Raw genomic sequence first — 54,916 nt, forward strand, 5'->3', positions numbered from 1 at the left:
GCGTCGAGCTTGTGGAAGTACATCGGGCGATAGAGGCCGCCCGTGATGTCGTCCTCGCGCGTCCACTGCAGCTTGACCGGCTTGCCGTTCGCGCCGAGCGCCTTCGCGATCGACACGGCCTCGACCACGTAGTCCGACCACACGTTCGCGCGCCGGCCGAAGCTGCCGCCCGCGTACATCGTGTGGATCTTCACCTGCTCGGGCTTCAGGCCCGCGACCTGCGCGGCGTTGCCCTGGTCGACCGTCTGGAACTGGTCGCCGGCCCAGATTTCGCAGCTGTCGGGCGTCAGCTTGACGACCGCGTCGAGCGGCTCCATCGGCGCGTGCGCGAGATACGGGAATTCATACGACGCGCTGAGCTTGCGCGCGGCGCCGGCGATCGCCGCGTCCGCGTCGCCGTCCTTGCGGGCCGACACGCCGGGCTTTGCGGCGAGCTGCCGGTACTCGCGCATGATCTCGCCCGAGCTGCGCTTCTCGGCGCCCGTCTCGTCCCAATCGACCTTCAGCGCGTCGCGGCCCTGTTTCGCGGCCCAGAAGCCCGTCGCGACGACCGCGACGCCGCGCGGCACCTGCACGACCGACACGACGCCCGGCACCGCCTTCGCGGCCGTCGCGTCGAACGACCGGACCTTGCCGCCGAAGCGCGGCGGGCGCTGCATGACCGCCACCAGCATCCCGGGGAACGACACGTCGAGCGTGAACTGCGCGGTGCCGTCCGACTTCGCCGACGCGTCGACGCGCGGGATCTTGTGGCCGATCAGCCGGAATTCCGCCGGCTGCTTCAGCGTGACCTTGTCGGGCACCGGCAGCGCGGTCGCCTCCGCGACGAGCGCGCCGTAGCTCGCCTGCTTGCCGCTCTTCGCGTGCGTGACGAAGCCGTCCTTGGTCGTCAGCTCGCCGGCCGGCACCTTCCAGCGCGCCGCGGCGGCCGATACGAGCATCGCGCGGGCCTTGCCGCCGGCTTCGCGAAGCTGCTGCCACGAGTTCGCCATCGCGGAGCTGCCGCCCGTGCCCTGCATCGTGCCGAACGCGAGGTTCGCGTAGCGCTTCGCGTCGGCGGGCGCGCTCTCGACGCGCACGCTCGACCAGTCGGCGTCGAGCTCTTCGGCGACGATCGTCGCAATGCCCGTGTACGCGCCCTGGCCCAGCTCGACGTGTTTCGCGATCACGGTGACGATGCCGTCCGGCGTCACGCGCAGGAACGCGTTCGGCGCAAATTCGGCGGCAGCGGCAGGCGCCGTCGCGGCCATCGCGCGGCGGCCCGCGCCGACCCATTCGAAACCGATCGTGAGGCTGACCGCGGCGGCGCCGGCGGCCTTCAGGAACGCGCGGCGCCCGGGGCGGACCGCATTCGGGGTATCGAGTCCGGTCGTCATGATCAGGCCTCCAGCGTGGCGGCGGCGTCATGGATCGCCGAGCGGATCCGCGCATAGGTCGCACAGCGGCAGATATTGCCGTTCATCGCGGCGTCGATGTCGGCGTCGGTCGGCTTCGGATTCTGTTCCAGCAGCGCGGTTGCGGACATGATCTGTCCGGACTGACAATAACCGCATTGCGGCACCTGCAGCTTGACCCACGCGGCCTGCACGGCCTTGGCGGGCTTGCTCTGCAGGCCCTCGATCGTCGTGATGTGCTTGCCGGCGATGCCGGCGACCGGCAGCACGCACGAGCGCACGGCCTGGCCTTCGAGATGGATCGTGCACGCGCCGCACTGCGCCATTCCGCAGCCGAATTTCGTGCCGGTCAGGCCCGTGTGCTCGCGGATCGCCCAGAGGACGGGCATCGACGGATCGACATCGAGCGTGACGTTCTTGCCGTTGAGGACAAACGATGTGGACATTGACTGTCTCCGTGGGGAAAACCCGGTGCGAAGCCCGGATACGCGGGAGTGTGCGCGAGCCGGCGGATTTTTCGTCTACACAATCCTGCAAATTTCTTGAACAATCCTGCAAATCCCCGGCGAGCGTCCGGCGGCTTCGCTATGCTCCGGGAGCATGACGAACCGGGGAACCGGACGAACCGAGGCATCCTGATGGACATGACCGATATTGCCGCGTCGCGCGAATCCGGGCGGCGCGAGCTCGCGACGCTGATCAGCCGTTTTGCGCCGGTCGACGGCTCGCATCCGACGGCGATTCCGGCGCTCGCGTTCCACAAGCATACGCATCCGGTCGATCTCGGCTGCGGCGTGTCGCGGGCCGCGTTCGTGCTCGCCGCGCAGGGCGCGAAGCGCGTGGTGGTCGCCGGTCACGCGTACGAATACGACACGCAGAATTGCCTGATTACGTCGGTCGACTTGCCGATCCTGTCGCGGGTCACGAAGGCGTCGCCGGACGCGCCTTATCTGTGCATGTCGTTCATGCTCAATCCGCAGCGCATCATCGAGCTGGCCGCGGAGATGCGGTTGCCGGAGCCCGGCGCGGGGCCGGAGGGCGAGGGGATTGCGCTTGCGCAGCTCACGCCGCCGCTGCTCGACGTCGCGTTGCGCCTCGTGCGGCTGCTCGATACGCCGGCCGACATTCCGGTGATGGCGCCGCTGATCGAGAAGGAGCTGATCTACCGGCTGATGACGAGCGAGCAGGGCACGCGGCTTCGGCACATGGCGGTGGCGGGGAGCCAGACGCACCGGATTTCCCGCGCGATCGAGTGGATCCGCGATCACTTCGCGGAGCCGATGCGGGTGGAAGCGCTCGCGCAGGTCGTGAACATGAGCGTGTCGTCGCTGCATCATCATTTCAAGAACGTGACCACGCTGAGTCCGTTGCAGTACCAGAAGCAGTTGCGGCTGCATGAGGCGCGGCGGCTGTTGCTGGGGCAGGGCGCGGACGTCGGGTCGGTGGCCGCAAGCGTCGGGTACGAGAGCGCTTCGCAATTCAGCCGCGAGTACAGCCGCTTGTTCGGCGCACCGCCGTTGCGGGATGTCGTGCAGTTGCGAAGGAAGGAGTTCCTCGGTTGACGAGCGGGCCGGCGGGCTTCCGTTGGATCGGGGGAGCACGGCGGCCCTCGCTTCATTCAGTCTGCGGCGCCGCCGGATAGACCATCGAGCGCCCTGACCGCGTCATCCGGCAGCACGAGCGCGCCGGCGGCGAGGTTCTCGCGCAGATGGGTGACGGACGACGTGCCGGGAATCAGCAGCAGGTTCGGCGCGCGGGCGAGCAGCCAGGCGAGCGCGACCTGCATCGGCGTCGCGCCGACGCGCGCGGCGACCTCGGACAGCGTTGCGGACTGCAGCGGCGTGAAGCCGCCCAGCGGAAAGTACGGGACGTAGGCGATACCGTCGCGGGCGAGAGCGTCGATGAGCGCATCGTCGGTCCGGTGGACGACGTTGTAGTGGTTCTGCACGCAGACGATCTCGCAGATCCGGCGTCCTTCCGCGATCTGCGCGGGCGTGACGTTGCTCAACCCGACATGACGCACGAGGCCTTGCTGCTGAAGCCGGGCGAGCACCGCAAGCGGCGCCTCGATCGAGCCCTCGGCGGGCTGGATCGTGTCGAACATGATCCGGAGATTGACGACGTCCAGCGCGTCGAGCCCGAGGTTGCGCAGGTTGTCGTGCACCGCGCGCGTCAGCGCGTCGGGCGAGAAAGCCGGCAGCCATGATCCGTCCTCGCCGCGCCGCGCGCCGATCTTCGTGACGATGACGAGATCGTCGGCGTACGGATGAAGTGCCTCGCGGATCAGCTGGTTGGTGACGTGCGGGCCGTAGAAATCGCTGGTGTCGATGTGATTGACGCCGGACGCAACGGCCTCACGCAATACCGCGAGCGCTGCGCCGCGATCCTTGGGCGGGCCGAATACGCCGGGCCCCGCGAGCTGCATGGCGCCGTAGCCGAGCCGCTTCACGGTGCGCGCGCCGAGCTTGAATGTGCCGGACTGCTCGATGCCGGTTTCGATGCTGGACATGATCGATCTCCTCACGATGGATGGCCCCAGCTTAAGTGTTGGATCCTCGTGCGATAAGGGCACATAATTCGCACGGGTTGTGCGAAAAGGCGAACGATGCAAGTCGATCTGGCGGATCTGCACGCATTCCTGACCGTCGCGCGTGCAAAGGGCTTTCGCGACGGCGCGCGCATCGCGGGCGTCAGCGCGTCCGGGCTCAGCGAGGCCGTGCGCCGACTGGAGGCCCGGCTGGGCGTCCGGCTGCTTCATCGCACGACGCGCAGCGTCGTGCCTACCGAAGCAGGCGTTCGCCTGCTCGCGCGCCTCGGCCCAGCATTGAGCGAAGTGGAGGCCGCGCTCGATCTGGTCAACGACTTCCGCGACCGGCCGGCGGGGACGCTCAGGCTCAATGTGCCGGTCAGCGCGGCGCGGCTCGTCTTGCCTGCCATCGTGCCGCCGTTTCTCGCTGCGTATCCGGAGATCCGGCTCGAAGTGATCGCGGAGGAGAGCTTCGTCGACGTGCTCGCCGCCGGATGCGACGCGGGCATTCGCTATGAAGAACGGCTGGAGCAGGACATGATCGCGGTGCCGATCGGCCCGCGTGTGCAGCGGTTCGCGACCGCAGCGGCGCCTGCGTACCTCGATCGCCACGGGCGGCCCGCGCATCCGCGTGAATTGCTCGACCACGCATGCATGCTCGGCCGCTTCAGCAGCGGCGCGATGCCGCCGTGGGAATTCGAGCGCGACGGCGAGGTCGTGCGCGTCGATCCCGCCGGGCCGCTGCTGGTGCAGGTCGGCGGCGCCACCGATCTCATCGTCGATGCCGCGATCGCCGGGTCCGGCATCGTGCATCTGTTCGAAGACTGGTTGCGTCCGCATCTCGAGCGCGGCGCGCTCGAGCCGATCCTCGAGCCATGGTGGCGGCCCTTTTCGGGGCCGTTCCTCTACTACTCCGGGCGGCGTCTCGTGCCGCCGGCTTTGCGGGCGTTCATCGAGTTCATCCGGACGGCGTGATCTTCCGGAGAAGCGGGATCAGGTGACGAGAAGGCTCGGGTTGCGATGCGCACGGGCACTGGCGGCTCGCTTGATATGTGGTCCGCCACCGCTATCAACACGTCATCATCGCGCCTCGCGTGACACCGCGAGTCGGAGGATCGTCTCTCGCGCGCACATTGCACTGTCATCAAAGATTCGCTCAAGACCTTTCGCCGCGCGCCGATAAAACAGATGAATCGAACCGATTCCATCGCGATCCGGTCGCTGAGCGCCGGGGCGTTCTGCTGACCGCACCGCGACATCAACGGATCGATCCAGCACGCGCAATTGACGGACAGGCATCCGAGGGCAACGTGGCAGAGTGCAGCAACTGCGGCAAGACATTCTTCATCGGCGGTCGCTCGCTCGACGGCAACCGCTACTGCAGCGCGACCTGCGCGCAATGGCATCCGGTGCTGGTCGTCGCCGAGCGGCTGCCTGCGACCCGGGTTCATCTTTACGTCGACGACTGCCGATACGGGCCGTGCCCGATCTGCAAGCGCGACGACGCGCCTGTCGATGTGCATGCGGTTCATCGCGTGGTGTCGACGATCTTCGTGACCCGGTGGACCACGCGTCGCCACGTCTGTTGCCAGCGATGTGGCCGGAAGAAGCAGGCGATCGCAGTGCTCACGTCCGCCGTGTGCGGATGGTGGGGGCTGCCATGGGGTGTCATCGTTACCCCGATCCAGATCGCGCGCAATGTTGCCGGGTTCGTGAGACTTGCGCCGGAGACTGCCACGGAACATCTCGATCAGGCGATGCGCCGCAAGCTGGCCGCACGTCAACTGCGACGTGCGCGGGACGTCGCCGAGGTCTGATCGAGCGCGGTGTCGCGCGATGTAGCAACGTGGGTCGAATCGCGCGGATTCTCCAGACCTGTCCGGGTGATGAACGAATACGACATGCCGGACGACGTCACACGTCGCTCGCCGGATACCGTCGGCGCACGCGGCGCCGCAGCAATTGCCGCACCCCGGCAACCCTCAGGAACCGCCCGCCGATCGCCTACACTTCATCGGAATATCGAGGTCCGACCCAACACCACCCTCCGCGAGGCCTGTCATGACCGAAAGCCAGCCAGCATGCATGGAATTGCCCGGCCAAGTCGTTCTCGTCTTCCAGGGCGGCGGCGCGTTGGGTGCCTACCAGCTCGGCGTCTACCAGGCGATGGACGAATCCGGCATCCAGCCCGACTGGGTGATCGGCACGTCGATCGGCGCGATCAACGCGGCGCTGATTGCCGGAAACCCGCCGGAACACCGCACCCATCGGCTGACCGAGTTCTGGAATCGCGTGACCGAGCATACGCGCGTACACGCACCCGCAATCCTGCCGGGCTGGGACAAAACCTTTGCAGAGCTGATGATCATCGGCGGCGGCATTGCCGGTTTCTTCCGGCCCAATCCGGCATCGTGGCTCGGGCCGCTGGCCCGATTGGGCGTCGATCGCGCGTCGTATTACATGATCGCGCCGCTGCGCGACACGCTCGCCTCGCTCGTCGACTTCGACCTGCTGAATGCGGGCCGGCCGCGCGTGACCGTCGGCGCGGTGAACGCGTGCACGGGCGCGATGCGCTATTTCGATTCGCGCGACCAGCGCCTCACCGTCGAGCACATCATGAGTTCGGGCGCGCTGCCGCCCGCGTTCCCTGCGGTGAGGATCGACGGCGAGCCCTATTGGGACGGCGGCGTCTATTCGAATACCCCGGTCGAGGTGGTGCTGGACGACAAGCCACGCAGGAGCGCGGTCATCTTCTCCGTGCAGATGTGGAATCCGGTCGGCCCCGAGCCGGAAAGCATCTGGCAGGTGTCGGAACGGCAGAAGGACATCCAGTACGCGAGCCGCACCGACAGCCATATCGCGCGTCAGCAGCAGATCCACCGCTTGCGCCACGTGATCCGCGAACTGGTCAGGCACGTGCCGGAAGCCGAGCGCGCGACGTCCGAAGTCCGGGAACTGGCCGCGTGGGGCTGCCAGACCACGATGCGCCTGATCAAGCTCGCCGCCCCCCGGCTTGCCGGGGACAACCAGTTGAAGGACATCGATTTCACGCCGGCCGGCATTGCCGCCCGCCGGCAGGCCGGCTATGACGCTGCGATGCGCGCGATCGCGGCGCGTCCGTGGGACCTGCCGATGGATCCGATCGAAGGACTGACCGTCTACAGCGCGGACGAACCCGTATCCGCTGAAAAAACCGCGTGACGCGGATCCGGTGACCGGTCCGGCGGGCGCGGCGGCTTGCCGGCCGCACCGCGCAGCCGCGCTCGGCGGTGCGGAATGCACGAACAAAGCTGGTATGCTGGCTGGCATCACATCCATTCAGGAGGGCGCGATGGTTGCAAAACAAGTCTCGAAGAAAAAGTACCTGAAGATCCTGAACAAGCGCTTGCGCGCCGAACCGGATGCCCCGCAACGCGCATCGTTCGTTTTCTTCCCGCTGGGCGCGAAGGCGAAAGACGCGACCGGTGTCGTTTCCAGCGAGCCGGGCAGCAAGCGCGAACGGGCCGTCATGGCCGCGATCCATCGCAAGGCGGCCGACGAGTTCATCGTGATCGTCAAGGGGACGAAAGTCGGCAACGGCTGACGTCCCGACGTGCGTCGACGGCGTGCTCCTGGATCGCACGGTCTGCACGCCGCGGCACGGCGGACGTGACGCGCCGGCGGTGCCGATCGCCGGTTCCCTCGACGAAACGGCGTGATTGCCGGAAACGCCGGGCGTTCGGCCGCCTGTGTCGTCATCGGACGGGCGACGTCACCCATGCGAACAACCGGTTTGCGTACCGCGTGCCGGCCATCGACAGCACCGCCGCGACGCCGAAATTCCACAGCAGGATCATGGCCGTCGCGTCGAGCGGATGAAACAGCGATAGCGCGACAGCCGTCAGCGCGGACACCGCAAGGCTGCCCGTCGTCACGACGGGTGCCGGCGCAAGCCGGGCCACGTGGCGCAGCATGATCAGCAGCGCGAGCGACATCGGGATGCCGGTCAGCCCGAGTGTCGCGAAGCAGCGCGCCGTTTCGCCTGCCGATATGCCGTCGGGGCCGATGGTCACCCAGTCGGTCAGGCATCCGTAGCCGATCGTCGACACCCACAACGCGAGGGCGGGCAGCGGCAACAGCAGCCAGCGCAGCGAGCGTCCGGGCACGCTGGCGACGAACGACGCGACGGCAGCCAGGATGCCCGTCAACGCGGCCGCCGCCACGCCCATCACGAAAACCGGCTGATGCAGCTTCGTGATCAGGCCGGGCCGCACGCCATGCGCGACGCCGACCAGAACCAGCACCAGCGCCGCAAACAGCAGCCAGCCCGCCGCCCGCACGACCGGCGCGCGCAGCGGGCGCACCGGCCGCGCATCGGCGACGAGCGATTCGATCAGGTCGGAGGTGGGCCTCATTTGCCGTCTCCCTTCACGAGCAGTTTGCGCAGGCTCTTCAGCCCGCGATGCACCGCAACCTTCAGTGCGGCGACAGTCATGCCGCTCGCCACCGCGGCCTCCTTCAATGACATTTCCTCGAGTTTGAGCATCCGGATCGCGTCGCGCTGCCCGGGCGGCAGGCGCTCGATTGTCTCACGCAGCACGCGTGCATCCGTTGCCTCTTCCATCAGATTCGCTGTGGCGCCGACCAAGGTTTCATGTTTGTCGTCGAGCGGGATTTCCCGCGCGTCGAGACGCCCTTCGCGGCGCAGCGCGTCGACGATGCGGCGCGTCGCGACCGTCAGCAGCCACGGACCGAATGGCCGTTCGGGGTCGTACGTGTGGCGCACGGTGTGCACGGTCGCAAGAATGTCCTGTACGACATCTTCGACGGCGTCGGGATGGACGCCCTGACGGTACGCCAGGCCGCGCAGGTACGGCGTGATGCTCTGCAGCAGGCGGCGGTACGCGTCGCGGTCGCCGAGCTGCGCGCAGGCCATCAGCACGGACCAGTCGGGCGAGCCGTCGGGCCGGGTTGCGTCATTCGGGCGGGTGTCCGGCGGTTCCTGGCCTGCCGGCTCAGGCCGGACCAGCCGGATTCGTGTGCCGCGGCGGTTTCTGGGGTCGGTCATGGTCGCAATCAGTGAACGAGGCAAGCGGCGCGCAGGATTTTCAGCGCGCCGCGTAACCTTTGGTCGTGCGTGACCGAACTTTCTGACAAGGTCGCAACTTCGCGATCGCAACCGTCGGAGAAGTCACCATGAGCACATCCGTTTCGACCATTTCGTCGCTGACCGCCGCAGTCGGCTTGGCGCTCGCGATGCAGGCGCTGCCTGCGCACGCACAAGGCATGGGCAATCCGCCTCAGATCGTGAAGGACAACATGGCCAGAATGGCACAGAACCACCTCGAGAAGTGCTATGGCGTCAACGCGGTCGCGAAGAACGACTGCGCCGAAGGCGCGCATTCGTGCGCCGGCCAGGCGACGCAGGCGCGCGACCCGAAGTCGTTCGTGCTGCTGCCGGCAGGTGACTGCAGCAAGATCGCGGGCGGCAAGCTGAAGTCGAGCTGAGCGTCGCTGCAGCCATGAGCGTGACCGTCAACCCGGCGCGCGCGGCGGCCGGCCCGATTCCCGCACGGGTCGGCGTCGGGCTGCGCTTTCGCCATCACCGGGCCGTGCTCGACGAACGCCCGGCGGTGGCGTGGTTCGAGGTGCATACCGAGAACTACATGGGCGGCGGTGCCGCCCCGCGGTATCTGGACGCGATCCGCCGCGACTATCCGGTGTCGCTGCACGGCGTCGGCCTGTCGCTCGGCAGCGCCGGCGGGCTGGATCCCGTGCATCTCGCCCGGGTGTGCGAAGTGGCGGTGCGCGTGCAGCCCGGCCTCGTTTCCGAGCATCTGGCGTGGAGCACGGCAGGCGGCGCGTACCTCGCCGATCTGCTGCCGCTGCCGATGACCGAAGAGGCGCTCGCCGTCGTATGCCGGCACGTCGATCAGGTGCAGACGGCGCTCGCCCGGCCGATTCTCGTCGAAAACCCGTCCACCTATCTTCGCTTCGCGCATTCGACGATTCCGGAATGGGAGTTCCTCGCCCAGGTCGCGCAGCGTACGGGGTGCGGGATTCTGTGCGACGTGAACAACATCTACGTCAGCGCATGCAATCACGGCTGGAATCCGCAGACGTATCTCGACGCGCTGCCGCCGGCGGCCATCGGCGAAATCCATCTTGCCGGCCATAGCGTGCGACAGCTCGAGAACGGGCGCGCGTTGCGCATCGACGATCACGGCTCGCGTGTCGCGCCGCCGGTCTGGGCGCTTTACGAAGCGGCGTTGCACCGCTTCGGGCCGGTGCCGACGTTGATCGAATGGGACACCGACGTACCGCCGCTCGACATCCTGATGGAGGAGGCGGCAACCGCGGAAACGATACTGGAGGCGATTCGGAATGACACCGCGCACCCCCTCGCTGACTGATCTGCAGCAGGCGATGAGCCGGAGCCTGCTGAGCGATGCGGACGACGACGCGGCGGCCGTGGTGGTCGCGGACGGGCTCGATCCGCGCTCACGCCTGAACATCTACCGCAACACGTCGGCAGGCGTGCTCGTCAATGCGCTGCGGCTGGCGTTTCCTGCCGTGCGGCGTCTCGTTGGCGCCGAATTCTTCGACGGCGCCGCGAGTCTGTTCTGCACCGCCGTCCTGCCGCGCAGTGCGTGGCTCGATGAATACGGCGAGTCGTTTCCTGCTTTCCTCGCGGCGCTGCCGCAAGCCGCGTCGGTGCCGTACCTGGCCGACGTCGCGCGACTCGAATGGCAGGTGAATGCCGTGCTGCACGCACCGGACATGGCGCCGCTCGATCCCGCGCGCCTCGCGCAACTGGACGAAGATGCGCTGCGCGCGCTGCGGCTGCAGCCTCATCCGGCGACGCGGCTGGTTCGTTGCGAATATCCCGCCGACGTCGTCTGGCGCGCCGTGCTCGAACAGGACGACCGTGCACTGCGGACGATCGATCTTGCGGACGGCCCTGTGCATCTGCTCGTGCAACGCGTGGCGGAAGGGATCGATACGCTCCGCTTGAGCGTGGGCGAGTGGCGCATCTGGACGGCGCTTTTCGCAGGCGAGGGGGTCGGCGCGGCGCTGGCCCGCGCGCCCGAGACAGACGGGCATGCGCTCGTCGGCATCTGTCTCGCGCGCGGATGCTTCATCCAGGCACTGCAGCCGCCGAGTCGCTGCGGGTTCGACGGAGGATCGCCATCATGACTCGCTTGTCTCACGCCGCGGACCCGCAAGCAGCGGGCGGCAACCCGTATCGGCGCGCAGTGCAGTTGCTGGAGCGCGTGCCGTACTGGCTGCTCGCCATCCCGCTGCGCGTCGCGGTCGCAACCGTGTTCTGGAATTCGGCGATGACCAAGCTCGCCGACTGGAATGCCGCGCTTCAGCTGTTTCGCGAAGAGTACCGGGTGCCGTTGCTGCCGCCGGACGTGGCTGCGCAAATCGCGGTGTCGATCGAGCTGAGCATGCCGGTGCTGCTGGTGCTTGGCCTCGGCGTCCGGCCCGCGGCACTGGTGTTGCTCGGCATGACGTCGGTGATCGAGATCTTCGTCTATCCGCAGGCGTGGCCGACGCACATCCAGTGGGCCGCGATGCTGCTCGTGCTGTTGTGCCGCGGCGCGGGATCGCTGTCGCTCGATCATCTGATCAGCCGCGGTTGGCGGAAGGCGGCTGCGCCGGGCCAGGACGCATAGCGGCCAACCGCGACCGCGCTACTTCACGATCGACCTCAGGCTATCGACGATCTCCGGATTGGCGAGCGTCGATACGTCGCCGGGATCCTGATGATTCGACAGCGCCGCGAGCACGCGCCGCATGATCTTGCCCGAGCGCGTCTTCGGCATGTCGGGAACGATCAGCACCCGGTGCGGTTTCGCGATCGATCCGATCCGTCCGACCACCGATTCAGACACCTGCTTCGCGACCGCCTTCGACGCTTCCACGCCCGGCTTCAACGACACGTACAGCTCGGGCACCTTGCCCTTGATCTCGTCGGCAACCGGCACGACCGCCGCTTCGACGACATCGGGCACCAGCAGCGCCGCCGACTCGATTTCCTTCGTGCCGAGCCGGTGGCCCGCGACGTTGATCACGTCGTCGATGCGGCCGAGGATCCGGAAGTAGCCGTCCGCCGCGTCGACGGCGCCGTCGCCCGCCATGTACGGCCAGTCGCGCCAGTCCTTGCTCTTCGGATCCCGGCAGTAGCGGCTGTAGTACGTCTTCACGTAGCGGTCGGGGGCCTTCCAGATCGTCTGGAACGCACCGGGCCACGGGTTGCGGATGCAGATGTTGCCGGCCTTGCCGGACCCTTGTGCGAGCTCGTTGCCGTCGTCGTCGTAGATCACCGGGTGGATGCCGGGAATCGCCGGGCCGGCGCTCCCGGGTTTCATCTTGTGCAGCGCGGGTACCGTGCTGCACAGGAAGCCGCCCGTTTCCGTCTGCCACCACGTGTCGACGATCACGGCCTCGCCCTTGCCGACGGTCCGGTAATACCACTTCCAGACTTCCGGCTCGATCGGCTCGCCGACGGTCGTCATGTGCTTGAAGCGATAGTGATACTTCGCGGGCTCGTCCGGCCCGGCGCGCCGCAGCGCGCGGATCGCGGTCGGCGACGTGTGGAAGATGTTGACCCCGAGGGTCTCGGCAATGCGCCACGGGCGTCCGGGATCGGGGTAGACCGGCACGCCTTCGTACACGACCGTCGACGCCGCGAGGGCGAGCGGGCCGTAGACGATATAGGAGTGGCCGGTGATCCAGCCGATGTCAGCCATGCACCAGTACACGTCCTCGGGATGGATGTCCTGGATGTTCTTCGACGTCCACGCGACGTACGACAGGTAGCCGCCGGTCGAGTGCTGGCAGCCCTTCGGGCGCCCGGTCGTGCCGCTCGAATACATCAGGAACAGCGGCGCATCGGCCGCCATCGGCACGGGTTCGACGCGCTGGCCGCGATGGGCGCCGAGCGCTTCGTTGACGATCACGTCGCGCCCCGTGACGAGCGGAGTCGGGCTCGAATACCGGTCGGGGTAGCGCTGCCAGATCAGCACCTTCTCGACCGTGTGTCCGTTGGTGGCCGCTTCGGCAACGGCGATGTCGGCCTTTTCCTTGTGGTCGAGCAGCTTGCCGCCGCGGTAATACGCATCCATCGTGATCAGCAGGCGGCTTTCCGAATCCAGGATCCGATCGGCGCAGGCCGCGCCGCTGAAGCCACTGAACACCTGCGAGTGGATCACGCCGAGCCGCGCGCATGCAAGCATCGTGATCGGCAGCTCGGCCACCATCGGCATGTGCAGCGTCACGCGATCGCCGGCCTTCAGGCCGAAGCCGTCGCGCAGCAGCGCGGCGAACTCGTTGACGCGGACGAACAGCTCCTGGTACGTGATGTGCTGCGTCGCCTCGGATTCGAGCTCGGGCACGAAGTGGATCGCGGTCTTGTTGCGGTACTTCGGCAGATGGCGATCCACGCAGTTGTAGCACGCGTTCAGCGTGCCGCCGACGAACCAGCGCCAGAACGGCGGATGGCTCGCGTCGAACGTCTTCTCCCAATACTTGTACCAGTCGAGCAGGTCCGCGAATTCCTTGAAGCACTCGGGGAACTTGTCGAGTGAAAAGCGCGCGAACACGTCGGGGTCGGTCAGGTTGGCCTGGCCGATGAACGACGCGGGCGGCAGGAAGTAATCTTCCTCGGGCCAGTGGACGGCGATTTGCGCCTCGGAAACATCGACCGCGTGACGCTCGTCGGAGGGGCGGTGCGATGACTTGTCTCGTGACATGACGACATCTCCTTGCTCCCGGGTGCCCGGAGCACGAAGCGTGCGCGCCAGCCGTGGCGGCGCGTGTGTGGTCCGTCTTTCACGGGTCGAGGCACCAGGTGCGACTGTGTGAGTGAGCTACATGACGAATCAAAGGGCAGGGCCCATGCAATGCCGGGCGGCGTAGCCGGCGCGCGCGAACGTGCGCCGGCTACGCCGCATCGAGCGGTCAGGCTGCACGCGGATGGCCTTGTGTCCAGTCGTGGGTCGGAAGCACGGTATGGCCGAATGCTTCATTGATCACCATCGCCGCCGACGCATAGAACGCCAGCACCGCGGTCACCAGCCCCGCATAGCCGCCGATCTGCGTGGCCAGGCTCGACCCTGTCCATGCACCGATCGCCAGCAGCAGGAACGTGATCCACAACGAAAGGAACACCAGCTGGATGGATGTGCTCGTGTGCAGCGAGCCGATCCACATGTAGAACGTGAAGACGCCCCACACCATCAGGTACCAGCCGACGAAGGACTCCGGCACCTTGGCACCCAGGAACGCGACGAACAGTGCAAACGACCACCAGAACGCGCCGTAACTGAGGAACGCGACCGTGCCTAGCGTATTGCCGCGCGGGTATTCGAGTATGCCCGCGATCATCTGCGCGGTGCCGCCGAATGCGAACGCCAGCGCCAGCACGAGCCCGAGGGCATCCGCGCTGTACCAGCCGGCGTTCACCATGCTGAGCATCCACGTCGTGAATGCGAACCCGGCCAGTCCTAGCGGCGCCGGGTTGGAAAGCTTACTGTTCATAAACCGCCTCCGTGGTGGTTTGGCCTCGAGACATATCCGGAGACGATTCGAATCCCTGGGTCGCCGCCGAACGCGACCGTGCGGAGCTTGCTGTCGATGGCTGCTGGATCAGAAATTGGGCTCGACCCTCTTGATCGCGCGGCCACCTGCCAGCCTGCGCGGTTCAACTTAAGTGTAGGCTGAATTGCGCGAAGCGAAGAGTCGGATGTTGTTGATTTTGCAGAGGAATGGCGACCTGGCTCGACGCGCTTCGTTGCCGTTTCAACGAGTTTGCACGTCCGCGCGATGCCACCATCCGCCACCCAGCGCCTGAAACAGCGCAACGGCGTCCGAATACCGCGCGACCCGGGCCTGGACTTCGCCGATGCGCGCCTGCTGGTAGGTGCGTTGCGCGTCGAGCAGCGCGAGGTAGCTGATCTGGCCGATGCGGAACTGGCGCTGCGACGCGGCAAGGCTGTCCGCGGCAGCCCGTTCGGCGGCCACGGCGGCGTCGAGCGCATTCGCGTCCGACTGCAGCGCCCGCAACGCGTCGGCGACGTTCTGGAACGCGGCGATCACCGTGCCGCGGTATTGCGCGGCCGCCTCGTCGTAGGCGGCGAGCGCCGCCCGCCGGCGATGCAGCAGCGTGCCGCCCTCGAAAAGCGGCTGCACGAGCCCCGCGCCGACGCTCCAGATCGCCGTTCCCGGCCCGAACAGCGTATTCGCCGTCTCGCTGCCGTATGCGGCGCTGAGCGTCAGTTGCGGCAGCATGTTCGCGGTGGCGACGCCGATTTCGGCGCTCGCCGCGTGCAGCAGCGCTTGCGCCGCGCGAATGTCGGGCCGCTGCTCGACGAGCTGCGACGGCAGGCTGACGGGCAGCGTGTCGGGCAACTGCAGCGTGTCGAGATCGAAGGTTTCCGTCGGCGCGTCGCTTGGGAAGCGGCCGAGATACGCGGCGAGCTGGTTCCGCGTCTGCGCGAGCTGCTTTTGCAGCGGCGGCAATCCGGCGCGGGCCTGGGCCAGTGCGGCGGCCTGCGCGAGCACGGCGGTGTCGGCCGCCGCGCCGATCGCGAACTCGCGCTGCAGCCCGGCGAGCTGCGCCGTCTCGATGTCGACGATTTCTTGTGTCGCGGCGATCTGCGCGCGCAACGATGCGTCCTGCATCGCCGCCAGCACGACGTTCGAGATCAGCGTCAGGTAGCCGGCCTCGAGTTCGAAGCGCTGGTATTCGGACTGCGCTGCCAGCGCTTCTACCCGCCGGCGCGTGTCGCCCCAGATGTCGAGCAGATACGTGACGTTCACGGACGCCGTCTTCAGCGTGAAGACCGGGATCGTGTTGCTCGTGCCGAACGACGAGCCCGAAATCCGCTCGCGCGTGATCGACGCGCCGGCGCTCACCGTCGGAAAGAGCGCGCCTTCGCCCGCCAGGCGTTCTTCGTTCGCGACCCGCAGCGCGGCCTGCGCGGCCTGCAGGCTCGGGTTGGCCGCCAGCGCCCGTTCGATGAGCGCGTCGAGCGCGGGCGAGCGGAACAGCGTCCACCAGTCGCCCGGCGTGTCGAGCCCCTGCACGAAGTGCTGCGCTTCGCCACCGTGGATGTCGGCAGACGCGGTTTGCGCCGGCAGCGGCTCGCGCGTATAGCCGCTGACGCGAGGCGGCGCCGGCCGCTCGAAGTCGGGCCCGACCGCGCACCCCGCGAGCAGCGCAGCCGCGAGCGCGGTCCACGCGATGCCGTTGCCGAATCGTCGGCACGCGCGATGCGGGCGATGGCGGCAGGTGGTCATGGCGTGCGGCTCCCGGCGGCGGGCGCCGCCGCTTGCGGCGACCCGGCCGGCGTCGGCCGGACGACCGTCCCCGGGCCGAGCTTCAGCAGATTGCCGACGACGACCGTTTCGCCTTTGGCGACGCCGCTGCGCACCGCGACGAGCGGCGCATAGTCGGCGCCGAGCGTGACGTAGCGCTGCTCGAGCCGGTTGCCGGGGCCGACGACGTACACGTACTGGCCGAGCTGGTTCGAGCCGACGGCTACCTGCGGCACCAGCAGCGTGCCGGGCTGGTCGGCGACATGCAGGCGCACGTGGATGAACTGCCCCGGCAGCAGCGTATGGGCGGGGTTGTCGATCGTCGCGCGTGCGGTGATGGTGCCGGTACCGCGCACGATGCTGTTGTCGAGCAGGGCCAGCCGGCCGTGGTACTGCGGCAGACTGGCCGCGCCGACGGTGACGTCCGCCGGAATCGCGCCGCTGGATTGCCGCTTCTGGATGTCGGGCAGATCGGCATCCGGCGGATTGAAGGTCGCATAGATCGGGTCGAGCTGCACGAGCGTGTTCAATTGCGTGCCCGCGTTGCTGATGAGCGCACCTTCATGGACGAGGCTGAGACCGAGACGCCCGGCGAACGGCGCGCGGATCGTCGTGAAGCCGAGGTTGAGCTGCGCGGCTTCGATCTGCGCGCGGTCCGCCGCGACGGCCGCGTGGTCCTGGCGCTCGGCGCTCGCCGATTGCTGCAGCGTGTCGGTCGACACGTCGCCGGTTTCGCTCAGCACCGCATTGCGGTGATGGCTCGCGCTCGCGTAGTCGAGCGCGGCCGCATCCTTGTCGGCCTGCGCCTTCGCCGCGTCGAGCGCCGCCTGATAGCTGCGCGGATCGATCTGGTACAGCAGTGCGTCGGCGCGCACGTCGGCGCCGTCCGGCGCCGCCTGCTTCAGCAGATAGCCCGTCACCTGCGCCTGCAGCGTGACGGTGCGGATCGCATCGGTGGTGCCGACATACTCGAGATAGACCGGCACCGTCCGCGCGACGACCGGCGTCACGGGCACCTCGAGCGCGGCGGCGGGCCGGGGCGCGGGCGGGTCGCCGGCCGCGCGAAGCGTGCCGCGCGTGCCATGCGTGCCATGGGGGGAGAGCAGCGCCACGCATAGCGCCACGGCAATCGCGGCGGCGGCAAGGAGGGCGAGTCGGCTGACCTTCATCATGGCCTCGCGCTTCCCGTCATTCCGCGGGCGGCGGCTGGCCGCGGTGTGCGCCCGCGTGTCCGAGCCGTTCGCGCATCGCTTCGCGCAGCCGTTCGATCACCGCATAGAAGATCGGCACGAACCCGAGGGACAGCAGCGTGGCCGCGAGCATGCCGCCGACGACCGTGGTGCCGATCGATTGCCGGCTCGCGGCGCCGGCGCCCGTCGCGACCATCAGCGGGATCGCGCCGAAGATGAACGCGAAGGCCGTCATCAGGATCGGACGCAGCCGCAGGCGCGCCGCCTCGGTCACCGCGTCGACGATCGCGAGGCCCGCCTCGCGGCGCCGTTTCGCGAACTCGACGATCAGGATCGCGTTCTTCGCGGCCAGCCCGATCAGCAGCACGAAGCCGATCTGCGCATAGATGTCGACCTGCATCCGGCGCAGCCAGAGCAGCCCGAGCGCGCCGAACAGCGCGAGCGGCACCGTGAGGATGATCGTGAACGGCAGCGACCAGCTCTCGTATTGCGCAGCGAGGAACAGGAACACGAACACGATCGCGAGCGTGAACACGAGGCCGGCGACCGAGCCGGCCTTCAGCTCCTGGTACGTGATGCCGGTCCAGTCGATACCGAAATCGGCGGGCAGCACGCGGGCGGCGCGCTCCATCGCGGCGATCGCCTGGCCCGAGCTGTAGCCCGGCGCCGCGCTGCCCGTGATCTCGGCGGCGCCGTACACGTTGTAGCGCGGGACGGTTTCGGGGCCGACCATCGGCCGGAGCTGCCCGAGGGTCGCGAGCGGCACCATGCCGCCGGCGGCATTGCGCACGTAAAGGCGCGACAGGTCGTTCCTGCTGCCGCGCGCGCGGCTGTCCGCCTGCACGACCACTTCGAAATTGCGGCCGAACAGCGTGACGTTGTTGACGAACAGCGAGCCGAGGTAGATCTGCATCGTCCGGAACACGTCGTTGACGTTCAGGCCCAGCAGCTTCGCCTTGTCGCGGTCGAGACGGAAATCGAACTGCGGCGTCGACGTGTTGAAGCTCGTCAGCAGCGTGCGCGCGTCGAGCTCGGGCTGCCGGCGCGCTTCGGCGAGAAACGCGCGTGTCGCGTCGTCGAGCGCGACGCTGCCGCGGCCCGTCAGGTCCTCGATCTCGAAGTCGAAGCCGCCGAAGGTGCCCAGTCCCGAAATCGTCGGCGGGTTCAGCGCGAGCGAGACGGCCTCGGGAATCCGTGCGAGCTTCGGCTGCACGGCCGCGATCAGCTTCGCGACGCTCTGCCTGTCGCCGCGCTCGTCCCACGGTTTCAGGATCACGAACTGCGCGGCGCTGTTCGACGCGGTTGCCCGCGTGACGAAATTGAGGCCGCTGATCGACAGCACGTTGGCGACGCCCGGCGTCGCGCGGAGGATCGCGCGCGTTTTGTCGATGACGGCTTCGGTGCGTTGCAGCGACGCGCCGTTCGGCAACTGCGTGATCACGTAGAAATAGCCGGGATCCTCGACGGGCAGGAACGCATGAGGGATCGTTGAATAAAGCAGCCAGGTGACGCCGAGGCCGCCCGCGAACAGCGCCAGCGCGACCCAGCGCGCGCCGATCAGCCGGCGCACCGAGCCCGCGTAGCGCTGCCGCGCCCAGTCGAAGCCGCGGTTGAACGCGCGGAACAGCACGAACCGGCGTTTCTCCTCATGGCGCAGCAGCACCGCGCAGAGGGCAGGGCTCAGCGTCAGCGAATTGAATGCGGACAGCATCACCGAGATCGCGATCGTCAGCGCGAACTGGTTGTAGAGGCGGCCCGTGATGCCCGGCAGGAACGCGATCGGCACGAACACGGCGCCGAGCACGGCCGACGTCGCGACGATCGGTCCCGTCACTTCGCGCATCGCCTGCTTGGCCGCCGCCATCGGCGCGAGCCCGCTCTGAAGCTGGCGCTCGACGTTCTCGACGACGACGATCGCATCGTCGACGACGAGGCCGATCGCCAGCACCATCCCGAGCAGGCTGACCGTGTTCAGCGAGAAATGGAGCACCAGCATGATCGCGAGCGTGCCGACGAGGGCCACCGGAATCGCGATCATCGGAATCACCGTGGTGCGCCAGCTCTGCAGGAACAGGTACACGACGCCGAGCACGAGCAGCAGCGCGATGCCGAGCGTCTTCATCACCTCGGTCATCGACGCGGAGACGAACATCGTCGTGTCGTACGTGATACCCCACGCCATCCCTTTCGGGAAGCGCCGCGCGAGCGTCTGCATCGTTGCCTTCACGCGCGCGTCGAGGTCCAGCGCATTCGCGGTCGGCAGCTGGAACACGGCAAGCAGCACGGCCGGGTTTTCGTTCACGGACGCGCTCGACGTGTATTGCTGCGCGCCCAGGTCGGTGCGCGCGACGTCGCGCAGGTGCACGGTCGCAACGTTCGCGGTGCCGGCGCGCAGCACGATGTCGCCGAACTGCCGCGCGTTCGCGAGCTGCCCCTGCGTGTTGATCTGATACTGGAACGTCGTGCCGGGCGGCGACGGCGCTTCGCCGAACTTGCCGGCCGCGACCTGCACGTTCTGGTCGAGGATCGCGTTCTGCACGTCGGTCGCGGTCATGTCGAGCGCGGCGAGCTTGTCCGGGTCGAGCCAGATCCGCATCGAATAGCGCCGCTCGCCGAAGATCGTCACGTCGCTGACGCCGGGCAGGCGCTTGAGCGCGTCGACGACCTGCAGATACGCGAAATTGCTGAGCGTGACCGGATCGATCGAACGATCGGGCGAATAGAGGTTGACGGCCAGGATGAAGTTCGGGTTCTGCTTCTGGATCGTGATGCCGGTCTGCGTGACGATGCCGGGCAGTTGCGCGGTCGCCTGCGACACGCGGTTCTGCACGTCGACGGCGCCGATGTTGATGTCGTAGCCGACATCGAACGTGACCGTGATCGTCGAACTGCCGTCGTTCGCGCTGACCGACGAGATGTAGCTCATCCCTTCGACGCCGTTGATCTGCGTCTCCAGCGGCGTGGTCACGGTGTCCGCGACGACCTGCGCGCTCGCACCCGTATAGGTCGACTTGACGAGGACCTGGGGCGGCGTGATTTGCGGAAAGCGTTCGACCGGCAGGTTGAACCACGCAATGAGCCCCGCGAGCACCATGATGATGGCGATCGACGACGCGAAGACCGGACGCTCGATGAAGAAGTCGACCATTGACCGCGCCCCCGTGAGTCGGGTAGGTTGGGCGTTGCATGGGGCGGGAGTCGGGCTTGAATGCGACAGCTCTCGTCGACAACGGAAACGCAACGGTATAGTTTCCACCGCGTAACCCGAATGTCAATAGGATCGATCGGAATGCGAATTGTCTCGGTTCCTAAGACGAAATCGGGCGGCCGCCCGACACGGCAGGAGTCGGAACGCCGCGTGCAACGCGTGCTCGATGTGGCGACGCGGCAATTCCTGAGCGGGGGCTACCGGGAGACGAGCCTCGACGGCATCGCGCGCGAGGCCGGCGTCGCGAAGAAGACCCTCTATGGCCGGTTCGGCAGCAAGGCCGGCCTGTTCGCGACGATCCTCGACACGCTGCGCCGCGCATGGGTTGCGGAACTGCAGGGCCTCGTGCTCGAAGCCGGCCGCCCCGAAACCGTGCTCGAGACGGTTGCGCTGCACCTGCTGGAAGTGGGCACGCGGCCGGACATGATCGAGTGGTACCGGCTGCTGCTGCGCGATGCGCACCGCGTTCCCGAACTGATTCGCGGCTATTACGGCAAAGGAGGGGGCCTGAGCGGGATGGAGCCGCTTTCCGATTACCTTCGCGCGGCTGTCGACGCAGGCGGGCTGACGATCGACGACGTGCCGCTCGCCACCGAGCAGTTCGTCTATCTGGTGCTGGGCGGCATTCGGACCCGGATGCTGCTCGGCGCTGCGCGGCGGCCGAATGCCGCTGCGCGCACCCGCATCGCGCGGCAGGCGGTGCGGATTTTCCTCGCGGGGTGCGAGACGTAGGCAGGGGGGGCGCGAACGGCGTGGCTGCTTTTGTCGACCGCTTGCGCCGGCGGCTTATGCCGACCGCTTGCGCCAACCGGTTATGCCGACTGCTTATGCCGACTGCTTATGCCGATCGCTTGCGCCGGCCGCTTGCGCCAGCCGCTAATGCCAGCCATTCAAGCCGGCCGTCCGAACCCCGACTCGACCCACCGGTCGGCACTGGCCTTGTTCAGCTTGAACCCCGCCGGCACCTTCGCTTCCCCGAGCAGTTCCCCGAACCGGTCGAACGCCTTGAGTTCCGCGTAAGGCTCGAACTCGTCCGGCACGATATCGAGCGTGACCGATACCTCGTCGTCGCCGGCCCACACCGTCACTTCCTTGTGCAGCATCGCGCGCCGCTGCTGCTCGTGCCGCATCAGCACCTCGGTCGCGGTCTTCACGAGGGTCCTGAACGCGTTCGCGTCCATCGGCTTAGGATTCTTCTTGTCGCGGCCCATCGTCCAGGGCCCGACCAGCGCCGGCTCGGCCTCGCCGTCCTTGACCATCTCGACGGCCCAGCCGTCGTCGTCTTCGTTCTTGATGATGCGCGCGGTCCAGCCGCTGTCGCGCCAGAACGTGTCTTCGTGGAGGGTGGTGTCGTCGGCCTGGAGGTCGGAATCGGTCATGAATCGGTCGGAAAAGCGGGCGGAAAAACGGGCGATGCCGGGCGAGGGTGCGCGCCGCACGTCGGCGGCGCGTCGCCCGGATTGGCATTCGAAGATCGCAATTTTACCCGCAGCCCCGCCCGCTGGGTCGCGCCGGCCATGACGTTGGCCGAACGGCCAGCCGTCCGGCCTGTCCGGCAGGGTTTTCAGCAGGACCTCATGCCGCCGGCCGGGTCCATCATCATGAGTGACCATTCCGGCGCCCGGCGCCGCATCCATCTGCACGGAGGCCATCGTGCCGCCCAACCCCGTCCCGTCGACCGCCTTTGTCTTTGCCGGCGGCGGCAGCCTGGGCGCAATCGAGGTCGGCATGCTCCGTGAACTGGTCGCGAGCGGCGAGCGGCCCGATTGCGTGATCGGCGCGTCGGCGGGCGCGATCAACGCCGCCTATTTCGCCGGCCATCCGGACGCGGACGGCGTCGCGATGCTCGCCGCGCTGTGGTGCCGGATCCGGCGGCAGGACATCATGCCGCTGTCGATGCGCAGCCTGCTTGCGATGATTCTGCGCAACCGGCCCCATCTCGTCGAAGCCGACGCGCTCCGCCTGCTGCTGGAAAAGCACCTGCCATACCGCCGGATCGAGGAGGCCGCGCTGCCGCTGCATATCGTCGCGACCGACATGCTGAACGGCGCCGAAGTCGTGCTGTCCGCCGGGCCGGTCGTCGACGCGGTGCAGGCGAGCGCCGCGATTCCCGGCGTGTTTCCGCCGGTGCGCATCGGCGGCGTGGAACTCGTCGACGGCGGCGTCGCGAACAACACGCCGATTTCGGTGGCGGTCGCACTCGGGGTCAAGCGGATCGTCGTGCTGCCGGCCGGGTTCACCTGCGCGTTGCGCGCGCCGCCGCGCAGCGCGATCGCCCACGCGACACATGCGCTGACCCTCGTGATCGCGCGGCAACTGGTGCGCGACCTGGAGCATTACGCGGCCCGCGCGCAAATCCACGTCGTGCCGCCGCTGTGTCCGCTCGACGTGTCGCCGTACGATTACACGCAGTGCGCGCAGCTGATCGACCAGGCCGCGCACGAGACGCGCGCATGGATCGATCGTGGAGGATTGTCGAAAAGCACGATCCCGGGCGCGTTGCGCGAGCACGATCACGCGCCCGCGCACTGACGAACGAGACGCGTCGATCCCGCCAGCGGCCGCGCCGGCCGCCCGGTCCCGCGCCGGCGTCTCACGGCGCCCGGCCAAATATCAAACTCGTATCACCGCTTTGCCGCGCATTTGAGTGCCTGTCCGATATCTCGCGTCCCGGCGGATTCATAGAATATCAATCGAGCTATAAATAGCTTGATCGGTAAGGCCGAACCCGACAGGCGGAGGGCGGCGCCGATGCAGCCTGCCGGATCCGCCGGAATCATTGGAAATGCGTATGGGAAAATTCAGTGTCCGCACCGTCTTCGCCTATGACTGGCCGTTGACGCTGGCGGGGATGGAACACGTTGCAGGCAGTGCCTGCGCAATCGATCTGGTCGGCGTCTACCGGAGCATCGACGAAGCGCTTGCATCGGTCGGCGACATCGACTTCGACATCGCGCTCATCGATTGCTCGATGCGCGGCGACGGGCAGATGGACACGCTGAAGCTGCTCGATTTTCTGCGGCTTGCGCGTCCGGGCGTCGGGGTGGTCGTGCTGGTCACGCACGAGAGTCCGGTGGTGATCCGCTCGATCCTGGCGCGGGGGGCATCGAGCATCGTCAGCAAGTTCGACGACGTCGCCCACATCGTCACGTCGATCCATTCGAGCTATGGCGGCGGCAGTTACCTGTCGCCGACGGTCAAGCACGCGCTCGCGTCGGTCGATGAAAGCGCGGGCGCGCCGAAGCTGTCGCCGCGCGAAATCGAAGTGATCCGCCTCTACCTGGCCGGAATCCCGGTCAAGGCGATCGCGCAGCGCTTGAACAAGGGCAAGCAGACGGTCAGCGCGCAGAAGATCAGCGCAATGAAGAAGCTTGGCGCGGCAAACGACGTCGAGCTGGTCACGCGCGCCGCGTGTCTCGGGTTGCGAGCCGGTGCAGACGGTAGCGGAACGGCGCCGCCGTAAGTGCCGGGCGTGGGCGGCGGGCGTGAGCGCCGCGCGTGGGCGGCGCGTTGCTGCGATGCGCGCCGCCCACGGTGAAGCGGCCAGCCGTGTCAAGCATGCGTCAAGCCGGCAGCGCAAACCGCGTGACCGCGTCCCGCAGCGCTTCCGCCTGGTCGCGCAACGAATGCGCGGCGGCCGCCGCCTGTTCGACGAGCGCCGCGTTCTGCTGCGTGACCTGGTCCATCTCGCCGACCGCGCGATTGACCTGCTCGATCCCCGCGCTCTGTTCACGCGACGCGTGGCTGATCTCGTCGAGGATCTCGTTCACGCGCCGCACCGACTGCACGATCTCGGCCATCGTCTGGCCCGCGTTCGAGACGAGCGTCGCGCCGTGCTCGACGGTCTCGTTCGACGACACGATCAGCGACTTGATTTCCTTCGCCGCCGTCGCCGAGCGCTGCGCGAGCGAGCGCACCTCGGCCGCGACGACCGCGAAGCCGCGGCCCTGTTCGCCCGCGCGCGCGGCTTCGACGGCCGCGTTCAGCGCGAGGATGTTGGTCTGGAACGCGATGCCGTCGATTACGCCGATGATGTCGCCGATCTTGTGAGAGCGGTCGGTGATCTCGGCCATCGTGCGCACGACGTCGTCGACGACCGCGCTGCCGCGCGTGGCGACCTGCGCGGCCTGGTCGGCAAGGGATGCCGCCTGCGCAGCGCTGTCCGCGTTGTGCTTCACGTTCGCGGTCATTTCGTCCATGCTCGATGCGGTCTGCACGAGCGCGGCCGCCTGTTCCTCGGTGCGTTGCGACAGGTCCGTGTTGCCCGCGGCGATTTCGCTCGCGCCGACGTTGATGTTCTCGGTGCCCATACGCACGCGCGATACCATGTCGATCAGTCCGCCCTGCATCGTGTGCAGCGCATGCAGCAGGCTGCCGCGGTCGTGCTGCTTCACGTCGACGCGCGCGGTCAGGTCGCCTTGCGCGATCCGCTGCGCGGCTTCGAGCGCGGTCTCGAGCTCGCCGCCGAGATTTGCGCGCACGCTCTTCAGCACGAGCACCATCACGAGCGTCGCGATCGCGCCGAGCACGGCCGTCATCGCGAACCAGCGGCCGATGCTTTCAAGCACCGCGGTGTGCACGTCGTTCATGTACATGCCCGTCACCAGATACCAGTCCCACGGCGCAAAACGCTGCACGGCGCTCGTCTTGTCCTGCGGCTTGTCCGCGCCCGGCTTCGGCCACAGATAGGTGACGAAGCCCTTGCCGCCGTCCTGGTTGCCGGCCTTCACGATCTCGACGAACAGATGCTTGCCGGTCGGGTCGGTGAAGCCGGACACGTCCTTGCCGTTCAGCTCGGTCTTGATCGGATGCATCACGATCACCGGCTTCGAATCGTTGATCGAGATGTAGCCGTCGGTGCCGTGGCGCATCGCGGCGACGGCATCGAGCGAGCGCTGCTTCGCGTCGGCTTCGGACATCACGTTCTGCTGCGACAGCTTGTAGTAGTGGTCGACGACGCTCGTGGCCTGCGCGACCAGCGACGCGAGCTGGTCGCGGCGATCGTCGATCATCGCGTCGCGCGTGTGCCATGCGCCGAGCCCGGCGATCACGAGCAGGCCGAGCCACAGGATGACGATCATCGAGGCGAGTTTCTGGTTCAGGGTGAGATTGCGCATGGTCGGTTTGGTCGGTCGATCGGAGAAACGCGCCGCTGGCGGCGTGACGGGATCACTGTTTGACGGCGCTCGGGGCGCGCGGGTGTAGGCGGGAAATCCCTATGTGGCGCGCATGGCGGCGTCGGGTGCGCGGCGCATGTGGATTTCGCGCCTCATGGTTGCGTTGGGCGCAAGGTTTGCGGTGAAGGCGGTGAAGGCGGTAGAGGCGGTAGAGGCGGTAGAGCCCGTAAAGGCCGTAAAGGCCGTAAAGGCCGTAAAGGCGGTAAAGGCGGTAAAGGCGGTAAAGGCCGTATAGACGGTCGAGGCGTTAGCGGCGTTGGAGGCGGCAATCGCGCTCGCGCGCCAGGCGTACGGCACGCGCACCGACCCGCCATCCGCCCCGCACCATGCCGGTGCGTGCGGCGACGCTTGCGGGCCGGGCGCTGAGCGGCGCCTAGATCGGATCCTTGCTGGGCGGGCCTTCCGGTTGCTGCGGATTGTCGGGATGGTGCCCCGGCGACGGCGGTGTCAGCGGATCGCCTTCCGGATCGCGGGTCGGGTCTGCCGGTGGCTCGGGCAGCGGCGTCGTATGGTCGGTCATGGCTGGCTCGCGGAAGGGGGGAGCGGCGGCTGTGCGGTGTGCCGGCGTCTCGTTCCGTTATAGGCAATCGGGCGCGCGATTGCACCGGGATTCGCCTGGCGGCAGCCTCAGCCGCGCGCGAGGTCGGCCGGTGTGTCGACGTCGCGCAGGATGCCCGGATCGTCGACGTCGAGCAGCGTGACGGGCTCGCGGGCGAACAGCGCGCGGGCGCCGGTGTCGCCGTCGAGCGCGGCGAGTGTGTCGTAATGATGCGACCCGAATCCGACCGGATGGCCGCGCATGCCGCGATGGACGGGCGCGACGATCGACGTGTCGTCGGTGTCGAGCACACGGGTGACGGCTTCATAGGTGGCCGACGTGATCCACGGCATGTCGCCGAGCGCGACGACCCAGCCGCTCGCGTCGGGGCTCGCACGCACGCCGGCGGCGAGGCTTGCGCCCATCCCGCGCTCGGCGTCCGGCGCGAAGATGACCGTGCAGCCGGCTTCGTTCAGCAGAATCGCGAGTTTTTCGGCGCCGGGGCGGACGACGGCGGTCACGTCCGCAGTGGCCGCCGCGAGCCGCCGGGCAGCGGCGACCGCGACCGGCGTGCCATCGGGCAGCAGTGCGAGCAGCTTGCTTTGCAGGCCGCTCGGGTCGAAGCGCTGGCCGAGACCGGCCGCGAGGAGCACGCCGGTGGCGAGTGAGGCATAGGTCATCGGCGCGGACGGAGGAAAGCAGGTGCCTCGATTGTGCGTGAGCGGGCGGGGATGGGCAAGCGCGCATTGCGGCGGGCCGGCCGCGGCGGTCGATCGCGCTGTGCGCCTTGCTCGCGTGCTTGCGGTGATCTAGATTTTTTCTATCCGGGTTCTCAGGTGGGAGGGACTGCCATGGAACTGAGCGTAGAACGTGTCGATGTCTGGGCGGCGACCATCGAGGACAAGCCGGGCGGCCTCGCGACAGTATTGAACGCCCTGCGGAAAGCCGGCGCAGACTTGCAGTTCATCGTCGCACGCCGCACATCGGAGGCGCCGGGCAAGGGCGTCGTGTTTGTCGCGCCACTGCAGGGAGACGCGGTGATTCGCGCGGCCACGCAGGTGGGGTTCAGCGTCACCCCGAGCGTTCACTCCGTCCGCGTAATGGGTCTGGATCAAATGGGCATCATCGGGGAATTGACCCAGATGCTCGCCGACGGCGCGATCAATCTCCGTGGCATCTCGGCCGCCGTGATGGGTTCCCAGTTCATTGCCTATATCGCGGTCGATTCGGTGGACGATGCAGACAAGGCGATAGACATCCTGCAGCGGGCATAAGGCGGCTGCGCTGGACGGTGGACTGGCAGTGGCCGGAAGGGGGGACGCGTTTCAGGACGTCGCGCGGCCCCGCCACATGGCTCACGTATCCGCCCACCGTCTCAGCAGGTTGTGATAGATCCCGGTCAGCGCGATGACGCCCGGGTCGTGTGCGCCTTTGTCCGCGGAGAGCTGCTGGATCTGGGTATCGAGCTGAAACAGCAGCGTGCGATCGGCATCGTCGCGCACCATGCTCTGGATCCAGAAAAACGATGCGACGCGCGCGCCGCGCGTGACAGGTGTCACATGGTGCAGGCTCGATGCCGGATAAAGTACGAGATCCCCGGCCGGCAGCTTCGCGCGATGCACGCCGAACGTATCCTCCACGCACAGCTCGCCGCCGTCATACGCGTCCGGCGCTTCTAGAAACAGCGTCGCGGACAGGTCGCTGCGCACGCGGAAATCCGTGCCGCGCAGCAGCCGGATCGCGTTGTCGACATGTGTGCCGAACGCTTCGCCGCCTTCATAACGATTGAACAGCGGCGGAAACACCTTGAGCGGCAGCGCCGCGGAAAAGAACAGCGCGTTGCGCGCAAGCGCATCCTGGATCGCGTCGCCGACCGCGCGTGCCGCGGGCGAGCCTTCCGGCAACTGGCGGTTGCGCTTCGCGAGCGCCGACTGCGCACCGGACGTCGCGTTGCCGTCGGTCCATTCGGCATGGTCGAGGATCTCGCGACATTGTGCGACCTGTGCGCGGGTCAGCACACCGGGAATATGCAGCATCATGCTATGGATTCCAGATTGTTCGTCTGCAGTTTCGCCGCAGCCGCGCGGAACGCGTCGAGCGGGGAAGCCGCGAGGTGCGCGACCATCTTCGCGACGAATGCGGGCGTCGCGGTTGCCGGCACGCGCGCGATCCACGCGAGCGCATCGTCGATTCGGCCGCGCTCGGCGAGCAGCCGCGCATAGTTGAACTGGCCGCGGAAATCGCCCGCAACGGCTGCGCGGCGATAGTGATCGAATGCCGCGTCGGCATCGGCCGCGACGATCCAGCCGTCCTCGTAGAACCCGCCGATCAGGTTGATTGACTTCGCGTGGCCGAGCGTGGCCGCGCGCCGGAACCAGTCGAGCGCTTCGGCGCGATTCTCGTCGACGCCGTTGCCGAGCGCGAGCGCGGTCGCGTAGTTGTACATGCCCCAGTCGAGCCCTGCCTGCGCGGCGAGCCGGTACCAGTAGACGGCGACCGGCGCGCAGGCGGCGGTGCCCCAGCCGAACTCGTAGCAGCGGCCGAGCATGTTCATCGCCATCGGGTGATTCGCCAGCGCGGCATGGCGGAACCACGTGAATGCACCCGCCGGATCGCGCGGCACGCCGTGACCGTCGAGCAGGTATTGCCCGTACACGGCCTGCGCTTCGACGATGCCGTTGGCGGCCGCCACCGCGACCCACGCGGCGGCGCGCTCGGGCGGCCCGGCCAGAATCTCGGCGAACCCGCGCGGCGACACCGACGCGAGCGCCTTCAGCGACACGGTCGCCATCGATCAGTAGCGCGCGTTCAGCGTGACGAACGCCGAGCGGCCCGGCGCGATCGACGCGTAGTGCGCCGGATACGCCTGGTCGAAGTACGTGCGGTTGAACAGGTTGTTCACGTTCAGCTGCAGGTCGAGCTTCTTGTTGATCCGGTACTGCGCCATCGCGTCGAAGCGCCAGTACGACGGCACGGCACGCAGGTTCGCGGGGTCGCCGAATACCTGCGACATGTAGAACGCGCCGCCGCCGACCGTGAACTTCGGCGTCACGTCGTAGTTGGTCCACATCGTGAAGCTGTGCTTCGGCGTGTTCGGGAACGGGTGGCCGTCGTTCGCCGCGTCCTTGCCGTTGTCGCGCAACGCGCTCTTCATGTACGTGTAGCCGCCGAACACCTGCCACTGCTTCGTGATCTGGCCCGCGACGCCGAGCTCGAGACCCTGCACGCGCTTGTTGCCGACCATCGCGTACTGGTTGTTCGGCAGCGTCACGCGCGCGTTCGTCGTATCGATCTGGAACAGCGCGGCCGTCAGCGCGAGCTTGTCGTTCAGCACGTTCCACTTCGTGCCGAGCTCGATGCTGCGGTTCTTTTCCGGCGACATCTGGTCGGCGTTCGGGCCGACGCCGCCGCGCCCCGGGGTCAGCGACTGCGACTCGCTGCCTTCGCCGAGCAGCATGCCGGCCGGCGTCGACGACGTCGCATACGACGCGTAGATGCTGCCGTTCTGCGCCGGCTCGAACACGAGGCCGAGCTGCCAGTTGAACAGCGTGTCGTCGCGCGTGTAGGTCTTGCCGCCGTTTGCCTTGGTGTCGGTGAAGCGCGTCGAATAGTCGTCGACGCGCACGCCGGCGTTCACCAGCCAGCGCGGCGTCAGCTCGATCGTGTCGAAGCCGTAGATCGATTTCGTGACGGTGCGCGCATGCGCGTAGTCGTTGTTGCGCGTGATCGAGCCGGACCACGGATCGTTGGGGTTCGGCGACCACAGGCTCGTGCAGTTGTAGCCCGATGCCGCGCCGATGCCGTTCTGGCAGATCTTGCCGGTATCCGTCGCGACGGTGTACGTGTCGCGCTTGCCCCATTCGCGCGTGAGTTCGACGCCGGTCGTGAAGCTGTGCTTGAACGGGCCCGTGCGAAATTCGCCGAACAGCTCGGTCAGGTTCGCGATGCTGTTGATCGAGCTGTCGCGGTTGTTGTTGCGGCGCCAGACCTTGCCGTTGATCACGTTGCCCTGGCTGTCGTCCGGCTGCGTCCAGATGTAGTCCTGCGTCGATTCCGTATAGCGCGTCGTGTTGCGGATCGTCAGCGACGGCGTGATGTCGTGCTCGATCTTCAGCGTGCTGATGTCCGACGTCGTCTTGCGGAAGTCGCGGTCGATCAGGCCGTAGAAATTGTGACGGTCGACCGGTGCCGGAAAGATCGTGTCGACGTTCGCGGGCTTGTTCGACGTCGTGTAGAAGTACGGGATGCCGCCGTCGGGCATGTCGTCGGTGGACAGGTGGTAGTAGCTCGCGGTGACGCGGGTCGACGTGCCGAGGCCGAACGCGATCGACGGCGCGACGCCCCAGCGCTCGTTGTTGACGGCGTCGCGGCCGGCGACGTCGTTGTTGTGGCTCATCAGGTTCAGTCGGAATGCCGCGTGATCGGCGAACTGCCAGTTGCCGTCGGCCGTGAAGCGGCGGTAGCGGTCGGTGCCGAAGCCCGCGCTCGCGGCGGCCGTCGTGCCGAGGTGCGGGGCCTTCGTGATGATGTTGACGCTGCCGCCCGCGCCGCCGCGGCCGCCGTAAGCGCCGTCCGAGCCTTTCGTGATCTCGATGCGCTCGGTGTTGAAGATTTCGCGGGTGGTCGCGCCGGTGTCGCGCATTCCGTCGACGAAGATGCTGCCCTGCGTGTCGTAGCCGCGGATGAACGGCCGGTCGCCGAGCGGGTTGCCGCCTTCTCCGGCGCCGAACGTGATGCCGGGAGTGGTGCGCAGCGCTTCGGTCAGCGTCGATGCGCCGCTGTTCCGGATCAGTTCCTGCGGGATGACGGTGACGGATTTCGGCGTGTCGACGAGCGGCGCGGTGAATTTCGCCGATGCGGAGAAGTCGGCCTTGTAGCTTTGCTCGGCGCGGCCCTTGATCTCGATCGGCGCGAGATGGCCGTTGCTGCTTGCGGGGGCGGGCGGCGGCGCGCCGTCGGCGAACGCCGGGCTCGCGGCGAGCACGCTGCACAGGGTGGTGAACTTACCGAGCTTCAACTCGTCAGGGCGGGACTTCATGAGCGCTTCGACCTCGTCTGGTGTGGCCCCGGGAGCGATCGCTGCAAGAACGTTGATGCTGCCGGGAATTATTACGATTTGTTTTCAGGTGGCATTCTATGTAATTTCTTATTGAATGAGAAGCGTTCTTGTTCGCATTTGCGAGGAAGTGTTGACGAATGTTTCGGATGGGTTGACGGGGTGGCCGGTGTGCATCGCTAGCCAAGTGGCTGAGTGGGACGCGATCGGCAGAGGGGCTAGAGTGATCGAGTCATGGTGCGTGCTCACTTGATAGCAAAATGCTAGAATGAATGCATTGAAAGCATTTTGATGGAGTGCATCATGCCAGTGATAACCGTCCGAAATTTGCCTGATGAAGTGCATCGCGCCCTCCGAATTCGTGCGGCCAAGCATGGGCGCAGTACGGAGGCGGAAGTGCGTGACATTCTCGAGCAAGCGGTTCGTCCGGAAGGACGTATCAAGCTGGGAACGCTGTTGGCGGAAATCGGGCGGGAGGCAGGGGGCGTCGATCTCGACGTCCAGCGTGACAAGACGCCAACTGAGCCGATGAGCTTCGAATGATCCTTGTTGATACGAACGTAATTTCCGAGCCGTTGCGCCCTGAGCCGTGTGAGGCCGTGATGGAGTGGCTCGACGCACAAAATGTCGAAACGTTGTTTCTTGCCGCGATCAGTCTCGGCGAGTTGAGATTCGGTGTGGCGGCGTTGCCCGAAGGGCGGCGGCGAGACTGGTTGCATCAAAGCATCGAGCAACGTGTCGTGCCGCTGTTTCGAGGCCGGATCTTGCCTTTCGATGAGGCAGCGAGCAAAGCCTATGCGAGCATTCGTGCGCGGGCCCGTGGGGCGGGCAGCGCGATTGCGCCCGCAGACGGCTATATTGCCGCCACTGCCGAGGCGAACGGCTTGATCGTCGCGACGCGCGACAACGCTCCGTTCGAGGCCGCGGGCCTTCGGGTCATCAATCCGTGGGGCGCGTAGCCCACGGTCGCTGGTGGTTGCATCGCCCGCCGACAGATGTAAAAAGAGCGCCGTCGGGCGCGGCGCTCTGTCTGAGGTGCGCGTGTGTCCGGACCGGAGCGGCGGCTTCCCGGGCGCGGCGTTTCTCTCCCGTCAATCAATCCCGTGAAACACTGCGTCCTCCGGCCCGAGATACGCGGGCGGACGCCACGTCGCGTCGCGCATCGAGTGCTGCACGAGGTTCTCGACGCCGAGCAGCACCGCAAAGATCGCCATCCGCACCGGAATCCCGTTGTCGGTCTGCCGGAAGATCGCGAGGCGCGGGTCGCGGTTCAGGTCGACCGACAGGTCGTTCGCACCCGGTCGGCTGTCGCGCGGCAGCGGGTGCATGATCAGCGTGTCGGGCCCGCAGACGGCATCGACGAGCGCCTGGTTGATCTGGAAATCGGGCGTATAGCCTTCGAACGATTCGTCGGTGAAGCGCTCCTTCTGGATCCGCGTCGCGTAGACGACATCCGCGCCCTTCAGGCCGGCGGCGAGGTCGTGCGTCTGTTCGATCACGTGGCCGTTCGTCGAGATCTGGTCGACGATGTACGCAGGCATCTCGAGCGCCGGCGGCGATACGAGCGTGAACTTGAGCCCGCGGTACAGCGCGAGCAGCTTGACGAGCGAATGCACGGTGCGGCCGTACTTGAGGTCGCCGACGAGCGCGATGTGCGCGCCGTCGACGATCTTGCCGAGCCGCGAGAATTCCCGCTGGATCGTGTACAGGTCGAGCAGCGCCTGGCTCGGATGCTCGCCCGGACCGTCGCCGCCGTTGATCACCGGCAGATTGGTCGCGCGCGCGAATTCGGCGACCGAGCCTTTTTCGGGATGGCGGATCACCAGCGCATCGACATAGCCGGACATCACGCGGCTCGTGTCGTAGATCGATTCGCCCTTCGCCATCGACGAGAACGTGAAGCCGGTCGTGTCGCACACCGAGCCGCCGAGCCGGCAGAACGCCGCACCGAACGACACGCGGGTGCGCGTGCTGGCCTCGAAGAACAGGTTGCCGAGCACCGCGCCTTCCAGCACGCGCGAAATCTTGCGGCGCCGCGCGATCGGCTGCATCACATCGGCGACGCGGAACAACGCCTCGACCGAATCCCGCGAGAACTGGTCGACCGACAGCAACTGCGGCTTGCCTTCGAACAGGAACTGCTTCGCGAGTCCTTGTTGATCTACGCTTTGCGTATAGTCGCCGCCTTCCGGCGCGGATCGGTCGACGATCTCCGACACGAAGCGCTCGACGATTTCCGGCATCCCGCGCGACTCCTGCGAATCGTCGGGCAGCAGCCATGTATCCAGCGCGCGCCGGCTGACGCCGATGCGGTTCGCGAAGGTTTCGCGGGTCATGTTGAGGCGGCGCATCGCGTCGCGGAGGAAGGCTTGCTGCGGAACGGTCATCGGCGGTACCTCGCGGGAAAATATACGCGGTGCGTATATTAGTTCGAAGCGGGACGAAGTCAAGGAAAACTTGCGCCGATGGTGGAGCCGAGGCTTGCGACATCTGTCCGGTCCGGACTGGCGCGCGCCGGCGCTCTCCGTATAATCAGATCGGGCCCCGTGTCCTGCGTACCGCAGGGCGCCTTGCCGCAGATGGCTTACCATTCGCCCGCTCGGGCTCACTGACGCGAAGGAGATGGAAAATGACGCGTACGATTGCTGCAATGCTGCTGGTGGTGACCGCCGCGCTTGCTGGTTGCAACACGATTGCTGGCGTGGGCCAGGATATTTCGAAGGGCGGACAGGCGATCAGCGATACGGCTGAAAAGGCGAAGTAAGCCGCCGACGTTAGCCGCGACCTCGACGAGACGCGACGAGCGCCGTGCTGTTCCCGCAAGAGCGGGTCAGCACGGCGCTTTTCGTTTGTGGCGAGTGCGGCGCGGACGCGGCCAAGTCAGCCGCGATCCGCGAACACGTATTGGCCGCCCGCCTTGCGCGGCGAGAACCACACGAAATCGGGAAACAGCCGGTTGCGGACGAAGTAGATGTAAGCCACGAGCGCGATCGAGATCACGATCCCGCCCAGCGAACCGGCGGGATCCGTTGACAGGCGCCCGATCAGCTTGGGTATCTGGACGATCAGCAGCACGATATACGCGTGGTAGACGGCGACCCGGTACGTCGCGAACCCCCAGATGAACAGCAGCGACAGCGACACCGTGATTGCGAGGAACAGCGCGACGATCGCCGTGCCGGCCCCGTCGAGCGGCCCGGTCGAGGCGGCATCGGCGACGAGCGAATAAGCGATCCACAGACTGAACAGCAGTTGAAGGATCCCGAGCGCGACCAGAATGCCGACGTGCAGCTTGTTGCGCCGGCAACGTTCCGGGTCGGGGCGGGACGCGATCAGGTTCGCCAGCACGCGATCCTTGATGCCTTGCCCGGAGAGCGCGGCAAGCACGTCGCCTTTCTTCGAGCCGGACGACAGCATGACCTCGATGGTCGTTTTGGCTTCTTTCCTGTTCATGGATGTTGGGATTGTTTTCGGCGTGTCGGAAGACGCGAATATTGCATCTTGCGACAGCGCACGCAACGGATTTGCGCCGGACGGACACATTCCTACAGCGCTCGCACGATGTGGCGAGCGCGATTCGTCCGGTCAGGCGGCGCTTATGCCGATTGCGCGCCCGCCGCGCGCGAAGTGGCGGCGCGCCGTCGCGTGGCGCCGACCAGCATGCCGGCAATGACGAGCGCGATGCCGGCAAGCCGTGTCGCGTTCAGCGTCTCGCCGAACAGGGCGACAGCGAACAGCACGGCCGACACGGGTGCGATCGCGGTGAACAGTGCGGCCTCGGTGCCGCTCGTGCGCGCCGAACCGGCGTACCAGGCCAGGTAGCCGAGCACGGTCGGCACCAGCGCGTAGTACGCGATCGCCGCGGCCGCGCCTGTCGTCCAGCCTGCGGTGGCCGCATGCCATTCGAATGCGGCCGGAACCAGTGCGAGCACGAAGCCGAGGCCGGACATCGCCGTCGACAGCGCAAGCGGGGCGAGTGGTGCGGCGAGCCGGCGGTTGAGCAGGATGAACACGGCTTCGCATCCGACGGCGGCCAGCACCAGCACGTTGCCGGCGAGCGTCTGCAGCGACGGCAGCGCGTGGCCGGGCGTGAACGTGACGAACAGCACGCCGGACGTCGCGAGCGCGGCGGCCGCCCAGTCGCGCGGCGTCTGCCGTTCGCGCAGCACGACCGCCGCGATCAGCGTCGACATGGCCGGCAGCGTGCCGAGCATCACGCCCGCTTCGAGCGGCGACGACAGCCGCGTACCGGAGATCAGCAGCACCGTATAGCCGACGCCGCCCGCGGCGGCCTGCACGACGAGCAGGACCCAGTCGCGCAGCGAGAGCCGCGGCCAGCGCACCCGCTGCATGCGCATCAATGCGAACAGCAGCGGCGTTGCGATCAGGAAGCGCAGCGCGGTCGCCGTAAACGGCGGCAATCCGTCGGCGGCGATGCGGCTCGCGATGACGGTGCTGCCGACGCCGGTCATCGCGGCGGCGAGGTAGAGGTAGCCGATCAGTCGTGTCTTCATGCCGCGCATCGTCGCGCGGTGACGGGGCATGCGTCTTGAATGAAATTGCAGGGTGAGAGGGATGCGATCGGGGCGGAGCCGCAGTGAGGAAGGGCGGCGAGGGCAGCGAGCGGGTAAGAGAGACGCAGGAACGAACCAGCGGGCGGCAGTAGCGATCAGATCCCGACCCGACCCGACCCGACCCGACCCGACCCGACCCGACCCGACCCGACCCGACCCGATCCGATCCGATCCGGCGGACCCGGCGGATCCTTCGCCGGCTACCGCCTCGCCTGCGCGAACTGCCCGGGCGTGATGCCGAACTGCCGCGCAAACGCCCGCGTCAGGTGGCTCTGGTCGGCGAAGCCCGCCTCGGCCGCCGCATCCACGATCGGCCGGCCGCTCGCGAGCAGCGTGCGCGCGAGCCGCGTGCGCGACTGGATCAGGTAAGCATGCGGCGTGATGCCGACTTCGCGCGCGAAGCCGCGCAGCAGCTGGAAGCGGCTCACGCCGCTCAAATTCGCGAGTTCGGCGAGCGACACCGGCGCGGCGGGCGCCGCATCGAGCCGTTCACGCGCCGCGTGGATCGCTGGCGCGACGCCCGACTGCGGCAGCACGCGGTTCGCATGCCGCGCCAGCAGCCCCGCGACGAGCGTCACGAGCGCTTCGTCGCGCGCGAGCGTCGTATCGTCGCCGCCGACGACGCGTGCGTACAGCCGGCCCACGGCCGCAGCCAGCCGCGCATCGCGCACGGCCGGATGCGCGAGCTCGACGCCGCCGAGCCCTTCGTCGGCCGCGACGCCGAAGACGAGCGCCGGCGCGAGGTACAGCATCCGCCAGCTCCGCTGCGCGTGCGTGCCGAGCGGCGCGCCGTCGTGCATTTCGCCCGGATTGACCATGATCGCGTCGCCGGCCAGCGCGTCGACCTGCCCACGGCCGCTCCACGACCGGTGCGCGCCGCTGACGATCACGCCGACGCCGAATTCGTCGTGCGCATGGCGCGGGAACGCGCGATCTGAATCGAGGCTGATCGCCTCGATGCCTTCGCTTGTACGGCGGTAGTGGGTGACACGATGCATGCGCGCTCCTCGCACGCCGGCACTGGCGTGGATCACACGCACTTTAGCGCGTTCCGGCGGCGCGCGCCCTTCATCCTTTCGGCCGATACCGCGCGCCGCGCGCAACCCGCACCATGTGCCTGAGCAGCGTACATGGCCCGCCGGGCCTGAAGCTGCACGGGAGACGGCAGGTGGAACGACAGGATCCGGTATTCATTCAGGTGGGCGCGCTCGCGGACGGCTTTGCGCCTGACGCGAACATCCTCGCGACGGTCGACGCGCTCGCGGGCCGGACGCTCACGCTCGACCATGCATCCGGCGCATCGCGCATCTATGCGTTCGAGCCGCGCGCGTTGCAATGGCGCGACGCGGCGACCGGCGCACATGGCCGCGAGCCGTGCCGCGTGACGCGGCTGCGCAAGGGGCTGTACTTCGTCGACTACGTCGATTCGGCGGCGCGCGCCACGTCGGTGAGCCTCGTGATCGACCTGGAAAACGGCGTGTGGACATCGGTGACCGGCACGCTGCCGACCGAGGCGGACACGCACGTCGACGCGTTCACGCGCGTCGCGCGGGGGCTGCCGCTGACGGGCGTCGACGTCGCGTTCCGCCATGGCACGCTCGGCGGCCATGCGCGGCCGGGGCCGCTGCATGCGCCGACCCGCGAGCTGATCGGCAAGCGGACGATGTACCGCTACAGCCCGACCGAATGCTACGAGCACATCTACCTGAACGAAAACTTCTACGCGTGGCAGTGCCTGGAAGGCGTCGAGCGCGGGCTCGCGGACGTGGACCGCTGTCACTACATCAAGCTCGCGGACGCGCTGTATCTGTTCGTATGGCGCGAGAAGGTGATCCCGACGCTCGGCGTCGTGCTGATCGACCTCGCGCAGCGCAAGACGGACGGCAAGATCTTCGGCTATCAGGGCGGCGACTTCGGCTCGCTGTCGAATTTCCCGGTCGGCGCGCACGCGCGCGTGCTGAACGAGACCATTCATCCGCTCGACGGCGAGGACGGGCAATGAGCGCCGTGCTCGGCAGCGGCCGTCTCTGCGCCGATTTCGCCGGGCGCGTCGTGCTCGTCACCGGGGCCGCGCAGGGCATCGGCGCGGCGATCGCGCGCCGGTTCGCGCAGGCGGGCGCGATCGTCGCACTGGCCGACCTCAATCGCGACGCTGCCGCCGCGCAGGCATCGGCGATTGCCGACGCGGGCGGGACGGCGCGCGCCTATCGCGTCGATGCGGCGCGCCGCGACGAACTGAATGCGCTCGTCGCGGCGGTCGAGCGCGACGGCGGGCGGCTCGACGTCGTCGTTCACAACGCCGCGTACTTCCCGCTGACGCCGTTCGCGCGGATCGACGAGGCGCTGCTCGAGCGAACCCTGGCGGTCAACCTGTCCGCGCTGTTCTGGCTGGCTCAGGCGGCGTTGCCGGCGTTCCTGCGTGCCCGCGCGGGGCGGCTCCTCGTCACGTCGTCGGTGACCGGGCCGCGTGTCGCGTATCCGGGGCTTGCGCACTACGCGGCGTCGAAGGCGGGCGTGAACGGCTTCATTCGCGCGGCCGCGCTGGAGCTCGCGCGCCGCAACGTGACGGTCAATGGCGTCGAGCCGGGGATGATACGCACGCCGGCCGCGGGGAATCTCGGCGATGCGGCGATCGCGGCGCGGATCGCGCACGATATCCCGCTCGCCAGGATGGGCGAGCCGGAAGACATCGCGAATGCAATGCTGTTTCTCGCCTCCGCGGATGCGGCGTACATCACCGGGCAGACGATCGTCGTCGACGGCGGTGCGACGCTGCCGGAGAGCGGGGTGGTCCTCGGGGAACCGTGACGGCGGGTTTCACGCGCCGTGCGCGGGCGCCGGCAATGAAGATGCCGGCGTCCGCACTACAGCCAGCCGTTCCCGATGAACTCCATGATCGAATAACGGCGGTTGTCGAGATCGTGGCGACGAACGGCTTCGACGATGCGCGACACGCCGTCCGCGTAAGGCGACGCCCCGTACACGCGGGATTCGAATTGCAGGCTGCATGCGCCGTCGTCGATCCGGATCTGGTGGTACGCATGGCGCGTGAGTTCGTCGTCGGGGATGCGAAGCGCGTCGCGCTGGACCGCGGGGTCCCGCACGGAGCGGATCGCGTCAGGCGGCAAGCCGAGCGACTGGCCGATGCTGACGGCGGTTCCGGGCACCGAGGTCTTCGTCGCCTGATGCGACTCGACGACGCTGATCGCGCAATCGCGAAAGAGGTGGCCGCTCGTTTCCAGCATGCTCATGAACTTGAGCATCAGGATGTTCGTGTTCGGACAGAGCACGACCGGGAAGTCGTGCGATCCGGTCTCGAGCTCGGAGCCCGTGGACAGCTCGATGAGCGGTGAGCACGTTGCCTGGCATGCGGCGATCACCGCGGGAAGGGTGCGGCCCGAGCCGGCGTGCACGACGATCGACCTGGCGTCGACGTGCCCGTCGGCGGGCCACGGCATGACTTGGTATGTACTGTCCAGCTTGTGCGAGCGGAGCAACTCGGTCGCCAGCTTGCCGGATCCCACGACGAGCACTTGCATGTATTTGATCGGTTGAGGGTCGATGATCGATCCGGCCGGCCCGTTGCGCGCCATCTGCTGAAACGGCGCGCCGCGCAACGGCCCGACCGGCTCCCGGCATTATGCCCGGATGCCGGCTCGTGCCGCTGGCGCCGGCGGTTCAGCCTGCCGAAACCGTCGGCAGCCACCCGTTCGCCGTGCTTGTCGCCGCAAGCTGTTTCGCGATCGAACGGGCGAGCTTGCCGGTCACCGCGGACACCGTATCGTGCTTCGCTTCCGACACGCCGTGCAGGCCGCCGCCGACCGCCGCCGACGTCGCGAGACGGCCGGCCGCGGCACCGACGCCCGCGGTCTCGGCCATGCCGGGCATGCGGCCGCTGTCCGCGTTGACGGCGAACGTGACGAGCGGCCGCGGCGTGCCGTGCGCCGGCTGGAACAGCACGGTCACCGACGCACCCACTTCGCTCTTGCCCGCGCCGAGTCCGATCAGTACGCGACGCCGGCGATTGCCCGCATCGATCGTCTCGAACCGGCCGTCGACGATCAAGGCGTCGCGGCCGGCAGGCACCGCGCCGTCGACGCGCATCGCGGGCACGCCCTGCGACACGAGTTCGCTGACGAGCGCGTCGGCGAGCTGCTCGCGGGCCTTCAGCGCGGTCTGCTGCCGTTGCGCGTCGGCGGACATGCCGCTCGCCATTGCCATCACCTTTTGGGCGATGCCGCCGTCGAGCTTGACGTCGTCGTTGGCGACGTCGAACGCGGACACGTAGACGACGTCTGCGCGAACCTGGGGCAGTGGGCCGGCTGCCTGAATGCCGCCCTGCGTGGATGCGCAACCGGTCATCACGAGCGTGCCGGCGAGCAGGGCCGCGCAGGAAAGACGTCTGGCGCGGGTGGCGACGCGGGTGGCGAGAGAGGGGAGGGAAACGTTCATGTCGAGATCAGATCCTTGGCCGGATTGAAGTTGCCGATATTTCCGACATGATCAGGATCGCGAACTATCGGGTATCGTCGTGTTGCGATTGGCATCGCACGGGCTTCCGTGCAATGGCGCAACGCTCAGGCGCAAGTATGCGGGGGCGCGGCGCGCTGGGCCACGCGGAAATTATGTCGACTCATGTCACGCGCCCGGCGGCGTGGGGGCAGGCGGGATTCAGGCGGGCAAGTGGGCAAGTGTGCAACGGGCAACAGGCAACAGGCAAGCGGGCAACGGGCAAGCGGGCAAGCGGGCAACGGGCAAGCGGGTAACGGGCAAGTGGATCAGCAGCCAAGCGAGATTCAAGCCGGCAAGCGCGATGACGCATGACCGGGCGGATTCAGCGGCAGCGCGACGACCGCTTCGAGTCCGCCACCTTCACGGTCGCGGAACGTGAGTGCACCGCCGTGAAGGCGCGCGATGCGCTCGACGATCGCGAGCCCGAGCCCCGTGCCGCCGGCATGGCCGCGCGCGTTCGTGCCCCGGCTGAACGGCGCCTTGAGCCGCTCGAGTTCCGCGGCGCCGATACCGGTGCCGCGGTCGCACACCGCGACATAGGCGGTGCCATGCTGCGCCCACGTGCGCACCGTGAGGCCCGTGCGGCCGTAGACGACGGCGTTCTGCATCAGGTTCATCAGCAGCCGCATCACGCTCACGGGCCGGAACGCGAAGGGCGGCACCGCGCCTTCTTCGAACGCGAATTCGTGGCCGAGCCCGGCGAAGTCCGCCACGAGCTGTCCGGCCAGCGCATTGAGATCGCCCGTCTGCGGCGCTTCGCGCTCGCCGCTGCCCGCATAGTCCATGAACTGCTGCAGGATCGTGTCGATCTGGTCCAGATATGCATCGGACGAGGCCACCAATGCGTCGTTGGTGCCGCGCGGGAGCGCCATCGCGATCGCGAGGCGCAATTTGGTGAGCGGCGTGCGGATATCGTGCGAAACGCCGGCCAGCATCAGCGCGCGCGTCGTTTCCGCTTGCTGCAGCGCATCGGTCATCTGGTTGAACGCGCGGCTGACCTGCGCGATCTCGGTCGGCCCGTCGGTCGGCAGCGGCGGCGCCCGCTCGCCGGCGCTCACGCGGCGCGCCGCGCGCGCCAGCTCGCCGAGCGGCCGGTTCAGGTGGCGCTGCAGCAGGTAGCCCGTCAGCACTGCGAGCAGCGCGAGGCCGAGCGACAGCGCGATGGCTGTCGTAATACCGCTCGCCTGGGCATCGGCCGCCATCGGCAGCGCGACCCAGACGGGCGTGCCTGCCGCGTGCAGGCGAATCCACAGACGGTCCTCGTCGCCGGATTGCCAGCGCACCGGCAGGTCGGGCGGCAAGTGACGTTTGGCCGCCTCGACGAACACGTCGCGCTGCCAGGTCCGGAACACGTGCAGCAGGTTCGGGGGCGTCGGCGGGTCGGCCGGCGGCGGCTCGGCCTGCGCGCCGAGCCGCGCGGCCGTCGCACGGCCCGCGTCGGGCGGCATGCCGGCGAGCGTGCGGTCGAGCAGCAGCACGTAGTCCGCGAACACGATCGACGCGCGCTCGATGCGCGGGCGCTGCACGTAATGCAGCAGGACGAAGAGCGAGCAGGCGAGCGACAGCGCGACGAGCACCACCAGCAGCGCAATGTTGCGCGACAGCAGCGAGCGCGGCAGCAGGCGTCGCATCATGGCTCGATGCCGGCCACCAGCATGTAGCCGACGCCCCAGACGGTCTTGATGAAGCGCGGCTTCGCGGGATCGTCCTCGACGATCTGGCGCAGCCGCAGGATCTGCACGTCGACGCTGCGGTCGAGCGCGGCGTGGTCGCGGCCGCGCGCGCGGGCCAGCAGGTTCTCGCGGCTCACCGCGCGGTTCGGCGACGAGCCCAGCGCGTGCAGCAGCAGCATCTGGGCCGAATGAACCTCGACGATCGAGCCGTCGCGCGTCAGCGTTTGCTGGCCGACGTCGAACGTGAAGTCGCCGAAGCGCAGCCGCTGCGACGTCACGGTGGGTTCGCCCGCCGCCATCTTCTGGCGGCGCAGCAGTGCGCGGATGCGGGCGATCAGCTCGTCGGGGAGGAACGGCTTGGCGAGATAGTCGTCGGCGCCCGTATCGAGGCCGACGACCCGGTCCGCGGCGTCGCCTTTCGCGGTGAGCATCAGGATCGGCAGCGTGTGGCCTTCGGCTCGCAGGCGGCGGCACACGCTGAGGCCGTCCTCGGGCTCCATCATCAGATCGAGCACCAGAAGATCGTGAGGCTCGCGCTGCAGCAGGCGGTCGAGCCGCTTGCCGTCGGCCACCGCGCGGACCTGGAAGCCGTGCCCGGTCAGGAAGCGTTGCAGCATGTTGCGCAGCTCCGCTTCGTCGTCGAGCACGATGATTCTGGCTGTCTGCTCCATCGGCTGCCTCCGGCGCTGCGCGCGCGATCGGTCTTTTGTCCGAGGTTACCGGGACGCCATCCGCTGACGCATGAAGGCTTCGATCTGCGCGACGGTCACGTAACCGTTTTGCTGCGTGTCGATCTCGTCGAAATGCTGCGCGACCATCGGCATGCCGGCTGCAGCCTGCTCGCGGGTGAGCTTGCCGTCGTGCGTGGTGTTCGCGGTGGCGAAGCGGGTCTCCAGTTGCGCGATCGCGCGTTCGACGCGTGCGCCCGCACGGGCGCGCGGCGCAACATCCTGCGCCGAGGCCGCTGCTGAAACAATACACAAAACGACGAGGGCAATCATCTTCTTGATGGACTTCATGGGTTTCTCCTTGAGAGGGCCGGCGTTCCGCGCCGGCGGGCGGGTGATGAAACGGATGAAACGTGAGGACGGGGACGACCGGGATGCCGGACTGATGCCCGGTCAGGCCCAGTGCGCGGGGATCCAGACGCGGCCGGCCCAGTGGCCCGGAACCCAGACGGCGGCGCGCGGCGCACGGGTCACGTACGCGACGCGCGGCGCGACGTACACGGCCTTCGGCAACGGCGGGGCCAGATACAGGGCCCTGGGCGGCGGAGGCGTCACATACACCACCTTCGGTGCGGCCGTGACATAGACAGGTTTCGGCGGCGGCACGACGACTACGGTTTTAGGCGGCACGACGACTACGGTTTTAGGCGGCGGGGGCGGCGCGACGACAACGACCTTCGGCGGCGGAGGCGGCGTCACCACGACGGCGCCCGGCGCGGGCGTGACGACCACCGGGCCCGGCGCGGGTGGTGGCGCTGCGACGACGGGACTCGCCACCGGCGGCGGGGGCGCGACGACAACCGCGGCCGGCGGCGGCGCAACCACCACCGGTGCCGGCGCGACGGCTACCGTGGCTCCGACTGCCGCAACGGTGCCGGTCGCCACCGTGCTGCCGTGGATCACCGTCGTCCCGCCCGTCGTGACCGTGCCGCCGTGCACGACCGTCGTGCCGCCCGCCGTCGTCACGACGCCCGGTGCGACGCGCGTCGCGCTGCCCGAATGCGTGACGCTCGCACCGTCCGTGCCGGTCACGGTGCCCGAACGGGAGCAGGTCGACCCCGCGCATTGGGTCGAGGCCGTGTGGCTCGCGCTGTTGCCGTTGGCGCCCGTGATCGTGCCCGTCGACGAATACTGGCCGGGCCCCGATCGCGTCACGCTGCCGGACGTCGTCGCGCTGTGGCCGTCCGAACCCGTCAGCGAGCCCGTATGCGAACAGGTGCCGTCCGCGCAGCTGGTGTCGCCGCTGTGCTGGACCGAGCGTCCGTTGGGGCCGACGGCGGTGCCGCTGTTCGAGAACTGGCCCGGCGCGGTGCGCGTGACGGTGCCGGTGTTGGTCGCGATGCCGCCGGCCGGGCCGATCACGCCGCCCGCATGCGAGCAGCTGCCGCCGCCGCACGTGCCGTAGTGCGCACCGTTGTAGACGCCTCGCGGGGTGTACGCGGTGCCGTGGCCGGACCATCCGGCGAAGGCGGGCGTGCTGACGAGACAGACGAGCGCGGCGGCGCTGGCGAGGTGACGGGATTTCATCGGTTGTCCTTTCGATTCGTTTCCGGAACACGCGGTGGCGTGTCGACGGGACGAACTTTAGGGCGACGATGCACGCGCGTCTCGTCATAAAAGATGTCGCGCTGTTACACGCGGCGGGCGCGCGTCGGTCTGCAGATTGCATGCGCGTGCCGTGCCGGCGACGCAAGCGCGCCGCGTGGCGCGCCTGCCGGCATGCGAGCGCGCGAAACGGGGCGCCACGGGAGCGCGGGCGAGCATTCGGGCAACGAATGCGCCCGCATCGCCGTGACATGCAGCGACATAATTCGCGCGTGGTTTTTCCCGTATCGCAGCACTACAGTGGCCTTCATTCGACGCACGGGCGGTGCATGCCACGCGATGCGTCCCGATTCAACGGAAGGAATGACCCATCATGCTCACGACAGGAAAACTCGCGTATTTCGTCACACTGTTCATCGTCGCCGTCTCGCTAGTCGAGGCAATCGTGCTCACGTGGCGGCGCAGCCGGCAGGCCGCGCCGTTCGACTGGCACGAAGTCTGGCTGTCGCTCGCGGATCTCGCCGGGCGCAAGCTGCTTGCGCTGGTGCCGCTGTCGCTCGCGGCGCCGATCTTCGATTTCGCGTGGACACACCGGCTCTTCACGATCCGGCTCGACAGCGTGCCGCTCGCGCTGCTCGTGTTCGTCGGCCAGGAGTTCTGCTACTACTGGTATCACCGCGCGTCGCACCGGATCCGGTTCTTCTGGGCGACCCACGCCGTCCATCATTCGCCGAACCAGTTGACGCTGTCGTCGGCGTTCCGGCTCGGCTGGACCAGCAAGCTCGCCGGCGCGGCGATGTTCTTCACGCCGCTCGTCTGGCTCGGCGTGCGTCCGGAAGCCGTGTTCGCAATCCTGTCGTTCAACCTGCTGTACCAGTTCTGGCTGCACAACACGTGGATACCGAAGCTTGGCTGGCTCGAGGCCGTGTTCAACACGCCGTCCGCGCATCGCGTGCATCATGCGTCCAACCTCGATTACCTGGATGCGAACTACGGCGGGGTGCTGATCGTGTTCGACCGGCTGTTCGGCACCTATGTCGCCGAGCGTGCCGACGAACCGTGCCGCTTCGGGCTCGTCACGCCGACGCGCTCACGCAATCCGTTCGTGGTCGAATTCGAGCACTGGGCGAGTCTGGCGCGCGACGTCGCGACCGCGCGCGGCTTCCTGACCGCGGCACGTTACGTGCTGATGCCGCCGGGCTGGCGGCCGGGCAACGAGGCCGAAACGACGGAAGCGCTGCGCAAGCGCAGTCTCGCGACCGTGCGGACGGAGGGCTGAACGCGGCGGGGGACTAGCGGACGGTCACCTGCGTTAGGCCGTATGCTTGCGTCTCCGCACGCGTCGCGCACGACGCTGCTGCAATGAATCGACAAAGGAGGTGGAATCGATGGAAACCGGCACGATTGACAAGGTAATCGCAATCACGGGCGGGTTCGGCCAGCTCGGCCTCGCGACGGGGGCGTGGCTGGGCGCGCGCGGTGCGCGCATCGCGCTGATCGGACGCGGTGCGGCTCCGGCGGCGGACGCGCTGCCCGCCGGGATCGGCGGCGCGCAATGCATCGGCGGCGTGGATCTCGTCGACGCGCAGGCTGCCAGTCACGCACTTGACGCCGTGCATCGCGAATTTGGCCGGCTCGACGCGCTGCTCAACATCGCGGGCGCATTCGCGTGGGAAACTGTGGCCGACGGCAGCGTGGCCACCTGGGACCGGATGTACGAATTGAATGTGAAGACGGCGCTGAATGCGTCAAAAGCGGCGCTGCCGCATCTGTTGAGTGGTCCGGCCGGGCGGATCGTCAACATCGGCGCGGGGGCGGCGCTCCGCGCGGGGCCCGGCATGGGCGCGTATGCGGCCGCGAAGGCGGGCGTCGCGCGACTGACCGAAGCGCTCGCGGCGGAACTGCGCGAGACGGACGTGACGGTCAACGCGATCGCGCCGAGCATCATCGACACGCCGCAGAACCGCAAGGACATGCCCGACGCGGATTTCACGCAGTGGGTTCAACCGCACGAGATTGCGGCGACGATCGCGTTCCTGCTGTCGGCCGATGCGCGGGCGATCCGCGGCGCGACGATTCCGGTGAGCGGGCAGGTCGCGTAGCGCGGCTTGAATCCGCAAGCACGACCTGCCATTCACGCACGGCCGTTTCCAGGTGCTCGATCGAGGCCCGGAACGGCGCGTCAACCGGGGTCGTATCCACATGGGTGAAGCCGACAAAAAAGTGTGAAGTATTCGGCCTCGGCGTGTACATTTTGTTGGCTTTCCTCCGTCGTCGCGATGGCGGCATGCAGCTTGCCGCCGCATTTGCCCAACCCAGACAGGAGCTTCGCCATGTCGATTCAGAAGATCACGCCATTTCTCTGGTACGCCACGCAGGCCGAGGAGGCCGCCGCTTTCTACGCGGGCATCTTTCCGGACTCGCGCGTGGTTCGGGTCACGCCGGTGCCGAGCGCCGGCTCCACGAAGCTCGTCGAGTTCGAGCTCTTCGGGCAGCCGTTCTTCGCGATGAGCGCTGAACGCGGCGAGTCGTTCAACCACGCGATTTCCTTGCTGGTGAACTGTGCCGATCAGGCGGAACTCGATCGCTACTGGAGCGCCCTTCTCGACGGCGGCGGCTCGGCCGACGGCTGCGGCTGGCTGAGAGACCGCTTCGGCGTCTCGTGGCAGATCGTTCCGAACGATCTCATCCCGATGATGGCCGACCCGGACCCGGCAAAGGCGAAGCGCGTGGCCGAAGCGATGATGCAGATGACGAAGTTCGACGTCGCCGCGCTGAAGGCGGCCTATGCGGGGGCAGCGGATTGACGGGCATTCCTGTCCGTCGTCTGCGCGACAGGGCGCCGGTCGGGCTTGCTCGCGTCAAGCAGACAGCCGTCTCGCGTGTTCGGGACCGGGACGGGGCGGCAGTCGTCGACGTTGGGTATTAACCGCCTGCCGGCGCCGTGCGTAAAATGGCGGACCGGATTGTGCGACAGAACCCGAAACAATGAATCAGCCCAATATCCTGGTCGTCGAAGATGAAAGCGCGATCGCGGACACGATCGTCTACGCGCTCGGCACGGACGGCATGCAGACCGTTCACTGCACGCTCGGGCAGGCGGCGCTCGAACGCCTGCGCGACGCGCGCTTCGATCTCGTCGTGCTCGACGTCGGCCTGCCCGACATCAGCGGCTTCGAAGTCTGCCGGATGCTGCGCACGTTTTCCGATGTCCCGGTGATCTTCCTCACGGCGCGGCACGATGAAATCGACCGGATCGTCGGGCTGGAAATCGGCGCGGACGATTACGTGGTCAAGCCGTTTTCCCCCAGGGAGCTCGCCGCGCGGGTGCGGGTGATCCTGCGCCGCCTGAGCCGGCCGCCGCTCCCGCTGCCCCCGTCGCCCCCGTCGCCGACGTCGCATCAACAGGCGAACGTGCCATCGGCTGCCGCACCGGGTTTCGAACTGGATACCGACGGCGCGCGCCTTTCCTGGCTCGGCCATACGCTGGACCTGACGCGCTACGAGTTCGGCCTGCTGGCGCTTTTCGTCCGGCATCCGGGCCGCATCTATTCGCGCGAGCAACTGATGGACCTCGTCTGGCACGAGGCGATCGACACGGCCGACCGCACGGTCGATACGCACATCAAGACGCTGCGGGCGAAGCTGCGCGCGATCGATCCGGCGCGCGACCCGATTCGCACCCATCGCGGGATGGGCTATTCGCTGCAACCTTGACCGCTGCGATTTCGTCATGCACATCGGCCTGCGCATTTTCTTCGGCTTCTTCCTGATCGTCGGCCTCGCCGCGCTGATCACGCTGCGGGTGTTCGTGCAGGAAGTCAAACCCGGCGTGCGCGAAGCGATGGAAGACACGCTGGTCGACACGGCACAGGTGCTGGCCGCGCTGGCCGCCGACGACCTGGCGAGCGGACACATCGGCGACGGCGCGTTTGCGCGGCAACTGGAAAGGCAGCATGCGCGCCCCATCGGCGCGAACGTGTGGGGGATGCGCAAGGACACGATCAGCTACCGCATCTACGTCACCGACGCGCACGGCATCGTGCGCTACGACTCGGCCGGCGCCGCGGTCGGCCAGGACTATTCGCGCTGGAACGACGTGTACCGGACGCTGCGCGGCCAGTACGGCGCGCGCAGCACGCGCTCGGATCCGAACGACGAGAGCAGCACGGTGATGCACGTCGCCGCGCCGATCCGCAAAGGAAACGCGATCATCGGCGTGCTGACCATCGCGAAGCCGAACCAGGCCGTGGCGCCGTTCATCGCACGCAGCCAGCGCAAGATCATGCTGTACGGGGCGCTGCTGATGGGCGGCGCGATCCTGATCGGCGTCGCGTGCACGTGGTGGCTCGTGGTCGGATTGCGCCGGCTGCAGCGCTACGCGCGCACGATTGCCGCGGGCGAGCGCGCGGTGATGCCGCTGCAGGGCGCGAACGAGCTCGCGGAACTGGGGCGCGCGGTCGAGACCATGCATCAGCGTCTCGAGGACAGGCAGTACGTCGAGACCTACATCCACACGCTCACGCACGAGATGAAGAGCCCGCTCGCGGCCATCAGCGGCGCGGCCGAACTGCTGCACGAGGACATGCCCGTCGCGAACCGCCGGCGCTTCGCGGACAACATCCGCCGGCAGACGGGCCGCCTCGAACAGATGATCCGCAAGCTGCTCGCGCTTGCCGAAGTGGAGCAGAAGCAGCGCCTGTCGGTGCGCGAGCCGGTCGCGCTGCTGCCGCTGCTCGAACAGTTGCTGGACGATGCGGAGCCGCGCGCGCGCAAGCGCGGGGTGGGCATCCGGCTCGACCGGTCGCAGACGGGCGCGGACACGGCGATCGTCGAAGGCGATGCTTTCCTGCTGCGCCAGGCGCTCGGCAACCTGCTGGAAAACGCGCTGGATTTCGCGCCGTCCGGCAGCACGATCGGGGTGGCGATCGAGCGGCAGCGGGCGGGCAGGGCGCACGTCGCCGTGGTCCGCGTCGCCGACGACGGTCCCGGCATCCCCGACTATGCGCTGTCGCGCGTGTTCGAGCGGTTCTATTCGCTGCCGCGGCCGGATGGCCAGGACCGGAGCACGGGCCTCGGCCTGTGCTTCGTGCGCGAGGTCGCGATGCTGCACCGTGGCGAGATCGCGCTCGCGAACCGGCCGGAAGGCGGCGCGTGCGCGACGCTGACGCTGCCGTCGCCGAACTGAGCGCGCTTCACGTTCGCCACACCTTCGCTTCACATCGGCTTCGCATCGACTTCAACCGCGCTTCACCCGGCACGCTCATGCTGCACGGACTGTTTCCACTCCGGTACCGTCAGCATGAATCGAGTCCTGTTGTTCAAATCCCTGATCACCGCGTTTCTTGCGCTGCTCATCCTGATTCCGCTGCAGATGGTCGGCAGCATCGTGCGCGAGCGCGCATCGTATCGCGAAGACGCGTTGCGGAGCATCTGGTCCAGCTATGCAGGGCCGCAGACGGTGACGGGGCCCGTCCTCGTCGTGTCGTACACGGAAGTCACGCGCGTGCGCGACGACACGCCTGCCGGCGGCGCGACCCGGACAAGCCTGCACAGCGAGACGAAGCGCGTGCTCGTGTTTCCGAAGACGCTGAATGTCGACGGGACGCTGGCGACCAATGTCCGTTACCGCGGCATCCACAAGGCGCTCGTGTACGACCTGCAGAGCCGCCTGACGGGCACGCTGGCGCTGCCTGACCTGAAGCAGCTGCCGCAATCGGCCGGGCACGTGAGCTTCGCGATCGACAAGACGTACGTCGCGATCGGCATCAGCGACATTCGCGGGTTGATGGCGCAGCCCGCGCTGAGCGTCGGCGGCAAGCGGTTCGACGTGGAGCAGGGCACGCATTTGGAGGGCCTGCGTCAGGGCGTGCATGCCGACATCGATCTTGCGGCGCTCGCGGCCGCGAACGCCGGGCAGGTCGTGCCGTTCAGCATCGACCTGCCGCTGCTGGGCGCGGAATCCGTCGCGTTCGCGCCGGTGGCCGACCAGAACAACTTCTTGCTGAAATCGGCATGGCCGCATCCGAGTTTCGACGGTTCCTTCCTGCCGCGCAGCCGCAAGGTCGATGCACACGGTTTCGTCAGCGCATGGAGCGTCACGTCGTTCAACACGAAGGTGCGCGAGCAGATCGCGGCCGGCAACGGGGAAGGGGTGTTCGAGACTGCGTCGGTGTCGCTGATCGAACCCGTGAACGTCTATCTTCAGGCCGAGCGCGCGACGAAATATGGCGCACTGTTCGTGATCCTCACGTTTTCTAGCTTCTTCATGCTCGAGCTCGCAAAGCGGCTGCGCATTCACCCGATCCAGTATCTGCTGGTGGGCCTGTCGCTCGCGCTGTTCTTCCTGTTGCTGCTGAGCCTGTCCGAGCACATCGCGTTCGGCCTTGCGTATCTCGCGGCGAGCGGCGCGTGTATCGGTCTGCTCGGCTTCTATCTGTCGTTCGTACTGCACAGCGTGAAGCGCGGGGCCGCGTTCGCGAGCCTGCTCGCGACGCTGTACGCGGCGCTGTACGGGCTGCTGCTGTCGGAAGACAACGCGCTGATGCTCGGCTCGCTGCTGCTGTTCGCGATACTTGCCGGCATCATGACGCTCACCCGCCGCATCGACTGGTACGCGCTCGGCGCGGCGTGGCAACCGCTGGCCGACAAGCCGGCGGGCAAGGACGAGGAGCCTCGGGCGCCTGCTGCGTGATCGCGTTCGTCTTGCGGGGGCTGCCTGCCCCGTCAGGCGCCCGGTTGCGGGCGGCGAAACCGGGCGCGCGGAATTTCCGCGATCGCCGTGATCTCGATCATCAGCTCGGGGTGGTACAGGCGTTCGATCTGCAGGGTCGTGGTCACCGGGTAGGGTTCCGCAAAGAACGTCTTGCGAATGTCGCCGGTGTTCATGAACGCGTCGATGTCGGTCGCATAGTGAACGAGGGAGATCACGTCGGCCATCTGCCCGCCCATTGCCGCCAGCACGTCGCGGATGTTCTCGAGCGTCTTGCGCACCTGTGCGCGCATGTCGTCGCGACCGACGACCTGCCCGTGCCGATCGACGGAGACCTGTCCCTTCAGGTGGACGATCTGGCCGTCGCCCTGAATGACCGCCATCGAGAATGCGCCGAACGGCGGCCAGACAGCCGACGGATTGACTGCATCGATCATGAGCGGGCTCCGTTGATGCGCTGTTCGCGTTGCGATCGCGCCTGTTCGCCGTTGGCGTCATTGCTGCCGACATCGCCGACAATGTCGCCATCATAGACGAGCATCCATCCGCAAGCAGGCTCGCCGCGCCGGCGATTCTGCTGATTCGCATGCAAGCCGCCGTAGCGGCAGGCTGGATCGACCTATACTGACCGTTCATCGTCAACCGAATCACGCCGTGCCCAGGAAACCTGTCCAGGATCCGTCGCTTCCCGACGATCCGCGTCCGACACCGCCGCAACAGCCGGAACTCGAGGATTGCTGCAACAGCGGATGCTCACCCTGCGTGTTCGATCTGTACGACGACGCGATGGAACGCTACCGGGCCGAGCTGGCCGCGTGGGAAGCGCGGCACGCGAAACGCAAGCCGCGCGAATGAGCGGTGCACGTTTGTCGTCGCGTGCATCCATTGCGGTGACCGTTGCCGCGATTGCGCAGCGGGCAGTCGTCAGTGAAAGTGCGCCGCCCGTTCAACAGCGTCACGTCTGCGCATGCCGGCGCCGATGCATCGGCCTGAGCGCTGACGACAGCAGCAAACACATTGCCAGCACCGCCGCCAGCGCAAGCATCGACGTCCGGAACGCGTGCACGTAATCGAGCGTGCCGGGATGCGCACCGAGCCGCGAGAAGAACACGCCGCCCAGCGTCGCTGCGCCCACCGCCGCGCCGATCTGCAGTGTCGCCGACACCATCCCCGATGCGACGCCCGCGCGTTCGGGCGCCACTTCGGCGAGCACGATCCGCACGATGGAAGGCAGCACGAGCTCCTGGCCGATCCCCATCGCCGCGAGCCCCAGATAGAAGCCGGGCCCCGGCGCACTCGCGTCCGCGAGCGTGGCTGCCGCAGCGAGACCGGCCGTCAGCATCGCGAAGCCGAGCGTGAGCACGCGGTAGGCGCCGAAGCGGCCGACGAGGCGCGGCATCAGCAGCGGGCTCGACAGGAAGCCGAGCCCGAACGGCAGGATCGCGAAACCCGACGCGAGCGGCGACCAGCGCAGGCAGCCTTGCAGGTAGATGCCGTAGGTCAGGAAGAATGCGCTCATCGAGTAGAACAGAAAGCCGAGCGCGAGCCCGAGCGCGACAACCGGATTGCGGAACAGCCGCACGTCCAGCAGCGGATCGTTCCCGTTCGCGAGCCGGCGTCCTTCCACGTTCAGCAGCAGGCCTAGCATCGGCAGCGCGCCGGCGAGGCAGGCCACCATCCACAGCGGCCAGCCTTCCTCGCGTCCGCGCGTGAGCGGATAGACGAGCATCAGCAGGAACAGCGACAGCAGGATCGTGCCGGGCACGTCGATCTGCTGGCCGCGCGGCGGCCGGCTTTCCGGAATGAAGCGCCAGCTGCCGAGGAGCGCAAGCACGCCGATCGGCAGATTGACAAGGAAGATCACGCGCCAGCCGAGCCCGAACGGGTGCAGGCTGATCAGCGCGCCGCCGCCGAGCTGGCCGATCACGGCCGCGAGGCCGAACACGAAACCGTAGAAGCCCATCACGCGCACCTGTTCGTGCGGCGTGAAGACGCTGCGGATCGTGGCCAGCACCTGCGGCGACAGGATCGCCGCGAACAGGCCCTGCAGGATGCGTCCGGCGACGAGCACCGTGCCGCTGCCGGCGAGGCCGTCGCGGATCGCGGGCAGCGCGAGATTCACGATGAAGTAGTCGAGCGGGGGCAGGAGCGCGCCGACCAGCAGCACCGCGAGCGCCCAGCCGTGATGGCTGCGCGCGGCGGGCGCGGGCGCGTCGGCGATCGGGGACGGGCTCGTGCGGCTCGGACCGAAGCACCGGCTGCCGGCGCTGCCGGACGCCGTGTTCGCGCTGACGCCGCCGCTGCCCGGCGAACGGGAGGCGGTGACGCAGGCGAGAGAGGTGCTGGCGAGGCAGCTGGTGGTGTGAGCAGGGAATCGGCTTGCGGAATGTTCGATGACACTTCGGCATAGGTCCGCGACGGGTATGGCCGGATCCCGGCATTCCGCGTTACCGGTCAGTCCGCGTCGCCATCGACATACGCAAGCAACCCCCGCACCAGCGCATCGAACGTCGCCCGGCAGCGCGGGCTCGTGCGCAGGTCCTCGTGCATGACGACCCACGTTTCGAGCGGCAGCGCGACCTGTTCCGGCAGCAGGCGCACGAGCCGCGCATCGCGTTTCGCGATCCCGCACTGGCAGATGCCGATCCCGTAACCGGCCCGGATCATCGCGAGCTGCGCGAGGTTGCTGTCCGAGCGCAGCGCGAACGCATCCCGGTTCCAGTCAGGCAGCACTTTGCCTGCCGCGCGCAGAAACGGCGTCATTTCATCGAACCCGATCAGCGCGTGCCGCGCAAGTTCGCTCATCGTCGCCGGCATGCCGTGCGCGGCCAGATAGTCGTCCCGCGCATACATCCCCACTTCGATGCTGCCGATGCGTCGCGCGACGAGCGCGTCCTGCGCGGGCGGCGCCATGCGGACCGCGATGTCGGCTTCGCGCTTAAGCACGTCCTGGATGCGATCGGTCGTCGCCAGTTCGACGACGAGTTCGGGGTGATCGCGCCGCAGCCGCGTCAGCATGGGCGGCAGCACCTCGACGCCGATCACGTCGCTCGCCGAAATGCGCACCACGCCGCTGACGCCATCCCCGCGACTGGCCGCTGCGCGCTCGAACGCGGCGGCGGCGCTGCGCAACGCATCGGCATGGCCGCGCAACGCGAGCGCGGCCTCGGTCGGCAGCAAGCCGGACTGCGAGCGCGTGAACAGGGTCTGACCGAACGCGGCTTCGAGCGCGGCGACGTGGCGGCCGGCCGTCGGCTGCGTGATGCCGAGCGCGCGCGCCGCGCCCGACAGCGATCCTTCGGTCAGCACCGCGAGGAAGGTTCGATACAGTTCCCAGTTGAGATCGGAGGCCATACGAAAATGTATAGCAGATCCACCATGTTCGCCAATTCCTTGCGATCCCGATGCGCGCCAGAATGTGCCGTCGATGATTCACACAGGAGAGCGGCGATGGCAACGAATTTCCACGAAGCGGAGATGCGGGCATCCGACACCCGGGTAGCCGACATGCGGGTATCCGGCGTGCAGGCATCCGACAGGCATGCGCTGGTGCTCGGCGCGACCGGCGGGATCGGTGGCGAGGTCGCGCGGCAGCTTCGCGACGCGGGCTGGCAAGTGCGCGCATTGCAGCGCGTGCTCGAGAGCGCGACGTTACAGCGCGACGGCCTGACCTGGATCCGCGGCGACGCGCTCGACCGCGAAGCGGTGATGCAGGCGGCGCGCGGCTGCAGCGTGATCGTCCATGCAGTCAATCCGCCGGGATACCGCCGCTGGTC

At 67.8% G+C, this 54,916-nt stretch carries 58 protein-coding genes (2 of these 58 only partly in view); 27 read left to right on the forward strand and 31 right to left on the reverse strand.

The genetic code is table 11. The features are described 5' to 3' along the window. On the reverse strand, positions 1–1,376 hold the 5' portion of the coding sequence (locus ACV229_RS22950; protein WP_448085396.1) for a molybdopterin cofactor-binding domain-containing protein. Its footprint begins 838 nt before the window's first position; the window shows 1,376 of its 2,214 coding nt (coding positions 1–1,376); the start codon lies at positions 1,374–1,376; the stop codon falls past the left edge of the window. A gap of 2 nt (positions 1,377–1,378) precedes the next feature. Further along, positions 1,379–1,840: a (2Fe-2S)-binding protein gene (locus tag ACV229_RS22955; RefSeq protein WP_448085397.1), complete on the reverse strand. Its 462-nt coding sequence runs from the start codon at positions 1,838–1,840 to the stop codon at positions 1,379–1,381. A gap of 192 nt (positions 1,841–2,032) precedes the next feature. Between ACV229_RS22955 and ACV229_RS22960 the strand changes: the two genes are divergently transcribed. After that, complete coding sequence (locus ACV229_RS22960; RefSeq protein WP_448085398.1) at positions 2,033–2,956, forward strand: AraC family transcriptional regulator N-terminal domain-containing protein; 924 nt, start codon at positions 2,033–2,035, stop codon at positions 2,954–2,956. 56 nt (positions 2,957–3,012) lie between these two features. Here the strand turns inward: ACV229_RS22960 and ACV229_RS22965 are convergent, their stop codons facing one another. Then, positions 3,013–3,903: an aldo/keto reductase family oxidoreductase gene (locus tag ACV229_RS22965; protein WP_448085399.1), complete on the reverse strand. Its 891-nt coding sequence runs from the start codon at positions 3,901–3,903 to the stop codon at positions 3,013–3,015. Positions 3,904–3,999: 96 nt separating this feature from the next. Between ACV229_RS22965 and ACV229_RS22970 the strand changes: the two genes are divergently transcribed. The 4 genes from ACV229_RS22970 to ACV229_RS22985 all read left to right on the forward strand — a co-directional run bounded on the left by ACV229_RS22970 (position 4,000) and on the right by ACV229_RS22985 (position 7,504). Continuing rightward, positions 4,000–4,896: a LysR family transcriptional regulator gene (locus ACV229_RS22970; RefSeq protein ID WP_448085400.1), complete on the forward strand. Its 897-nt coding sequence runs from the start codon at positions 4,000–4,002 to the stop codon at positions 4,894–4,896. Between the two features lie 335 nt (positions 4,897–5,231). Then, positions 5,232–5,738: a hypothetical protein gene (locus ACV229_RS22975; RefSeq protein WP_448085401.1), complete on the forward strand. Its 507-nt coding sequence runs from the start codon at positions 5,232–5,234 to the stop codon at positions 5,736–5,738. 244 nt (positions 5,739–5,982) lie between these two features. After that, positions 5,983–7,122, forward strand: a complete 1,140-nt coding sequence (locus ACV229_RS22980; RefSeq protein WP_448085402.1) for a patatin-like phospholipase family protein — start codon at positions 5,983–5,985, stop codon at positions 7,120–7,122. Between the two features lie 130 nt (positions 7,123–7,252). Next, on the forward strand, positions 7,253–7,504 hold the full coding sequence (locus ACV229_RS22985) for a hypothetical protein (RefSeq protein WP_448085458.1): 252 nt from the start codon (positions 7,253–7,255) through the stop codon (positions 7,502–7,504). A gap of 151 nt (positions 7,505–7,655) precedes the next feature. Here ACV229_RS22985 and ACV229_RS22990 read toward each other — a convergent pair whose 3' ends face one another. Next, entirely contained in the window at positions 7,656–8,315 is a 660-nt protein-coding gene (locus ACV229_RS22990; protein WP_448085403.1) for an NrsF family protein, read from the reverse strand. Then, on the reverse strand, positions 8,312–8,968 hold the full coding sequence (locus ACV229_RS22995; protein ID WP_448085404.1) for a sigma-70 family RNA polymerase sigma factor: 657 nt from the start codon (positions 8,966–8,968) through the stop codon (positions 8,312–8,314). Before ACV229_RS22995 ends, ACV229_RS22990 begins: the two co-directional genes overlap by 4 nt. 128 nt (positions 8,969–9,096) lie before the next feature. On the opposite strand from ACV229_RS22995, the gene ACV229_RS23000 reads away from it, so the two are divergent. Genes ACV229_RS23000 through ACV229_RS23015 form a run of 4 tightly spaced genes read left to right on the forward strand, consistent with a single transcriptional unit; the run spans position 9,097 to position 11,582 of the window. After that, positions 9,097–9,408, forward strand: coding sequence for a BufA1 family periplasmic bufferin-type metallophore (locus ACV229_RS23000; protein ID WP_448085405.1), 312 nt, complete (start codon positions 9,097–9,099; stop codon positions 9,406–9,408). Between the two features lie 14 nt (positions 9,409–9,422). Next, positions 9,423–10,313 (forward strand): MNIO family bufferin maturase, encoded by an 891-nt coding sequence (gene bufB / locus ACV229_RS23005; RefSeq protein ID WP_448085406.1) that lies wholly within the window; start codon positions 9,423–9,425, stop codon positions 10,311–10,313. Next, positions 10,285–11,097 carry an HvfC/BufC family peptide modification chaperone gene (locus ACV229_RS23010; RefSeq protein ID WP_448085407.1) on the forward strand — a complete coding sequence of 271 codons (813 nt, stop codon included), beginning with the start codon at positions 10,285–10,287 and terminating at the stop codon, positions 11,095–11,097. Before bufB ends, ACV229_RS23010 begins: the two co-directional genes overlap by 29 nt. Beyond that, a complete protein-coding gene (locus tag ACV229_RS23015; protein ID WP_448085408.1) occupies positions 11,094–11,582 on the forward strand; it encodes a DoxX family protein in 489 nt (162 codons plus the stop codon). Before ACV229_RS23010 ends, ACV229_RS23015 begins: the two co-directional genes overlap by 4 nt. Before the next feature lie 18 nt (positions 11,583–11,600). Here ACV229_RS23015 and acs read toward each other — a convergent pair whose 3' ends face one another. From acs to ACV229_RS23040, 5 genes are all read right to left on the reverse strand, one after another. Continuing rightward, the gene (acs, locus tag ACV229_RS23020; protein WP_448085409.1) at positions 11,601–13,661 is read right to left on the reverse strand and encodes an acetate--CoA ligase; all 2,061 of its coding nucleotides are present in this window, start codon (positions 13,659–13,661) and stop codon (positions 11,601–11,603) included. A gap of 208 nt (positions 13,662–13,869) precedes the next feature. After that, on the reverse strand, positions 13,870–14,484 hold the full coding sequence (locus tag ACV229_RS23025) for an acetate uptake transporter (RefSeq protein WP_448085459.1): 615 nt from the start codon (positions 14,482–14,484) through the stop codon (positions 13,870–13,872). Between the two features lie 225 nt (positions 14,485–14,709). Further along, a complete protein-coding gene (locus tag ACV229_RS23030; RefSeq protein ID WP_448085410.1) occupies positions 14,710–16,209 on the reverse strand; it encodes an efflux transporter outer membrane subunit in 1,500 nt (499 codons plus the stop codon). Next, complete coding sequence (locus ACV229_RS23035) at positions 16,206–17,399, reverse strand: efflux RND transporter periplasmic adaptor subunit (RefSeq protein ID WP_448085411.1); 1,194 nt, start codon at positions 17,397–17,399, stop codon at positions 16,206–16,208. Before ACV229_RS23035 ends, ACV229_RS23030 begins: the two co-directional genes overlap by 4 nt. 16 nt (positions 17,400–17,415) lie before the next feature. Continuing rightward, positions 17,416–20,565 carry an efflux RND transporter permease subunit gene (locus ACV229_RS23040; RefSeq protein ID WP_448085412.1) on the reverse strand — a complete coding sequence of 1,050 codons (3,150 nt, stop codon included), beginning with the start codon at positions 20,563–20,565 and terminating at the stop codon, positions 17,416–17,418. 141 nt (positions 20,566–20,706) lie between these two features. Between ACV229_RS23040 and ACV229_RS23045 the strand changes: the two genes are divergently transcribed. Beyond that, positions 20,707–21,357 carry a TetR/AcrR family transcriptional regulator gene (locus ACV229_RS23045; protein WP_448085413.1) on the forward strand — a complete coding sequence of 217 codons (651 nt, stop codon included), beginning with the start codon at positions 20,707–20,709 and terminating at the stop codon, positions 21,355–21,357. A 158-nt stretch (positions 21,358–21,515) separates the two neighbouring features. On the opposite strand, the gene ACV229_RS23050 is transcribed toward ACV229_RS23045, so the two are convergent. Next, positions 21,516–22,004, reverse strand: coding sequence for a hypothetical protein (locus ACV229_RS23050; RefSeq protein ID WP_448085460.1), 489 nt, complete (start codon positions 22,002–22,004; stop codon positions 21,516–21,518). 349 nt (positions 22,005–22,353) lie between these two features. On the opposite strand from ACV229_RS23050, the gene ACV229_RS23055 reads away from it, so the two are divergent. Further along, positions 22,354–23,157, forward strand: coding sequence for a patatin-like phospholipase family protein (locus ACV229_RS23055; protein WP_448085414.1), 804 nt, complete (start codon positions 22,354–22,356; stop codon positions 23,155–23,157). Between the two features lie 259 nt (positions 23,158–23,416). After that, complete coding sequence (locus tag ACV229_RS23060) at positions 23,417–24,088, forward strand: LuxR C-terminal-related transcriptional regulator (RefSeq protein WP_448085415.1); 672 nt, start codon at positions 23,417–23,419, stop codon at positions 24,086–24,088. A 100-nt stretch (positions 24,089–24,188) separates the two neighbouring features. Here the strand turns inward: ACV229_RS23060 and ACV229_RS23065 are convergent, their stop codons facing one another. The 4 genes from ACV229_RS23065 to ACV229_RS23080 all read right to left on the reverse strand — a co-directional run bounded on the left by ACV229_RS23065 (position 24,189) and on the right by ACV229_RS23080 (position 27,020). Next, entirely contained in the window at positions 24,189–25,742 is a 1,554-nt protein-coding gene (locus ACV229_RS23065) for a methyl-accepting chemotaxis protein (protein ID WP_448085416.1), read from the reverse strand. A gap of 99 nt (positions 25,743–25,841) precedes the next feature. Then, positions 25,842–26,105: a hypothetical protein gene (locus tag ACV229_RS23070; protein ID WP_448085417.1), complete on the reverse strand. Its 264-nt coding sequence runs from the start codon at positions 26,103–26,105 to the stop codon at positions 25,842–25,844. A 70-nt stretch (positions 26,106–26,175) separates the two neighbouring features. Then, positions 26,176–26,322 (reverse strand): hypothetical protein, encoded by a 147-nt coding sequence (locus ACV229_RS23075; protein WP_448085418.1) that lies wholly within the window; start codon positions 26,320–26,322, stop codon positions 26,176–26,178. Positions 26,323–26,429: 107 nt separating this feature from the next. Then, the gene (locus ACV229_RS23080; protein ID WP_448085419.1) at positions 26,430–27,020 is read right to left on the reverse strand and encodes a nucleotidyltransferase family protein; all 591 of its coding nucleotides are present in this window, start codon (positions 27,018–27,020) and stop codon (positions 26,430–26,432) included. A gap of 171 nt (positions 27,021–27,191) precedes the next feature. Between ACV229_RS23080 and ACV229_RS23085 the strand changes: the two genes are divergently transcribed. Then, positions 27,192–27,614, forward strand: coding sequence for an ACT domain-containing protein (locus ACV229_RS23085; protein ID WP_448085420.1), 423 nt, complete (start codon positions 27,192–27,194; stop codon positions 27,612–27,614). Between the two features lie 81 nt (positions 27,615–27,695). Here the strand turns inward: ACV229_RS23085 and ACV229_RS23090 are convergent, their stop codons facing one another. Genes ACV229_RS23090 through ACV229_RS23100 form a run of 3 tightly spaced genes read right to left on the reverse strand, consistent with a single transcriptional unit; the run spans position 27,696 to position 31,378 of the window. Then, a complete protein-coding gene (locus ACV229_RS23090; protein ID WP_448085421.1) occupies positions 27,696–28,379 on the reverse strand; it encodes a Fe2+-dependent dioxygenase in 684 nt (227 codons plus the stop codon). Then, positions 28,376–29,131 (reverse strand): tetratricopeptide repeat protein, encoded by a 756-nt coding sequence (locus ACV229_RS23095; RefSeq protein ID WP_448085422.1) that lies wholly within the window; start codon positions 29,129–29,131, stop codon positions 28,376–28,378. The genes ACV229_RS23090 and ACV229_RS23095 overlap by 4 nt, the downstream gene beginning before the upstream one ends. Positions 29,132–29,134: 3 nt before the next feature. After that, a complete protein-coding gene (locus ACV229_RS23100) occupies positions 29,135–31,378 on the reverse strand; it encodes a TonB-dependent receptor (RefSeq protein ID WP_448085423.1) in 2,244 nt (747 codons plus the stop codon). A 321-nt stretch (positions 31,379–31,699) separates the two neighbouring features. On the opposite strand from ACV229_RS23100, the gene ACV229_RS23105 reads away from it, so the two are divergent. Both ACV229_RS23105 and ACV229_RS23110 read left to right on the forward strand, forming a co-directional pair. Then, complete coding sequence (locus tag ACV229_RS23105) at positions 31,700–31,939, forward strand: FitA-like ribbon-helix-helix domain-containing protein (protein WP_448085424.1); 240 nt, start codon at positions 31,700–31,702, stop codon at positions 31,937–31,939. Next, the gene (locus ACV229_RS23110) at positions 31,936–32,355 is read left to right on the forward strand and encodes a PIN domain-containing protein (RefSeq protein WP_448085425.1); all 420 of its coding nucleotides are present in this window, start codon (positions 31,936–31,938) and stop codon (positions 32,353–32,355) included. Before ACV229_RS23105 ends, ACV229_RS23110 begins: the two co-directional genes overlap by 4 nt. A 132-nt stretch (positions 32,356–32,487) precedes the next feature. Here the strand turns inward: ACV229_RS23110 and ACV229_RS23115 are convergent, their stop codons facing one another. Further along, the gene (locus tag ACV229_RS23115; protein ID WP_448085426.1) at positions 32,488–33,783 is read right to left on the reverse strand and encodes an aspartate carbamoyltransferase; all 1,296 of its coding nucleotides are present in this window, start codon (positions 33,781–33,783) and stop codon (positions 32,488–32,490) included. Positions 33,784–34,025: 242 nt separating this feature from the next. Here ACV229_RS23115 and ACV229_RS23120 point away from each other — a divergent pair, with 242 nt between their 5' ends. Continuing rightward, positions 34,026–34,160, forward strand: coding sequence for an entericidin A/B family lipoprotein (locus tag ACV229_RS23120; protein WP_029226154.1), 135 nt, complete (start codon positions 34,026–34,028; stop codon positions 34,158–34,160). A 116-nt stretch (positions 34,161–34,276) separates the two neighbouring features. On the opposite strand, the gene ACV229_RS23125 is transcribed toward ACV229_RS23120, so the two are convergent. The 3 genes from ACV229_RS23125 to ACV229_RS23135 all read right to left on the reverse strand — a co-directional run bounded on the left by ACV229_RS23125 (position 34,277) and on the right by ACV229_RS23135 (position 36,968). Then, entirely contained in the window at positions 34,277–34,849 is a 573-nt protein-coding gene (locus ACV229_RS23125; RefSeq protein ID WP_448085427.1) for a permease, read from the reverse strand. A 143-nt stretch (positions 34,850–34,992) separates the two neighbouring features. Continuing rightward, entirely contained in the window at positions 34,993–35,910 is a 918-nt protein-coding gene (locus ACV229_RS23130) for a DMT family transporter (RefSeq protein WP_448085428.1), read from the reverse strand. Between the two features lie 260 nt (positions 35,911–36,170). After that, entirely contained in the window at positions 36,171–36,968 is a 798-nt protein-coding gene (locus ACV229_RS23135) for an AraC family transcriptional regulator (protein ID WP_448085429.1), read from the reverse strand. Between the two features lie 170 nt (positions 36,969–37,138). Between ACV229_RS23135 and ACV229_RS23140 the strand changes: the two genes are divergently transcribed. Next, complete coding sequence (locus ACV229_RS23140; RefSeq protein ID WP_448085430.1) at positions 37,139–37,972, forward strand: molybdenum cofactor biosynthesis F family protein; 834 nt, start codon at positions 37,139–37,141, stop codon at positions 37,970–37,972. Next, positions 37,969–38,778: an SDR family oxidoreductase gene (locus ACV229_RS23145; protein ID WP_448085431.1), complete on the forward strand. Its 810-nt coding sequence runs from the start codon at positions 37,969–37,971 to the stop codon at positions 38,776–38,778. Before ACV229_RS23140 ends, ACV229_RS23145 begins: the two co-directional genes overlap by 4 nt. Positions 38,779–38,834: 56 nt before the next feature. Here ACV229_RS23145 and ACV229_RS23150 read toward each other — a convergent pair whose 3' ends face one another. The 6 genes from ACV229_RS23150 to ACV229_RS23175 form a co-directional block, all read right to left on the reverse strand. Further along, positions 38,835–39,509 carry a dihydrodipicolinate reductase gene (locus ACV229_RS23150; RefSeq protein WP_448085432.1) on the reverse strand — a complete coding sequence of 225 codons (675 nt, stop codon included), beginning with the start codon at positions 39,507–39,509 and terminating at the stop codon, positions 38,835–38,837. A 139-nt stretch (positions 39,510–39,648) separates the two neighbouring features. Beyond that, positions 39,649–40,422: a DUF4410 domain-containing protein gene (locus tag ACV229_RS23155; protein WP_448085433.1), complete on the reverse strand. Its 774-nt coding sequence runs from the start codon at positions 40,420–40,422 to the stop codon at positions 39,649–39,651. 344 nt (positions 40,423–40,766) lie between these two features. Next, positions 40,767–42,113, reverse strand: coding sequence for an ATP-binding protein (locus ACV229_RS23160; protein WP_448085461.1), 1,347 nt, complete (start codon positions 42,111–42,113; stop codon positions 40,767–40,769). Further along, a complete protein-coding gene (locus ACV229_RS23165) occupies positions 42,113–42,826 on the reverse strand; it encodes a response regulator (RefSeq protein ID WP_448085434.1) in 714 nt (237 codons plus the stop codon). The genes ACV229_RS23160 and ACV229_RS23165 overlap by 1 nt, the downstream gene beginning before the upstream one ends. Before the next feature lie 45 nt (positions 42,827–42,871). Further along, the gene (locus ACV229_RS23170; RefSeq protein ID WP_448085462.1) at positions 42,872–43,165 is read right to left on the reverse strand and encodes an EF-hand domain-containing protein; all 294 of its coding nucleotides are present in this window, start codon (positions 43,163–43,165) and stop codon (positions 42,872–42,874) included. Between the two features lie 111 nt (positions 43,166–43,276). Beyond that, positions 43,277–44,410 (reverse strand): hypothetical protein, encoded by a 1,134-nt coding sequence (locus ACV229_RS23175; RefSeq protein ID WP_448085435.1) that lies wholly within the window; start codon positions 44,408–44,410, stop codon positions 43,277–43,279. A gap of 391 nt (positions 44,411–44,801) precedes the next feature. Between ACV229_RS23175 and ACV229_RS23180 the strand changes: the two genes are divergently transcribed. From ACV229_RS23180 to creD, 6 genes are all read left to right on the forward strand, one after another. Then, a complete protein-coding gene (locus tag ACV229_RS23180; protein WP_448085436.1) occupies positions 44,802–45,707 on the forward strand; it encodes a sterol desaturase family protein in 906 nt (301 codons plus the stop codon). Between the two features lie 109 nt (positions 45,708–45,816). Continuing rightward, positions 45,817–46,530, forward strand: coding sequence for an SDR family NAD(P)-dependent oxidoreductase (locus ACV229_RS23185; protein WP_448085437.1), 714 nt, complete (start codon positions 45,817–45,819; stop codon positions 46,528–46,530). Positions 46,531–46,761: 231 nt separating this feature from the next. Continuing rightward, positions 46,762–47,235 (forward strand): VOC family protein, encoded by a 474-nt coding sequence (locus ACV229_RS23190; RefSeq protein WP_448085463.1) that lies wholly within the window; start codon positions 46,762–46,764, stop codon positions 47,233–47,235. Between the two features lie 181 nt (positions 47,236–47,416). Beyond that, on the forward strand, positions 47,417–48,145 hold the full coding sequence (gene creB, locus ACV229_RS23195) for a two-component system response regulator CreB (protein ID WP_448085438.1): 729 nt from the start codon (positions 47,417–47,419) through the stop codon (positions 48,143–48,145). A gap of 16 nt (positions 48,146–48,161) precedes the next feature. After that, on the forward strand, positions 48,162–49,616 hold the full coding sequence (gene creC, locus ACV229_RS23200; protein ID WP_448085439.1) for a two-component system sensor histidine kinase CreC: 1,455 nt from the start codon (positions 48,162–48,164) through the stop codon (positions 49,614–49,616). Between the two features lie 114 nt (positions 49,617–49,730). Then, positions 49,731–51,122 (forward strand): cell envelope integrity protein CreD, encoded by a 1,392-nt coding sequence (gene creD, locus ACV229_RS23205; protein ID WP_448085440.1) that lies wholly within the window; start codon positions 49,731–49,733, stop codon positions 51,120–51,122. A gap of 32 nt (positions 51,123–51,154) precedes the next feature. Here the strand turns inward: creD and ACV229_RS23210 are convergent, their stop codons facing one another. Continuing rightward, on the reverse strand, positions 51,155–51,577 hold the full coding sequence (locus ACV229_RS23210; protein ID WP_448085441.1) for a RidA family protein: 423 nt from the start codon (positions 51,575–51,577) through the stop codon (positions 51,155–51,157). Positions 51,578–51,794: 217 nt separating this feature from the next. Here ACV229_RS23210 and ACV229_RS23215 point away from each other — a divergent pair, with 217 nt between their 5' ends. Further along, complete coding sequence (locus ACV229_RS23215) at positions 51,795–51,995, forward strand: oxidoreductase-like domain-containing protein (RefSeq protein ID WP_448085442.1); 201 nt, start codon at positions 51,795–51,797, stop codon at positions 51,993–51,995. Positions 51,996–52,095: 100 nt separating this feature from the next. Here ACV229_RS23215 and ACV229_RS23220 read toward each other — a convergent pair whose 3' ends face one another. After that, positions 52,096–53,361 carry an MFS transporter gene (locus ACV229_RS23220; protein ID WP_448085464.1) on the reverse strand — a complete coding sequence of 422 codons (1,266 nt, stop codon included), beginning with the start codon at positions 53,359–53,361 and terminating at the stop codon, positions 52,096–52,098. A 13-nt stretch (positions 53,362–53,374) separates the two neighbouring features. Here ACV229_RS23220 and ACV229_RS23225 point away from each other — a divergent pair, with 13 nt between their 5' ends. After that, the gene (locus tag ACV229_RS23225; protein ID WP_448085466.1) at positions 53,375–53,506 is read left to right on the forward strand and encodes a hypothetical protein; all 132 of its coding nucleotides are present in this window, start codon (positions 53,375–53,377) and stop codon (positions 53,504–53,506) included. A gap of 88 nt (positions 53,507–53,594) precedes the next feature. Here the strand turns inward: ACV229_RS23225 and ACV229_RS23230 are convergent, their stop codons facing one another. Further along, positions 53,595–54,494 (reverse strand): LysR family transcriptional regulator, encoded by a 900-nt coding sequence (locus tag ACV229_RS23230; RefSeq protein ID WP_448085443.1) that lies wholly within the window; start codon positions 54,492–54,494, stop codon positions 53,595–53,597. 153 nt (positions 54,495–54,647) lie between these two features. Here ACV229_RS23230 and ACV229_RS23235 point away from each other — a divergent pair, with 153 nt between their 5' ends. Further along, a protein-coding gene (locus tag ACV229_RS23235; protein ID WP_448085465.1) for an NAD-dependent epimerase/dehydratase family protein crosses the window boundary here: on the forward strand, positions 54,648–54,916 show its 5' portion. Its footprint extends 715 nt past the window's final position; the window shows 269 of its 984 coding nt (coding positions 1–269); the start codon lies at positions 54,648–54,650; the stop codon falls past the right edge of the window.

Source organism: Burkholderia sp. MR1-5-21, from assembly GCF_053427715.1.

What these genes read in the sequence shown, in the direction of transcription:
- ACV229_RS23010 (WP_448085407.1), top strand. Translation starts at nt 10,285, where the DNA reads ATGACACCGCGCACCCCCTCGCTGACTGATCTGCAGCAGGCGATGAGC.
- ACV229_RS23035 (WP_448085411.1), bottom strand. Translation starts at nt 17,399, where the DNA reads ATGATGAAGGTCAGCCGACTCGCCCTCCTTGCCGCCGCCGCGATTGCC.
- ACV229_RS23160 (WP_448085461.1), bottom strand. Translation starts at nt 42,113, where the DNA reads ATGCGACGCCTGCTGCCGCGCTCGCTGCTGTCGCGCAACATTGCGCTG.
- ACV229_RS23055 (WP_448085414.1), top strand. Translation starts at nt 22,354, where the DNA reads ATGCTCCGTGAACTGGTCGCGAGCGGCGAGCGGCCCGATTGCGTGATC.
- ACV229_RS23030 (WP_448085410.1), bottom strand. Translation starts at nt 16,209, where the DNA reads ATGACCACCTGCCGCCATCGCCCGCATCGCGCGTGCCGACGATTCGGC.
- ACV229_RS23150 (WP_448085432.1), bottom strand. Translation starts at nt 39,509, where the DNA reads ATGCAAGTGCTCGTCGTGGGATCCGGCAAGCTGGCGACCGAGTTGCTC.
- ACV229_RS23045 (WP_448085413.1), top strand. Translation starts at nt 20,707, where the DNA reads ATGCGAATTGTCTCGGTTCCTAAGACGAAATCGGGCGGCCGCCCGACA.
- ACV229_RS23125 (WP_448085427.1), bottom strand. Translation starts at nt 34,849, where the DNA reads ATGAACAGGAAAGAAGCCAAAACGACCATCGAGGTCATGCTGTCGTCC.
- ACV229_RS23180 (WP_448085436.1), top strand. Translation starts at nt 44,802, where the DNA reads ATGCTCACGACAGGAAAACTCGCGTATTTCGTCACACTGTTCATCGTC.
- ACV229_RS23065 (WP_448085416.1), bottom strand. Translation starts at nt 25,742, where the DNA reads ATGCGCAATCTCACCCTGAACCAGAAACTCGCCTCGATGATCGTCATC.
- ACV229_RS23090 (WP_448085421.1), bottom strand. Translation starts at nt 28,379, where the DNA reads ATGATGCTGCATATTCCCGGTGTGCTGACCCGCGCACAGGTCGCACAA.
- ACV229_RS23110 (WP_448085425.1), top strand. Translation starts at nt 31,936, where the DNA reads ATGATCCTTGTTGATACGAACGTAATTTCCGAGCCGTTGCGCCCTGAG.
- ACV229_RS23085 (WP_448085420.1), top strand. Translation starts at nt 27,192, where the DNA reads ATGGAACTGAGCGTAGAACGTGTCGATGTCTGGGCGGCGACCATCGAG.
- ACV229_RS22955 (WP_448085397.1), bottom strand. Translation starts at nt 1,840, where the DNA reads ATGTCCACATCGTTTGTCCTCAACGGCAAGAACGTCACGCTCGATGTC.
- creC (WP_448085439.1), top strand. Translation starts at nt 48,162, where the DNA reads ATGCACATCGGCCTGCGCATTTTCTTCGGCTTCTTCCTGATCGTCGGC.
- bufB (WP_448085406.1), top strand. Translation starts at nt 9,423, where the DNA reads ATGAGCGTGACCGTCAACCCGGCGCGCGCGGCGGCCGGCCCGATTCCC.
- ACV229_RS23165 (WP_448085434.1), bottom strand. Translation starts at nt 42,826, where the DNA reads ATGGAGCAGACAGCCAGAATCATCGTGCTCGACGACGAAGCGGAGCTG.
- ACV229_RS23155 (WP_448085433.1), bottom strand. Translation starts at nt 40,422, where the DNA reads ATGAACGTTTCCCTCCCCTCTCTCGCCACCCGCGTCGCCACCCGCGCC.
- ACV229_RS23050 (WP_448085460.1), bottom strand. Translation starts at nt 22,004, where the DNA reads ATGACCGATTCCGACCTCCAGGCCGACGACACCACCCTCCACGAAGAC.
- ACV229_RS23105 (WP_448085424.1), top strand. Translation starts at nt 31,700, where the DNA reads ATGCCAGTGATAACCGTCCGAAATTTGCCTGATGAAGTGCATCGCGCC.
- ACV229_RS23145 (WP_448085431.1), top strand. Translation starts at nt 37,969, where the DNA reads ATGAGCGCCGTGCTCGGCAGCGGCCGTCTCTGCGCCGATTTCGCCGGG.
- ACV229_RS23135 (WP_448085429.1), bottom strand. Translation starts at nt 36,968, where the DNA reads ATGCATCGTGTCACCCACTACCGCCGTACAAGCGAAGGCATCGAGGCG.
- ACV229_RS23130 (WP_448085428.1), bottom strand. Translation starts at nt 35,910, where the DNA reads ATGAAGACACGACTGATCGGCTACCTCTACCTCGCCGCCGCGATGACC.
- ACV229_RS22965 (WP_448085399.1), bottom strand. Translation starts at nt 3,903, where the DNA reads ATGTCCAGCATCGAAACCGGCATCGAGCAGTCCGGCACATTCAAGCTC.
- ACV229_RS23000 (WP_448085405.1), top strand. Translation starts at nt 9,097, where the DNA reads ATGAGCACATCCGTTTCGACCATTTCGTCGCTGACCGCCGCAGTCGGC.
- ACV229_RS22970 (WP_448085400.1), top strand. Translation starts at nt 4,000, where the DNA reads ATGCAAGTCGATCTGGCGGATCTGCACGCATTCCTGACCGTCGCGCGT.
- ACV229_RS23060 (WP_448085415.1), top strand. Translation starts at nt 23,417, where the DNA reads ATGGGAAAATTCAGTGTCCGCACCGTCTTCGCCTATGACTGGCCGTTG.
- ACV229_RS23120 (WP_029226154.1), top strand. Translation starts at nt 34,026, where the DNA reads ATGACGCGTACGATTGCTGCAATGCTGCTGGTGGTGACCGCCGCGCTT.
- creD (WP_448085440.1), top strand. Translation starts at nt 49,731, where the DNA reads ATGAATCGAGTCCTGTTGTTCAAATCCCTGATCACCGCGTTTCTTGCG.
- ACV229_RS23230 (WP_448085443.1), bottom strand. Translation starts at nt 54,494, where the DNA reads ATGGCCTCCGATCTCAACTGGGAACTGTATCGAACCTTCCTCGCGGTG.
- ACV229_RS23185 (WP_448085437.1), top strand. Translation starts at nt 45,817, where the DNA reads ATGGAAACCGGCACGATTGACAAGGTAATCGCAATCACGGGCGGGTTC.
- ACV229_RS23075 (WP_448085418.1), bottom strand. Translation starts at nt 26,322, where the DNA reads ATGACCGACCATACGACGCCGCTGCCCGAGCCACCGGCAGACCCGACC.
- ACV229_RS23095 (WP_448085422.1), bottom strand. Translation starts at nt 29,131, where the DNA reads ATGGCGACCGTGTCGCTGAAGGCGCTCGCGTCGGTGTCGCCGCGCGGG.
- ACV229_RS23040 (WP_448085412.1), bottom strand. Translation starts at nt 20,565, where the DNA reads ATGGTCGACTTCTTCATCGAGCGTCCGGTCTTCGCGTCGTCGATCGCC.
- ACV229_RS23015 (WP_448085408.1), top strand. Translation starts at nt 11,094, where the DNA reads ATGACTCGCTTGTCTCACGCCGCGGACCCGCAAGCAGCGGGCGGCAAC.
- ACV229_RS22990 (WP_448085403.1), bottom strand. Translation starts at nt 8,315, where the DNA reads ATGAGGCCCACCTCCGACCTGATCGAATCGCTCGTCGCCGATGCGCGG.
- ACV229_RS23210 (WP_448085441.1), bottom strand. Translation starts at nt 51,577, where the DNA reads ATGATCGATGCAGTCAATCCGTCGGCTGTCTGGCCGCCGTTCGGCGCA.
- ACV229_RS22995 (WP_448085404.1), bottom strand. Translation starts at nt 8,968, where the DNA reads ATGACCGACCCCAGAAACCGCCGCGGCACACGAATCCGGCTGGTCCGG.
- ACV229_RS23080 (WP_448085419.1), bottom strand. Translation starts at nt 27,020, where the DNA reads ATGACCTATGCCTCACTCGCCACCGGCGTGCTCCTCGCGGCCGGTCTC.
- creB (WP_448085438.1), top strand. Translation starts at nt 47,417, where the DNA reads ATGAATCAGCCCAATATCCTGGTCGTCGAAGATGAAAGCGCGATCGCG.
- ACV229_RS23100 (WP_448085423.1), bottom strand. Translation starts at nt 31,378, where the DNA reads ATGAAGTCCCGCCCTGACGAGTTGAAGCTCGGTAAGTTCACCACCCTG.
- ACV229_RS22985 (WP_448085458.1), top strand. Translation starts at nt 7,253, where the DNA reads ATGGTTGCAAAACAAGTCTCGAAGAAAAAGTACCTGAAGATCCTGAAC.
- acs (WP_448085409.1), bottom strand. Translation starts at nt 13,661, where the DNA reads ATGTCACGAGACAAGTCATCGCACCGCCCCTCCGACGAGCGTCACGCG.
- ACV229_RS22960 (WP_448085398.1), top strand. Translation starts at nt 2,033, where the DNA reads ATGGACATGACCGATATTGCCGCGTCGCGCGAATCCGGGCGGCGCGAG.
- ACV229_RS23175 (WP_448085435.1), bottom strand. Translation starts at nt 44,410, where the DNA reads ATGAAATCCCGTCACCTCGCCAGCGCCGCCGCGCTCGTCTGTCTCGTC.
- ACV229_RS22980 (WP_448085402.1), top strand. Translation starts at nt 5,983, where the DNA reads ATGACCGAAAGCCAGCCAGCATGCATGGAATTGCCCGGCCAAGTCGTT.
- ACV229_RS23190 (WP_448085463.1), top strand. Translation starts at nt 46,762, where the DNA reads ATGTCGATTCAGAAGATCACGCCATTTCTCTGGTACGCCACGCAGGCC.
- ACV229_RS23115 (WP_448085426.1), bottom strand. Translation starts at nt 33,783, where the DNA reads ATGACCGTTCCGCAGCAAGCCTTCCTCCGCGACGCGATGCGCCGCCTC.